Here is a 54,859-nt window from a genome sequence, read left to right as displayed (position 1 = left end):
GAGCTGGCCGGGGCCGGCCGGATCCCGAACCTCGCCGCCTTCCTGCCCGGCGGCCGGTGGGAGCGCCGGCATGCGCCCGGCAGCTTCACCTACGCCTCCCACCAGGCGATCATGGCCGGTTTCCTGCCCACCCCGGCCGCTCCCGGCGGCCCGCACCCGCGCCTGTTCGCGGCCCGCTTCGCCGGTTCGGAGAGCACCGCCACCCGTACCTGGGTGTTCGACGCGGCGGACCTTCCGACCGCCCTGGGGGCGGCCGGGTACCGGACGGTCTGCATCGGCGGCGTCGGCTTCTTCAACAAGCAGGGCCCGCTCGGCTCGGTCCTGCCCGGCCTGTTCCAGGAGAGCCACTGGGAGCCGGCGATGGGCGTGGCCTCCCCCACCTCCTTCGAGGAGCAGGTCGCCCGGGCCGAGCGGGTCGCCGCCGAACAGCCCGCCGACCAGCCGCTGTTCCTGTTCCTGAACGTCTCGGCGCTGCACCAGCCCAACTGGTTCCACCTGCCGGGTGCCACCCGCGAGCACGGCGACTCGCGGGCCAGCCACGCCGCCGCCCTGGAGTACGTGGACGCCCACATCGGCCGCCTCTTCACCGCGATGAGCGCCCGCCGCCCCTGCTTCGCCGTCGTCTGCTCCGACCACGGCACGGCGTACGGCGAGGACGGCTACACCGGGCACCGGATCGGCCACGAGGTGGTCTGGACGGTCCCGTACGCGCACTTCACCGTCCCGGCCGGCCACGGCACTGCCACCGACCCCTCCCCCGCCCCCACTCCGTCCATCCCCTCCATCCCCGAGGAGCGCGCATGACCACCGCACCCCCGCTCCCCGACTCGCCGTACCAGTCCTACGTCTACGCCTACCCGCACAAGACGGCCTACCGCCCGCTGCCCGAGCGCCCGCTGCTCGGCGAGCTCTGGGCCGGGGAGCCGCAGCACGCGCTCTCGCTCTACCTGCACGTCCCGTTCTGCGAGGTCCGCTGCGGCTTCTGCAACCTGTTCACCCGGATCGGCAGCCCCGAGGGCCTGACCACCGCCTACCTGGACGCCCTGGAGCGCCAGGCCGACGCCGTGCGCTCGGCCCTGGACGGCGACGCCCGGTTCGCGCTGGCCGCGTTCGGCGGCGGCACCCCGACGTATCTGACGGCCGCCGAGCTGGAGCGGCTGTGCGACATCGCCGAGCAGCGGATGGGCGCCGACCTGCGGGCCGTGCCGCTCTCCGTGGAGGCCTCACCCGCCACCGCGACCGCCGACCGGCTGGAGGTGCTGGCCGCCCGCGGCACCACCCGGCTGAGCCTGGGGGTGCAGTCCTTCGACGACACCGAGGCCCGCTCGGCCGTCCGCCCGCAGAAGCGCGCCGAGGTGGAGGCCGCCCTGGCCCGGATCCGGGCCGCCGGGATACCGGTGCTGAACATCGACCTCATCTACGGCATCGACGGCCAGACCGAGGCGAGCTGGCTGCGTTCACTGGACGCGGCCCTGCACTGGCAGCCCGAGGAGCTCTACCTCTACCCGCTGTACGTCCGCCCGCTGACCGGCCTGGCCCGGCGCGGCGAGCAGGAGAGCGCCGCCGCCTGGGACGCCCGCCGGCTCGCGCTCTACCGGTCCGGCCGGGACCACCTGCTGGCCAACGGCTACCAGCAGGTGTCGATGCGGATGTTCCGCCGCGCGGCCTCCCCGCAGGCCGGCCAGGGCGAGTACGCCTGCCAGACCGACGGCATGGTCGGCCTGGGCTGCGGCGCCCGCTCCTACACCTCGCGGCTGCACTACTCCTTCGACTACGCGGTGAACGCCACCGAGGTGCGCAGCATCATCGACCGCTTCGTCACCACCGAGGACTTCCACCACGCCGAACACGGTTTCCGGATGGACGGCGGCGAGCCGCGTCGCCGCCACCTCGTCCAGTCGCTGCTCCAGGCCGAGGGCATGCCCCTGGCCGACTACCGCGCCCGCTTCGGCAGTTCGCCGGCCGAGGACTTCGCCGCAGAGCTGGCGGGCTTCGCCGAGCGCGGCTGGCTGGCCGCCGACCCGGAGCGGCTACGGCTCACCCCGGAGGGCCTGGCCCACTCGGACGCGGTCGGGCCGCTGCTGTTCTCGCCCGGGGTCCGGGCCCTGATGACGGGCTACGAGGCGAAATGACCTTCCTCGGCATGCCCTCCGTCACCCCCGCCGACGCCGCCGCCCCGGTCGAGGCCGACGCCGCCGCCGGCACCCCCGACGCGGCGCGGCCGCGCGACCTCACCCTGCTCTACCGCGGCCCGCTCGCCTCCTGCGACTACGACTGCCCCTACTGCCCGTTCGCCAAGCGCCGCGACTCGCCCGAGCAGCTGCGCGCCGACCGGGCCGCGCTGGAACGCTTCACCGCCTGGGCCACCGCCCGCGCGGGCACCGGTGACACCCTGTCGTTGCTGTTCACCCCCTGGGGCGAGGGCCTGGTCCGCTCCTGGTACCGCCGCGCGCTGGTCGAGCTGAGCCGGCTCCCGCACGTGCGCCGGGTCGCGATCCAGACCAACCTGAGCTGCCGTACCGGGTGGCTGGCCGAGGCCGACCCCGCCACCCTCGCCCTGTGGGTCACCTACCACCCCGGCCAGGTGCCCTTCGACCGCTTCCTCGCCAAGTGCCGCGAGCTGGACGCGCTGGGCGTGCGGTACAGCGTCGGCGTGGTCGGGCAGCCGGACCACCTCCCCGAGGCCCGTCGGCTGCGCGCGGCACTCGCCCCCGAGGTGTACCTGTGGATCAACGCGGCCGAGGGCCGCAGCTACACCGATGCCGAGGCCGCGCAGTGGACGGCCCTCGACCCGCACTTCGGCTACAGCCGGCACGCCCATCCGAGCGCCGGGCTGCCCTGCCGCACCGGCGATTCGGTGCTCTCCGTGGACGGCGACGGCACGGTGCGCCGCTGCCACTTCGTCCGGGACGTCCTCGGCAACCTCTACGACGGCAGCTACCGCGCCCGGCTGCGGCCGCGCCCCTGCCCGCTGCCGGTCTGCGACTGCCACATCGGGTACGTCCACCTGGAGACGCTGCCGCTGTACGAGCTGTTCGGCGCGGGCGTACTGGAACGGGTGCCGCAGGAGTGGCCCCGGGGCGGCTGACCGTCCGCACCGGCCCTGACCGTCCGCGCCCCCGCCGCCCCGGGCCGCCCGCGCCTGCACCCCCGTGTGACCGGCCGCGCACGGCCCGCAGCGCTCCCCGGCCCACCGGGCGCCCGGCCGCGTACCTCCCTAGCCTGGTAACCGAGAGGAGGCGAACCACCATGCTTGGAGACGGACCGCTGCAAGCAGTCATCCCCGCCACCGATCTCGCCCGCGCCAAGGCCTTCTACACCGATGCCCTCGGCCTCAAGGTCGTCGAGGAGGGCGAGGAGGAGCTGACCGGCGAATGCGGCGCGACCCAGTTCACCATCTACCGCACCCCCAGCGGCGGCCAGGCCGCCCACACCCTCGCCAGTTTCAAGGTCGCCGACCTCGACGGCGAGATGGCCGCCCTGCGTGAGCGCGGCATCACCTTCGAGGAGTACGACTTCCCCGGCCTCAAGACGGTCAACGGGGTCGCCGAGGGCGAGGGCATGCGCGCCGCCTGGTTCAAGGACAGCGAGGGCAACATCCTCTGCGTGGCCCAGCGCGTCGGAAGCTGACCCATCCCCGACCGATCCCCCCCACCCCTACCCCAACCCCCACCGCACCCGGGACGCCGGTGCCCGGCCCGCTCGTCAGGAGCGGGCCGGGCACCGGCGCACGAACGGGACCGTCAGCCCTGGCTGTTGCCGCCCTGGCCGTCCCCGCCCTGGCTGTTGCCGTCCTGGCCGTCGCCGTCCCGGCCGAGCTCGCGCGGGTTGATCGACCAGATGCCGCGCCCGAAGGTCGCCACGTAGAGCCGGCCGTCGGGGCCCTGCTTGAGCTGCTGCACCGCCGTGGTCGGCAGGTTGCGGCCGAGCACCGAGAACCGGCTCTCGCCCGGGGCCCGGTAGAACGCGGCGAGGTCGGTGCCCAGGGCGAGGCCGCCGTCGGGCAGGAGCTTCACCGAAGTCGCCGGGACGTCGGGCAGGTTGGCCGAGACGTCGGTCCAGGTGGCGCCGCCGTCCCGGGTCTCGAAGAGGTGGCCGGTGCCCGCGCCGGGGCCCTCCGTCCAGGTGCGCGAGAAGCCGTTGACGGCCACGAGGACGTGCCGGGCGTCCTTCTCGTCCACCGCGAAGGAGGAGATGTACCGGTTCGGGATCGTCCCGTCGACGGGCAGGTTCAGCTGGTGCCAGCCGGTGCCGTCGATGTTGCCCACCGCGATGCCGCGGCTGAACCCCTGGTTGTTGCACGGGCCGCACCAGCCCGCGTACACCGTGCCGTTGACGGTGGCGACGGCGGTGGCCACGTGACCGGCGCCCAGGTCGTAGGCGGAGGTCCACTCGCTGCCGCTGCGGATCGCGTAGCCCTTGTGCTGCACCCAGACGTGCTGGCCGCCGGCGATCCAGGTATCGGCGTCCGCGGGGTCGGCGGTCATCGGCGCGATGAACCGGGCGGCGTTGGTGTCCTTGTCCGGCGGGGCGACCTCGTAGGAGGTGGCCTTGCTCGGATCCTTCGTCCAACTGCCGTCGTTCACCGCGCAGTTCTGGGTGACCCACATGTCCAGGTAGACGTACTCCTGGGCGATGTCGCAGCCGTTGGCCGGGTCGACCAGGGTGTCGCCGCCGTCCCCGCCGAAGTTGGAGCCCATCACCTTGTCGTGCGCCCGCAGGATGGACTCGCCGTTGTCCTGGAGCCCGCCGCTGACGATGACGCCCTTGCCGGACCGGTCCGCCGGGTCCTTGCCGACGCCGACCGAGTAGTACTGGAGGGTGTCCATGGTGCCGTCGTTGAGCGGCGTCCAGTCCTTGCCGTGGCCCCAGGCGTCCAACTGCCCCTTGCCCGGGCGCCGGTAGATGCCGCCGTCGTTGCCGACGTAAACGTTCACCTTGCCCTGGTAGCTGCCGAAGGCGACGGCGTGCTGGTCGGAGTGGGTGGTCGGCGAGCAGTCACCGGTCTGCTTGCTCGGGTCGATGCTCCAGCACGGGAAGCCGTTGTTCCAGTACGGCCCGACCGTCGCCCACGCGTTGCCGCCGTCGGTGGTCTCGAAGACCTCCTCCAGGCCCGCGTAGACGTGGTCCGGGTTGGCCGGGTCGACCTGGAGCGACTGGTTGTACCAGGCCTGGATGCCGGGCTGGTAGCCCGGGTCCTGGAGCGCCGAGCCGGACGCCTTGAGCTTGTCCTTGTCCGCGATCAGCGTCCACGGGCCGTACGGCGAGCCGGACTTGGAGACGTAGATGCCCTTGAGTCCGGTGTCCGGGTTGTGTGCGGCGACATCGGGCGACTGGTCGATCGCGTAGTAGCGCGAGCCGTCCGCCGAGCGGGCGAAGGTCACGTTGCCGACGTTCGCGGCGTCCGACGGCAGGTCGCCCAGCGCGCCGACGCGCTGCCAACTCCCCTCCGCGGCCTTGCTGTAGAAGCCGTTGTAGGTGTCGCCGCCGCGCCAGCCGACCGCCAGGACCACCTTGGACGGGTCCTTGGGGTCGATCGCGATGTCGTTGGCGATGTTCTTGTACGGCGCGCTCGGGTCCTTGGCCATCGAACCGCCCGGCAGGTAGTCCGGGTTGGGCGCGAACTCCAGCTTCCACGGCCCCGACAGGTCGGAGGTCGAGTGGCTCCACACACCGCGACTGGTCGCCGCCCACACCTTGCCGCCGCCGAAGCGCAGCGCGTGGATGATGGTCGACTCCAGCTCCGGCCCGCCCACCCGGTTTCCGGGCTGGAACTTGCCGTGCTGCGGGTCGGACAGCACGTACACGCCGGTGCCGACGTACGAGGTGGCCCCGGTGTTGGACTCGCCGGTGGCGCACCAGAGCCGCCCGCCGCCGTCGAGGTTCAGGGTGCCGGTGGAGAGCGTGGGCAGCTTGTCGGCGATCGGCTCCCACCGGCCGCCGCCGGTACGGGAGCGGAACACCCCGCCGTTGGCGCCGCCCGCGTACACGTAGCCGTCGGTGTCGGCGGCGATGCCGGTGATCCGGCCGGTCACCAGTCCGGCGCCGCCGCTGGAGTTGGAGTTGACGTCCCGGTAGCGCGGGTCGTCGGAGTTGTACGGCTTGTCGGTGACGTGGTCCCAGGTGCCGCCCGTGTGCGGCATGGACTGCAACTGCGCCCAGGCCGCACCGTAGGCGCCCGGCGCCACGACACCCGGCGCGGTGCGCGCCTCGGTGTACTGGGCGACGCCCTCGGCGGAGTTCTCCGTCTCGTCGCCGCCGTCCCCGGGCGAGTCGGCCTCGGGAGCGGTGGTCGAACGGGGGGCGAGCGAGGAGGTCCCGGCACCCCGGACCTTCTTCGCGTGCTGCTTCCCGACGTCTGCCTGGTGCTGCACCTGCCAGGGTTGCGATGCGGACGGTGACGGCGCGGCGAGCGCCTGACTGGTGGTCAGTCCGAGGGCGGTGAGCGTGACGGCGCTGAGCAGCAGCCGACGACGATGCCTGATGGGCACGAGTGCGGTCCTCCCCTGTGGCCGGCCGCGCGGTTGCGCGGCCCCGGCGAAACAGGGGGTAAGCCTGTCCGGTGTGCCCGGCCAGGGGAAGGCCCGAACGGTAAAAGGAGGTTAAGACCCTTACCGTTTCGAACAGTTGGCATTCACCGAATGCCCGGACGCCCGAACGCCTGACGTCCGACGGCCCCGCTCACCGACCGGGCTGCCGCCGCCCGCGCACCCGCCACCCACGCACCCGCCGCCACGACTCCCGCACCACGGCGGCCGGGTCGAAGGCTCCCGGCCGGTCCCGGGTGATCGGGTAGCAGGCGAGCCCGATCAGTGCCGCGCTGAGGTGGCCGATGCTGGTGTAGTCCCGGCTCTGGTGAACGCCGTAGACGTACACGGCGAGCACTCCCCCCACGTAGAGGTACCGCCAGGGCCGCACGATCAGGTAGCTGAGCACCCCGACCACCCCGGCGAGCGCGTAGCTCACGCCGTAGTCGAGCGTGTAGACGGCCTTCGGCGCCGCCAGGCCGCGGTGGATCGCCCAGCCGAGCACCCCCTCGCTGAGGTAGGTCGCCCCGACGTGTGCCAGCACCGCCACCGACAGCCAGCGCAGCGTGCCCAGCCAGCGCTCGGCGGGCACGTGGAAGAGGTTGTACAGCGCGAAGTAGCTCAGCCAGCCGCCGCCCGCGATCCACAGCGCGCTGGTCAGCAGCACCCGAACGGGTGAGACCTGGAGGTGGTGCAGGTTGGTCGAACGCCGCTGCAGGATCCGGTCGGCGGTCACCGGGTCGACGTGCCGGATCACCTGGGTGGTGACCAGCAGGATCGCCAGCCAGACGTAGGTGCCGGGGGCGCGCCGGACGTAGCGCCACGCCGCCCGGGCCGCGCGCGCCCACCAGGGCCCCGGGTGCGCCTGCGGCACGCCGGTGGTGCTGCCGGTCATCGGCGCCTCCTCGACGGTCCGATCCTCCTCGACGGCCCCCACCTCACCCTGGCCCGCCCGGGCCGCCGCCCGCCGCCGCGACGGCCCGTTCGGGTGACCCGCCCGGCGGCGTCCGTACCCGGCCTCCCGCCCGCGAAACCGTCGACGGGCGGGCGCGGCCGACTGCCGTAGGCTGGCTCTCCGGCCGCCCACGGGCCGCCGGGCACCGGAGACCGGACACCGCACGCAAAGGGCGCCAGGCACGATGAGGGACCGCCTCGGAACGACGCAGCCGACCGACACCGCCGCCTCCCGGACGCCTGATTCCAGAACGGCCGCCGACGGAACGGCGGCCGGCGACGGAACGGCGGCCGGCCGGAGGGCCACCGGCGGCCGGGCCGCGCTCGCGGCGAGCGCCCGCACCGCCGCGCTCCGGCTGCGTCTCACCTCCGTCTACGTCGTCCTGCTGACGATCACCGCCACCTGGCTCGCCACCCAGGGCCACGCCGGCCGGGCCCGGTTCGTCCGGCACAACAGCAGCAACGTCCACCACATGGAAGTGGGCAAGTGGTGGACGATGTTCACCAGCGGCCTGGTGGTCGACGGCGTCCCGGCCTGGGCCGGCATCGCCGCCGTCGCGATCGCCCTGGGCCTGGCCGAGTGGCGCTGGGGCCCGGCCCGCGCGGGCGCGGTGTTCGTCTTCGGGCACCTGGGCGCCACCCTGCTCACCGAGGGTGCCATGTGGGTGATGCTGACCGCCCGGATCCCGGGGGCGCTCTCCCGCGCGCGGGACGTCGGGATCAGCTACGGGCTGGTCGCCACCATCGGCTGCCTGCTCGCCCTGGGCCCGCGCGCGCTGCGCCGGTACGGCCTGCCGCTCCTCGCCCTGGTACTGGCCGGCTCCTGGGCGGCGGACCAGCAGCTGGCCGACGCCGGCCACCTGGTGGCCCTCACCCTCGGCGTCGTCGCCGCCCGCACCGCCTGGCTGCGCAGCCGCGCCTCCTCCCGGAGCCCGGCCCCCGGCGGCGGGCCCCGCGGTGAACCGCAGTGAACCGCAGTGCAGTGAACCTCGGTGAACCGCGCCAGGGCCAGTGATCGTCCTTCCCAGTGGGCCGGGTACGATGCAGAACCGATCAACCGGCTGGCTACCAGCTTCTGGTGACCGTTGATCAGGCCAAACGGAGGGGACCCGATGCCCGAGTTCGACAACGCCACGAACCCTGCGGACGTGACCGACCCGGCGGGCTTCGCGGATCCGGCCGACTCCGCGGATCCGGCGGGCTTCGGGCATCCGGCGGACTTCGTGGACCCGGTGATGCTCCAGACCCACCGGCCCCACCCGGCCCGGATCTACGACTACTGGCTGGGCGGCAAGGACAACTTCCCGCCGGACCGGGCCGCCGCCGAGCACGCGATAGCCGCCGCGCCCGACATCCCGCAGGCCGCCCGGGAGAACCGCGCCTTCCTGCGCCGCGCCGTCCGGCTCTGCGTCGAGGCCGGGGTCCGCCAGTTCATCGACATCGGCTCCGGCCTGCCCGCCCAGGGCAATGTGCACGAGGTCGCGCAGGAGCTGGCCCCGGAGTCCCGGGTGGTCTACATCGACAACGACCCGATCGTGCTCGCCCACGGCCGGGCGCTGCTCGCCAGCAACCACTCCACCACCGTGCTCACCGGCGATCTGCGCGACCTCGACGAGCTGCTCGACCGGCCCGAGCTGCGCGAGCTGATCGACCTCTCCCGTCCGGTCGCCGTCCTGCTGATGGCCGTCCTGCACTTCATCGACGACGACCAGGCCGCCGCGGCCGTCAAGGCCGTCCACGACCGCCTCGCCCCGGGGAGCTTCCTGCTGCTCTCGCACAGCACCGCCGAGGGCAACCCGCAGCGCGCCGCCGAGGTCGTGAAGACCTGGGACGACACCGATTCGCGCATCCGGCTCCGGGGCCGGGCCGAGGTAGAGGGCTTCCTCACCGGCTGGGAGCCGCTGGAACCGGGTGTGGACTTCGTCCCGCTCTGGCGCCCGGACGGACCGACCGCGGGCTCCACCCGCTGGATGTACGCGGGCGTGGGCCGCAAGCCCTGACCCCCTCCTCCCCGGACCAGCGCAGGGCCGGACTCCCCCGGGAGTCCGGCCCTGCGCCTTCCCCGCCCTCTCCCCCGCCGCCGCGCGGGGGCCCGATCCCGCAAACACCCCTCTGGCCAACGGAGTTGAGGTCGGCCCCGGCCCCCGGGAGCGGCTCGCCGGAGCTGCCACCCCGACCGACGCGGCCGTATGCTCTTGCGGTACTCTGCAAATCTATGCCAGAGTGCGGGCATCGGATCAATCAGGCCGAATCCCCTCACACGTCGCTAAATCAGGAGCCCGCACCGCGGGTGGGTCAAGGGTGCATGCATGTCGAAGGTCTTGAGCAAGCTGCCGGTCGGTGAACGGATCGGCATCGCATTCTCGGGTGGGTTGGACACCTCCGTCGCGGTCGCGTGGATGCGCGAGCACGGTGCCGTCCCCTACGCCTACACGGCCGACATCGGCCAGTACGACGAGCCGAACCTCGCCGACGTCCCGGCCCGTGGCCGTGCCTACGGCGCCGAGCAGGCCCGCCTGATCGACTGCCGGGCCCCGCTGGTCGAGGAGGGCCTGGCCGCCCTGGCCTGCGGCGCCTTCCACATCCGCTCCGCCGGGCAGACCTACTTCAACACCACCCCGCTCGGCCGCGCCGTGACCGGCACCCTGCTGGTCCGGGCCATGCAGGAGGACGACGTCTCGATCTGGGGCGACGGTTCGACCTACAAGGGCAACGACATCGAGCGGTTCTACCGCTACGGCCTGCTCGCCAACCCCAACCTGCGGATCTACAAGCCGTGGCTGGACCAGGACTTCGTCACCCAGCTCGGCGGCCGCAAGGAGATGTCCGAGTGGCTCGCCGAGCGCGACCTGCCGTACCGGGACTCCGCCGAGAAGGCCTACTCCACGGACGCCAACATCTGGGGCGCCACCCACGAGGCCAAGCGGCTGGAGTTCCTGGACGCCTCGCTGGAGATCGTCGCCCCGATCATGGGCGTCGCCTTCTGGGACCCGGCCGTCGAAATCGAGACCGAGGACGTCACGGTCGACTTCGAGTTCGGCCGGCCGGTCCGGATCAACGGCCGTGAGTTCGGCTCCGCCGTCGACCTGGTGCACGAGGCCAACCGGATCGGCGGACGGCACGGTCTGGGCATGTCGGACCAGATCGAGAACCGGATCATCGAGGCCAAGAGCCGCGGCATCTACGAGGCCCCGGGCATGGCACTGCTGCACATCGCCTACGAGCGGCTGCTGAACGCGATCCACAACGAGGACACCCTCGCCACCTACCACACCCAGGGCCGGCGCCTCGGCCGCCTGATGTACGAGGGCCGCTGGTTCGACCCGCAGGCGCTGATGCTGCGCGACAGCCTGCAGAAGTGGGTCGGCCAGGCCGTCACCGGCAGCGTCACGCTGCGGCTGCGGCGCGGCCAGGACTACTCGGTGATCGACACCCAGGGCCCGAACTTCAGCTACCACCCGGAGAAGCTGTCGATGGAGCGCAGCGTCGACGCCGCCTTCGTCCCGGACGACCGGATCGGCCAGCTGACCATGCGCAACCTGGACATCGCCGACTCCCGCAGCAAGCTGGAGCAGTACGCGGGCCACGGCCAGCTGGCGCCGTGGACCGGCCTGATCGGCGAGCTCACCCCGGGCGGCGCGGCGCCGATCGCGGCGGGCACCGGCGACGAGGCGGAGTCCACCGCGCTGGACCACGCGGCGATCGAGTCCGGCACCGACTGACATCTACGGGGCCCGACCGACGGGGACCCGACCGACGGGGACCCGACCGGCTACGGGCCGGAACGGCCGGGGGCCGTCGCACCACACCGGTGCGGCGGCCCCCGGCCGTTCCCGCACGCCCGACCGTTCCCGCGTCTTGTGCCGCAGCGCACCCCCGGCCGTTCCCGCGCGCTCGGCCGCACCGCACCCCTCAGCGGATCCGCGTCGCCCCCCGCCCGCGCACCGGGTGGGCGCCCAGCGGCCCGGCCGCCGCCCCGACTCCCGCCCCCGCTCCCGCCCCGGGCCCAGTCGGCGGCGCCGCCACGGTGTCCCGCAGCGTCAGCAGGATCTCCCCGTCGTACCGCTCCGCCAGCAGCCGGGTGAGCTCGGCGGCGCAGCCCGGCCGCACCGCCGGGGCGAGTTCGGGCAGCCGCCCCGGGTCGCTGAGGTCCTCGGCCTCGGCGGCCCAGCGCGCCGCGTCGCCCCGTTCGCCCTCGGCGGCGTAGTGGACGGCCAGGCAGTGGACGGCCAGCTGGTCGCCGTACTGGGCGGCGATCCGCCACCAGAAGACCCCGTCCGCCGTGCGGCCCATGCCGTAGAGCAGGCAGCCGAGGGTGCGGAAGGCGGCCTTCTCGGCGAGTTCGAGGTCCAGGGCCAGTTCGCCGGGCTCGACCGCGCCCGCCACCCCCGCGCACAGGTGGCGCAGGTCCCGCCGCAGTTCGGCCCGCCCGCCGGACCGGAGGTGGTCCCCGGCGGCCCCGGCGTGCGGCGGCCGGGCGACGGCGGGGGGCCGGGCGGGGCGCTCGCGGCCGGTCGGGGCGGCCCGGCGGGCGGCGGCCAGCCGTTCGGCCAGCCGACGGGTGAAGGCCACCGGGTCGTGGTCGCGGAACTCCTCGTCCAGCTCGGCGGCGTGCGCGCGCAGCAGCTCGGTGACCCTCATGTCGCCTGCCCGTCGTCCGGGTGTTCCAGCAGGTACTCCAGGTGGCGCCGCCCGAGGCTGTAGTAGGTGCGGGCGGTGGTGTGGGCGATGCCGAGCGCCCGGCCGATGTCGGGGTAGGAGGTGCCCGCCTGGCGCAGCCGGACCACGTCGGCCTGGACGGGCGCGGCGCGCGCGAGGGCGTCCATCGCCCAGTCCAGGGCGTCCAGTTCGGCGAGCTCCTCCAGCTCGTCCTGGCTGGTGTCGGGGCGGCGCTGGGCGATCACCCGGAGCCGCTTGCGCTCGGCCCGGCCGCGTTCGCGCAGGACGTCGACCACCGCGTCCTTGACGATCTTGAAGGCGAAGGCCTGCGGGTCCGCGCTGGCCAGGGCCCGGCGCCAGTTCCGGTAGAGCGTGGTGCCGGCGTTCTGCACGGCGTCCTGGGCGTCCTCGCGGTGGCGCAGGCGCTGCCGGGCGTAGCGGAGGTAGCCGGTGTTCTCGCGGGTGAAGAACGCCTCGAAGTCGTTCGGCAGGTCGTCGAGCGGGTCCGCCCGAAGGCCCCGCTCCTCCCCCGGCCCGGGAGTGTTCACACGCGCCCCCTTCTCCTGGGTCAGCTGGCCGGCCCACCGGTTGGCACGCCGACGGCCCGTTTCGGGGCTCGTGGTGTAACCGTCCGGGAGGGGCGGGTTGTCGACCGGATCGGGCGGACATTTGGGAACAATTCTGTTCACTTTCGAACCAGGCCGCTGACCTGCCCGTTCGTGGGTGCGAACGGGCGCCCGACCACCCCGGAGTGACCCAGATCACACTCGTTCGGATGGCGGCTTGACAAGCCCCGACGACTACCCCCGACGACCGCCCACCCGGCGACCGCCCTACGGCGCCGGCTGCACGTCCGCCGAGTCCAGCGCGACGGTCACCCGCTCCAGCAGCACCCGCAGCGCGGCCAGGTCCTCGACCGGCAGCCCGGTGGCCGTGAGCAGCCGGCGCGGCACCTGCCCGGCCCGCTCGCGCAGCGCCGCCCCCTCGGCGGTGAGGCTGACGGTCACCGACCGCTCGTCCTCCGGGCTGCGCTCGCGGCGCACCAGTCCGGCTGCCTCCAGGCGCTTGAGCAGCGGGGAGAGGGTGCCGGAGTCGAGCCGCAGGCGCTCGCCGATCCGCTTGACGGGCAGCTCGCCGTCCTCCCAGAGCACCAGCATGACCAGGTACTGCGGGTAGGTGAGCCCGAGGTCCCGGAGCAGGACCCGGTAGACGCCGCCGAAGGCGCGGGAGGCGGCGTTGAGCGAGAAGCAGATCTGCTGGTCGAGGCGGAGCAGTTCCTCGTCCGCCATGCCGGGGAGCGTGGTCATGACCCCATGGTACCGATCGCCGTCGCGCCATCTAGTTGTGCACAACTGAATTGCGTGCTCTACTTATGGAGCAGTCGGCAGCCGGACCTCCACGGAGGACCGGACGGCCGCCGGAACAGGACGACTCCGCCCGCCCCCGCGCACCGCGACGCACCGCGGACCGCGCACCACGAAGGGACCCACCATGGACGCGCTCTACACCGCCGCCGCCACCGCCAACGGCCGCGAGGGCCGCGCCGTCAGCTCGGACGGCCAGCTGGACCTCGCCCTGGCGATGCCGCCCGCACTCGGCGGCAGCGGCCAGGGCACCAACCCCGAGCAGCTGTTCGCCGCCGGTTACGCCGCCTGCTTCGCCAGCGCCCTCGGCCTGGTCGGCCGGCAGGCCCGGGTGGACACCAGCGAGGTCTCGGTGACCGCCGAGGTGTCCATCGGCAAGGACGGCGCGGGCTTCGGCCTGGCCGTCGTGCTGCGCGTCGAGCTGCCCGAGGCGCTCGCGGGCGAGGGCGGCGAGCTGCTGGTCAAGCAGGCGCACGAGGTCTGCCCGTACTCCCGCGCCACCCGGGGCACCATCCCGGTCGAGCTGGTCGTCGAGTAACACCGCCGGGCAACACCCGCCCCGGGGCGGACCCCGGACAGGCAACGGGCAGGCTCCGGGCGGGGCCCAACGATCCGCCCGGAGCCTGCCCACCCCCGCTCGGCGACGAGGCCCGCCGCACCTCACGTGCGGCGGGCCTCAGCCGCTCCCCCCGCCCCCTGCCCCCGGAAACCCCCGGTCCAGTGCCCCGACCTCGCACCCGGTCAGCTGCTGGGAGGCCCGACCGGGCCGTTCGTGCCACCCGGCCCACCGGGGCCACCCGGCGAACGCAGCGTCTCCCATCGGTGCCGGTACTCCTCCGCGTCGATCTCGCCCCGCGCGAAGCGCTCCGCGAGCACCTGCTCCGGGGTCGGGCCGTGCCCCCAGCCGTGCGGTCCACCGGGACCGGCACCCGTGACCCCCGCGCCGCCCGGTCCGTGCGGGACGGGCTGCCGCGAGCGCGAGACGTAGCGGAACAGGGCGACGGCCAGGAGCACCAGCACCGCCAGGACGAGCAGCGAGACGATCGCCATCAGGGCGATGCCCCAGCCGCCCGGACCGTGGCCGGGCCCGTAGCCGTGCCAATGCCAGTGCCTCATCAGGTCCTCCTCCTCCGACCCTGCGGGCCCGCCGAGGTGATCGACGCCGTGACCACCGGGGCGTCGTACGGCCTGAACTGCCGCGCTGCCCGGGGTGACCAGCGCCTTACCACCATCGTGCGCCCGCGACGGGTCAAAGCGTCGTGAAGAAAGCCTGAGAAAACGTTCCTGCGGAACCGGCCCCGCGCACCGGGGTAGCGTTTCCGTCCATGAACCACCATCCGCCCGACGACCGCCGCTCCCCCGAGCAACTGGTCGCGGCCGGGCTGCTCCGCCGCACCACCGACGGGCATCCCCACCCGGCGCTCAACCACTCGCCGATCTCCTACGTCGCCACCGCGCTCTGGACCGAGCTCGCCGCCCTGGCGATCGCCCCCACCGCGGCCGAGGCCACCGCCGCCGCCCTGCTCCGCGCGCTCGCCGACCGGGCCGTGGACGCCGCCCTGGCCCCCGGCAACGAACGCGCCCCGCGTGACGACCTCTACGTCACCGACCCGGCACACATCGGCACCCACCGCCGGGCGGTCTGGTTCCACCGCTTCGGACCGGGCGGCCCGATCACCGCCACCTTCGCGCCGTAACGGCGGCGCGGCGGACGCCCCAGGCACACGGGACGGCGCGAGCGCCCCCGACAGCGCGAGCACTCCCGACGGCCCGGGCCCGCCGGGCCGCTCAGCGTTCCACCGTCAGGCTCTCGCAGACCCAGCTCAGCCGGTTCGGCCCGTCGAACGGCGGCCGGGCGTGGTACGTCCCGTCCGACACCGACATGTTGACGATCAGGTAGGCGTGCCAGCCGGCCCCGACCCCGTGCAGGTCCGCGTAGACCAGCTCCTCCTCGACGTACCAGTCCACCGAGTTCGCGCCGAGCACCACCCGCAGGCCGATGCTCGCCCCCGGGCCGACCCCGACGCCGCCACCGTGCCAGTAACGGAAGCCGCCGCGCACGTGGTTGGAGATCTCCAGCAGGTCCGGGTTGTCCGGGTGGTACTCGAAGAGGTCGACCTCGTTGCCACCGTCCCGCCAGGTCCAGATCGCCGGCCAGGCGCCCAACTGGACGGGCAGCGTCACCTGCGCCGACAGGACGTCCCCGGTGCGGACCTGGAAGCCCTCCGGACTGCCCTCGGTGGTCAGCAGGTTGCACGTCCACAGCCCGCCGGTGCGCCGCCGCACGGCGGTGAACTGCCCACCCGGGCAGTAGTCGTGACTCAGGTAGTCGAGCTTGTGGTCGCTCCGGTTGGTCGGCCCCATCCGGGGGTATGCGCTGCTGCGCCCGGCGACCCACTGCCCGGTCGAAGTGAAGTCCGCGTCGAACACGACCGCCACGGCCGCCTCCCGAGTGCTCCGTCGCCCCGGCAGTCCGAACCGCCGGGCACACAGAGTGAGTTACCCGATACCCTCCGCAGTATGCGAAGCAAATCGTCCGGCTTCTGACCGGGCCGCCGCGGCCGAGCGGGCCCCGCCGATCAGCCGACCGACGCAGTGGCGCCCCCGGCCCGGAGCCGGTCGGTCACCGAGACCACCCCGTCCACCGAGCGGCAGAGGTTCAGCACGATCGGCACCAGGTGCGCCTCGGGCACGCTGCCGCTGAGCACCACCCGCCCCTGGTCGACCTCCACCCCGATCTCCGCCGGGCTCACCCCGTCGATCCGCCCGAGCACCTCCTCGACGATCTCCCGCCGGATCACCCGGTCCTCGCGCAGGAACACCCGCAGCAGGTCGCCGCGGCTCACCATGCCGACGACCCGCCCCTCCTCGTCCAGCACCGGCAGCCGCTTGAGCCCGTGCCGGCTCATCTGCCGGGCCGCCGCGACCACGCTGGTGCCGGGCGTGGTGCAGACGGGCTGCGCCGTCATCAGCTCCGCCGCCGTGACCTCGCCGCCCGGCCCGGCCTTCGCCCACTCGGGCGCGGGCAGCAGGCTGCCCGGGTCCTCCTGCGCCGCCAGCGTGCGCAGCAGATCCGCCTCCGACACCACACCCAGCGGCCGACCGTCCGGGTCCACCACCGGCACCCCGGTGATGTCGTACTCGGTCAGCAGCGCGACGATCTCCCGGAAGCCGGTCTCGGGCGCGATCCGGACCACGGGGCTGGTCATCACAGATTCGACGGTGGCATGCCGCACGCCGGTTCACCTCGTCCAACGATGCTGGTCCGATCGGGCGCGGATCGTCCCGGCCGGTACCGGCAGCATGGCCCCCGGCCGGGCGGAGCGCCAGGGGCCAAGGGGCCGAACGGGTGGGACCAAGGGCCCTGACCTGCGAACACACCTCCGACACGGGAGACTGCCCGGCCACCGCACCCGGGGCCGGCACACCCGGGGCTCCCCGCCCAGAGCCTCTGTGCCCCCGGAGGCCGCCGCGCCCGCCCGGGCCGACGACCCGACGCGTCCGACGGCGCGCGGCAGCCCGCCGCACACCCCGAACGGCGCAACCATCACATGATCGACTCGTTGGACCGTCCACCACGACAGCGATCGGCACCGGGAGGGCCCGTTGGCAGCACGGACGGTGGGCGCGGAACCGGCGCCCCGGGGCGTCCCGGCGCGACCGGTGGCGGAGGCCGAGGCCGCGCTGGTGCACCACTACCGCAGGCTGGTCCGGCTCGCCTACCTGGCCCTGCCCGCCGACCGGGACCGGCACAGCCGGGTGCTCGCCGCGCACGCGGCCGTCCAGCGCGCCCTGCCGTTCCGCTGGACCCGCCGCACCGCCCCTGCCCCTGCCTCCACCCCTCCCCCGACTCCCGCCTCCACCGATCCGGCCGGCAGCGCGCCGACGACCACCGGCACCGACCCCGGCACCGACCCCGACCCGGTCTACGCAGCGCTGCGCCTACGGGTGCTGCGCACCGCCCTGCGCCCGCGCCCGGCCGCGCGGCTGCTGGCACCCCGGGTCTGGGGCCTGCGGCTGTTCACCCCGCACGGCGGCGAGCGGGACGCGGCACTGGACCACGCGCTCGCCGCCCTGGACGCCCCGGCCCGGGCCGCCTTCGCCCTGCACGTGGTCGAGGGGCTGGACGGCCCGGAGGCGCTGGAGGTGCTGCGCGCCGCCGGAGTGGAGCGGCCCACCGAGGCACTCGCGGCGGCCGCCGAGGTCCCGGCCGGACCCGAGGACGAGCCGCTCGCCTTCGACCCGTGCGCCGTCCGGGTCCAGCCCACCGACCTGCTGCGCCGCCGCCGTACGCTCACCGCCGCGCTGGCGGTCGGGGTGCTCGGGCTGACCACGACGGCCGCGGTGCTGGGCGGCGGCTCCGCCCCGGCGAGCAGTGCCCCGCGGTCGGCCCTGCGGCCCCCGGGCGCCGTCACCGACCCGGCCCGGCTGGTCCGGGTCGGCCCGGACGCCTGGCAGCACACCGCGCGGATCGACTTCACCGCCTGGCCCGCCCGCGGCGACCGGCGCGCGGACACGGCCCTGCTCGGCCGGGCCCTGGCCGCCTGGGCCCAGCCGGGCCCGCAGACCCGGGCCGAGCCGGGTACGGACACCGCACCGCCCGACACCCCGCCGCAGCTGCTGTACGCCGGGACGGTCGACGGCACCGGCGTGGCCGTGCTGTACGACGGCCGCCGGATCGCCCGCTGGACCGACGGGCACGACGGCGGGCTCGACCTGGCACGGGCCGACGACTCCGACGTGACCACGGCGGGCGCGGTGGTGCTGAGCCGCCGGGGCACCGCCCTGCGCTACCTGCTGGCGCCCTGGGTGGACACCGCCGAGACCCGCCGGATCGACCAGCCCGACACCGCCGCCCGCCCGCTGGACCACCCCGACGGGGTCACCCCGGCCGCACCGGGCGGCGGGCTCGCGGACTGCCGGGGTGCCACCGTGCTCCAGCTGCGCTCCTCCTCGGTGATCGCCGAGAAGCACGCCTTCCTGCTGGCCGACCTCGGCGGCCTCGTCCCGGCCCACCTCACCTACACCCCGCCGCCGGACCGCACCCAGCCCGCCCGCTCGCCGCGCGAGTCCACCGGCCAGGACGCCCTGGTGGCCTGGGCACGGGCCGGCTGCGCCGTGCCGGACGGCACCCCGGGCGTCAAGCAGCTCAACCTGTGGGCCTTCGCGGTGCAGCCGCTGCCGCAGAACGCCGGCGCGGCCGCCTGGTACTGCCTGCGCGCCGACCGCTGGACGGGCGAGGGCAGCGCCGCCACCGCCGTGCTGCTGCCGACCGCCCGGGGCCCGCAGCGCACCGGCGGCGGGCCGGGCCGCGGGTGCAGCCGGTTCGAGCAGGACACCGTCGCCTGGGCGTGGTGGCACTCCCCGCAGGGCGCGGACTACCTGCTCGCGGCGGGCAGCCGGCGGGTCACCCGGCTGACCGTCAAGGGCCCGGACTGGTCGGCCGACCGGCCGGCCCCGGACCACACCCTCGCGGTCGAACGGCCCGCCCGCGGCACCGTCCAGGTCGAGGCACTGCTCGACAACGGCAACCGGATCACCCCGCCGCACTGAACCGCCCCGCCAACAGCGCCCCGTAGTCAGGCAGTTCGACGCTCGACACCTGCTTGCCCAGCTCCAGCATCCGGTTCAGCACCCACCGCCGGTTGAGCAGCCCGTTGCGCAGCCGCAGTCCGGCCGCGGTGCGCGGCGCCAGGAACGGGCCGGTCCGGTCCCCACCCTTCTGGCAGCCCCGGGCGTAGTCGCGCAGCAGCCCCTCGTACCGGGCGAAGGCGGCCCGGTGGTCGCCGCGGGCCAGCGCCAGCTCGCCCGCCAGGACGTACGCGGCCACCACCGCCGTGCCGGTGCCCATCCCGCCGATGGTGGCCCCGCAGGCGGCGTCGCCGAGCAGGGCGATCCGGCCGGTGGACCAGGCGGGGACGTCGGCGCGGCTGATCGAGTCGAAGTACGGCTCGGGCGCCTCGTCCAGGCTCCGCAGCAGTTCCGGGACCTTCCAGCCGAGGCCGGCGAAGGCGGTGCGGACCAGGTCCTTCTGCTGTCGGGTGTCGTGGCGGTCGTAGCGCAGTTCGGGCGAGGCGAACAGGCAGAAGGCGCCCGCCCGGTCCGGGTCGCGCGGGTCAGCGCCGACGGACATCAGCCGGCCGGGGACGTTCAGGGCCGTCCCACCGGCCGGCAGCGCGCCACCGGCGGGCAGCTGCCAGGTCGCCGCGTAGTAGCCGAGGTGACGGACGAACCGCTGCTCGGGCCCGAAGGCGAGCCGCCGGACGGTGGAGTGCAGCCCGTCGGCACCGATCACCAGGTCGAACTCGCGCGGCGCGGCCCGCCGGAAGGCGACCTGCACCCCGGCCGCCGTCTGCTCCAAGGCCTCGACGGAGTCACCGAAGACGTACTCGGCGCGGGCTCCGCTGTGCCGGTGCAGCACCTGGGCCAGTTCTCCGCGCGGGATCTCCAGCTCGCCGCCCGCGAACTCGGCGGGCAGGTGCAGGAGTCGGCGCCCGTCCTGGTCGACGAAGGTGATCGGGCTGCCGCCGGTGTCCAGGGCGCGCAGTTCCTCCAGCACGCCCATGCGCTCCAGCACGCCGAGGTGGGTGTGCCCGCGGAAGTCGACGTTCTGCCCGCCGCCGCGCAGCGCCGGGGCGAGTTCGACCACGGTGACGTCGAAGCCGTACCGGCCCAGCCAGTGGGCCAGGGCGGGGCCGGCGATGCTCGCGCCCGAGATCAGCACGCTGGTGCGCGCGGAAGCACTCACGGGAACCACTCCGTTCGAGGATCCGACAACTGTGTCCACGAGACACAGTTCATTGCTGTGTACGGTAGACACAGTTGGCGCGGACGGGCAACCCCCGGGACGGGAGCAGGCGATGGGCGAGGCGGCGAACGACACGGTCCGGCTGCTCTGGGAACAGCCCGCACGGCCGACCCGCGGGCCGAAGCCGGCCCTCAGCCTGGAGCGGATCGCCACCGCGGGCGTCGAGGTCGCGGACGCCGAAGGACTGGGCGCCGTCTCCATGCAGAAGGTGGCCGGGCTGCTGGACTTCACCAAGATGTCGCTCTACCGGTACGTCCCCGGCAAGGCCGAACTCGTCGCGCTGATGGTCGAGTCGGCCTTCGGCGAGCCGCCCGGGGTCGTCGGCGCACCGGACTGGCGGGAGCAACTCACCGCCTGGGCGCGTCACTTGTCCGAGGCCATCGCCCGGCACCCGTGGCTGCTGGACGCCACCCTCGGCCCCCGCGTCCCCGGCCCGCGGGAACTCGCCTGGCTGGAAGGGGTGGTGGCCGCCCTCGACGGCCACGGGCTGACCGGCGCCGAGCGGATGGACGCCGCCGTCCTGCTCGCCGGACACGTGCGCACCATCGCCGAACAGGCCCGCGCGGTGGGACCGGACGGCTCCCCCGAGGCCGAACTCCTCGCCGCCCTCGGCACGGTGGTCCACCGGCACGCCGACCGCTACCCCGCCGTGGCCGCCGCGATGGCCGACCCGGACGGCCGCGACCAGGCCCTGGACTTCGGCCTGGCCCGCATCCTGGACGGCCTGGCCGCCCTGATCGACCGGCGCACCCGCCCGTAACCCGCCGGCCCCCGACGAACCGCGCCGTCGGCCGAAAACCCGTCGAGCCCGGGCCGCGCAGGCGGCTAGCATCCGCTCCCATGGCGATGTTCGTGCACCTGACGGCCGCGGCGAACACGCCGCGCATCCGCCGCGCCGGGATCCGGGCCGACAGCCGGGGCCAGGGCGGGGTGCGCGGGGTGTACTGCTTCCCCGTGCTGCCCTCCTACACCCTGACCCACCAGTGGCTGCGCGAACTCGCCCGGTTCGGGCCGAAGGGCGCGCTGTCCGCGGTGCACGTCCGGCTGGACGACGCGCAGGAGGTGCTGGTCGGGCACTACCGCGACCGCGCCAAGGACGCCCAGCAGTGGCTGACCGCCGCCGAGGCGGTCGCCCGGGTCGCCGCCCAGCCCGACCCGCGCGGCTGGGAGGTGGTCGTACCGAGGGCGATCGGCACGCGCGAGGTGCACCGGATCCGCGCCGTGCCGCAGGTGGCCGGCTGGCGCTACCTCCCCGGCGCCCACGGCACCCGCCCCTGCACCTGCTTCGGCTGCCGGATCCGCGGCGAGTACGGCGGCCGACGGCTGCGCGAACGCCACCCGCACCCGCTGGACGGACCGCCACCACCCGTCCCCGTCCTGCTCGCCCGGATCGAGGCCGCGGGCGACCCCGGCGATCCGGCCGCCCTGCGGGACGCCCTGCACTGGTTCGGCCTGCGCCGCCGAGGCCCGGTGGACCGCCTCGCCCGACTCGCCGCCCACCCCGACCCGACCGTCCGCCGCGAACTGGTCTGGGCGGTCCAGGGCTGGTCGACACCCGGCGTCGCCGAACTGCTGGACCCCCTCGCCGAGGACCCGCACCCGGACGTCCGCGAGGCCGTCGCGGACGTCCGGACGCTCTGAGGCCTCCGGCCGCCCACCTGTCGGCCCGGGGCACCCGCCCGTGGGTCCGGGCCGGTCCGCGCCAGGACCTGCGAGGTTCCCCTCCGACGTGCCCGTTCGGCGGAACCGGGTGATCATGGGACGAACCGCGTCTTCGACGACACGGCGCGCCGGTCCATTCCGGCGGCGCCCGGAAGGTGGACCGCGATGTTCCAGCTCCTGTGGATTCTGCTCATCGGCTTCGTGCTCGGCGTACTCGCCAAGCTGATCCTGCGCGGGCCGCAGTCGATCCCCTGGTGGCTGACCATGCTCCTCGGCGCCGCCGGGGCCTGGCTCGGCAACGCCGTCTCCGGCTGGATCGGCGTGCGCCACACCTCCGGCATCGACTGGATCCGTCACATCCTCCAACTCGGCTTCGCCGTGGCCCTGGTGGCCCTCGTCGCCCCGGCCTGGTCCAAGAACCGCACCTCCCGCTGACCGGGCACCGCGCCGGGATTGTCAGTGGCAGCTGCAAGACTCCTGTCCGGGCCCACCGAACGGGCCCGGACGGGAGGGGCGCGCGATGCCCATCGGAGACCGCTGGCAACTGCTGCGCGAGGGAGCGCCGCTCGGCGACATCGTCGTGGACGGCGCCGACTTCCCCTGGCTGGACGGGCGATTCGTCCCCCGGGCCGGCTTCGCCGAGGTGAAGCCGTGGTTCGACGAATCCGCCGCCTTCGTCGACGCCGAGGACCACGAGGCCTTCGAGCGGGCGTACGACCGGATCGACGGTGCGCTCGCCCTGGCGTCCCCGAGCGGCCCGGTCGCCGAGTTCCTGCTGCACATACGTGGCGACCGGGCGTCGTGGCGGTGGTCGGACGAACCGTTCGACGAGGTCTGAACCCCGCTCAGCCCACGTGCACGGCGGGGCGGCGGGTGCGGTCGGGTTCGGCCTCGCGGAGGACTTCGCGGGTGACCGGGGCGATCTCGCCCTGGCCGAACAGGAAGAACCGCAGGAACTGGGCGAAGGGGTTGCCCTCGGTCCACTCGAAGTAGATGTGCGGCTGCTGCCCGGTCAGGTCGCGCACCTGGAGCAGCAGGGCGGCCAGCGCGTTGGGGACGCTGGAGCTCTGCAGCGAGAGCACCCGGTAGCGGTCGTGCAGCACTTCGCCGCGGACGGTCAGTTCGGCCTCGAAGTCGGACGGGTCGAGCACGGTGACCTCGACGAAGACCAGGTCGTCCTCCGGCGGGATGTCGTTGTCCCGGCGGATCTGGTGGACCTTGTCGCGGTACTCGGCGAGGTCCCGGCTGTTCGGCTCGTTGGCGATCAGGCGCAGCGGGCGGTACGTGTAGTCCCGGACGAACCGCTCGGCGACGTCGTCCAGGACCACGTCGGTGACGCGCAGTTCGAAGGCGCGCTTGAGCCGGGAGAGGAAGGACACCAGCATGATGCCGGCGATGAAGCAGGCGCCGATCTTGACGCCGTCCGGGCGCTCGGCGATGTTCACGGCCGTGGTGTAGAGGAACACGGCGGCGATCACCGCGAAGGTGACGGTCCAGTGCCGCTCCCCGGCCTTGCGGGCGGCGATGGTGACGGCGACCGCGGCGGAGCTGATCAGCACCAGGACGCCGGTCGCGTAGGCGCCGCCCTGGGAGTCGACGTTGGCGTCGAAGATCCAGGTGACCAGGAAGGCGATCAGGGTCAGCACGATGACGGTCGGCCGCACCGCCCGGGCCCAGTGCGGGGCCATGCCGTAGCGGGGCAGGTAGCGGGGCATCAGGTTGAGCAGTCCGGCCATGGCGGAGGCCCCGGCGAACCAGAGGATGGCGATGGTGGACAGGTCGTAGACGCTGCCGAAGGTGCTGCCCAGGTTCTCGTGGGCGAGGTAGGCGAGGGCCCGCCCGTTGGCCGGGCCGCCGGTCTTGAAGGCGTCCTTGGGGATGAGCAGCGTGGTGATGATGCTGGTGGAGATCAGGAAGGCGCTCATGATCACGGCGGCGGTGGTGAGCAGGTGCCGGGCGCCGCGGATGCGGCCGGTGGGCTTCTCCTCGGTGTCGTCCGGGTCGCCCTCGATGAGCGGCATCACGGCGACGCCGGTCTCGAAGCCGGACAGGCCGAGGGCGAGCTTGGGGAAGACGATGAGGGCGACGCCGATCATCGCGAAGGCGTTGCCGTGCTCGGCGGTGAGGGCGTCGGTCCAGTCGCCGAACAGGTGCGGTTCCTTGAACACGTGCCAGAGGCCGTTGGCCACCACCACGACGTTGAGCGCGAGGTAGACGACGACCAGGACGACGGCCAGGCCGATGGCCTCGCTGAACCCCTTGAGGAAGACCGCACCGAGCAGGGCCACCAGGATCAGGGTGAGCATCACCTGCTTGCCGGACAGGGCGCTGTGCAGGTGCGGGTTCTCGATCAGGTGGGCGGTCGCGTCGGCGGCCGACAGGGTGATGGTGATCATGAAGTCGGTGGCGGCGAAGCCGAGCAGGGTGAGCACGAAGAGCTTGCCCTGCCAGAACGACAGCAGCCGTTCCAGCATCGCGATCGAGCCCTGGCCGTGCGGGCTCTCGGCGGCGACCCGCCGGTAGACCGGCAGGGCGCCGAACAGGGTGACCAGCACCAGGACGACGGTGGCGATCGGTGACAGCAGGCCGGCCGCGAGGGCGGCGATGCCGGGTTGGTAGCCGAGGGTGGAGAAGTAGTCCAGGCCGGTCAGGCACATCACCCGCCACCAGCGCGTGCCCTTCTCGGCGGGCGCCTCCACGTGCGGGCCGGGGTGCTGCTTGGCCATGTCCGAGAGGCCTTCGAGCATCCACGCCCGGAACCTCGTGCCCCGCGTAGAAGGCGCCGTTCCCGGTTCGACCGAACCCGAGGAGACCACGTACACCCCTGTCCACGACTTCGGCCGGCCGCCGCACGGTTCCGGACCCCCAAGGCCGCCGGACGGCGGGCCCGGGCCAGGCTAGGGGACCGGGTCGGAGCGGCCGGGCAGCCGCGCGGCCCAACACGCCGGGGTGCGCCCGGATGGCCCTGCCGGCCTACGGCCGACCCCCGGCCGTGCCCGGCGCCAGCGGCGCGGCGGTGTCCGGTGCCTCCTCGAAAGGGGTAGACATGTCCGCGCGCGTTGACTCAATGGATTGACCCATCCGGTTGACCCACGGAGCCCGCGCGCCCAGGGGTACGGCGACGGACGGCAGGGAGACAGCGGTGACGGAACCGACTCGGCGGAGGATCCTCGGCCTGGGCCTGATGGCGGCCGCCGTCACCTCCTGCGGCACCCAGCGCTCCGACGCCGCCGCGCACCCCACGCCCGACGCCCCGGGCACCCCCGGCCCGGCGGACCCCTCCGGCGCCCGGCACCCCGGGCCCGAGGACGCCGCCCCGGACGAGCAGTCCCTGCCCGGCAACGCCGACTGGCAGATCACCGACCCCGGCGCGCCCGGCGCCGTCGAGGGCTTCGCCGACCGGGTCAGCGTGCTGCCCGGCGAGAGCTTCGGCCTGCACGTCTCCACCGCGGCCGCCGCCTTCACCGTCTCCGCGTACCGGATGGGCTGGTACGGCGGTGCCCGGGGCCGGCTGGTCTGGCGCCGGGCGCACGTCCCCGGCGCCAAGCAGGCCGCCCCGCACGTCGACCCGGCCACCCGCACCGTGCTGACCGGTTGGCAGCGCACCCTCGCCGTGGACACCGCCGGCTGGCCCGAGGGCGCCTACCTGCTGCGGCTGGACGCCGAGGACGGCTCCGGCCGCAGCTACGTCCCGCTCACCGTCCGCTCCGCGACCACCGCCGGAAGAACCGTGGTGATGGGCGCCCCGGCGACCTGGCAGGCCTACAACGAGTGGGGCGGCTACAGCCTCTACAACGGCCCGACCGGCACCCTGGCCACCCGCTCGCTGCGGGTCGTCCTCGACCGGCCGCACGACTACGACCACGGCGCCGGGCGCTTCCTGGTCTACGAGGCACCGCTGATCGCCCTGGCCGAGCGGCTCGGGCTGCCGCTGGCGTACACCACCGGGATCGACGTGGCCCGCGAGCCGGGCCTGCTGCACGGTGCCAGCGCCCTGCTCTCGCTGGGCCACGACGAGTACTGGTCCCCCGAGCAGCGCGCCCACGTGACGGCGGCCCGCGACGCCGGGACGAACCTGGTGATCCTGGGCGCCAACTGCTGCTTCCGCCGGGTCCGCTTCGAGCCCGGCGAGCTCGGGCCGGACCGCACCGTGGTCTGCTACAAGGACGCCTGGGCGCAGGACCCGGGCCACCAGGCGGGCGCCCCGGCGACCACCGACTTCCGCACCGGCCCGGGCGCCGACCCGGAGAGCTCGCTGCTCGGCGTGATCTACGACGGCTACCCGGTGGACGCCCCGTACGTGGTCACCTCGCCGGAGCACTGGGCCTTCGAGGGGACGGGCGTGACGGCCGGGGCGTCCTTCCCGCACCTGGTCGGCGTCGAGTACGACCGGGTCGACACCGCCTTCCCCACCCCGCGCCCGATCGAGGTGATCGCCCACTCCCCCGTGGTCTGCGAGGGCCGGCGCTCCCACTCCGACACCGCCTACTACACCGTGCCCAGCGGCGCGGGCGTCTTCGCCACCGGCACGATGCGCTGGGTGGAGGCCCTGGACGCCCACGGCAGCGGCGTGCACGGCATCGACGCCCACGCCGGGGACGTGGTCCGCAAGGTCACCGAGAACGTCCTGCGCCTCTTCGCCGCCGGTCCGGCCGGCCGCACCCACCCCGCCCGCGACAACCTCGCCACCGTCTACGGCACGGCGTAGGACCTGCCCCGCGGTCCATCGTGATCGAACCGGCCCACGGCCCCGGGCCCGGGACGCCGCCCCGCCGCCCCCGGGCGGGAAGGGGCCGTCGCCCCGGCTACACTCGCACGATCTGACAGCAGCGAAGGTCGTCCAGGACAACCGACCGGTGCGGCACGGGGTGCCGGCCGGCGAGGGCACGAGGGAAACAGAACATGGTCGAGGCCTCCCCGAAGGTCGTTGTCGTCGTCCCCACGTACAACGAGCGGGAGAACCTTCCGGTCCTCGCCGGGCTCCTCACGGACCTCGCGGTGCCGAACCTGCACCTGCTGGTGGTCGACGACAACTCCCCCGACGGCACCGGCGAGATCGCCGACAAGCTCGCCGCCGACTCCGCGGGCACCGTCGGCGTGCTGCACCGCACCGAGAAGGACGGCCTCGGCCGCGCCTACCTGGCCGGGATGGCCCGGGCGCTGGACGAGGGCGCCGACGTCGTGGTCCAGATGGACGCCGACCTCTCGCACCCGGCGTCCGCGATACCCGCGATGGTGGGCACCCTGCTCGCCGACCAGGGCACCGCCGTGGTGCTCGGCTCCCGCTACGTGCCCGGCGGCTCGACCGCCGCGGAGTGGCCCTGGCACCGCAAGGCGCTCTCCGCCTGGGCCAACTTCTACGTCAACGCGATCCTCGGCCTGGGCGTCCGGGACGCCACCGCAGGCTTCAAGGCCTGGCGGGCCAGCGCCCTGCGGGCCATCGACCTGCCGACCGTGCAGAGCAACGGGTACTCGTTCCAGGTCGAGATGAACTACCGGGCGGTCCAGCACGGACTGGCCATCCGCGAGGTGCCGATCCGCTTCGAGGAGCGGATCGAGGGCGCCTCCAAGATGAGCATCGGGGTGCAGGTGGAGTCCGCGCTCGCGCCCTGGAAGCTGCGCTTCAACCGCGAGGGCCAGGGGGCCTGAACGAGTAGTCCCGGCCGCGGCGGGCGGTGCGGGTGGCTGGTGCGGGGAACAAGGCCGTCATGGCCCTTCTCCCGGAGTCCCTGACGACCCTGGTCCGCCGCGCCGCCCGGGACCCGTTCGCCGTCCAGACGCTGCGGGCCACCGTGGCCGCCACCCTGTCGTACGCGGTGGCCACCCGGCTCAGCAGCGAGCCCGCGCCGCTGACGGCACCGCTCACCGCGCTGCTGGTGGTCCAGGTCACCGTCTACTCGACGCTCAAGACCAGCGTCCGCCGGGTGGTCTCGGTGGTGGTCGGGGTGCTGATCGCGATCGGGTTCAGTGCCGTGGTCGGGCTCTCCTGGTGGAGCCTCGGGCTGATCATCCTGGCCTCCCTGGTGATCGGGCGCTACGTCCGGGTCGAGGAGTTCGTCCAGGAGGTCGCGATCAGCGCGATGCTGATCCTCGGCGTCACCAAACTGACCTCCCAGGCCTGGGACCGGGTGCTGGAGACGCTGATCGGCGCGGCCGTCGGCCTGCTGTTCAACCTGCTGTTCGCCCCGCCGGTCTGGGTGGACACCGCCGGCGAGTCGATCGAGGACCTGGCCCGGCGGGCCCGTCAGCTGCTGGTCGACATCTCCGAGCAGCTGGGCCGCCCCACCCCGGTGGCCCGGGCCGCCGAGCGGCTGCACGAGGCCCGGCGGCTCGACCAGGCGATCGCGGACGTGGACGCGGCGCTGCGCCAGGCCGAGGACAGCCTGCGCCTCAACCCCCGGATCAGCGAGGGCCTGCTCTCCCGGCTGGTGCTGCGCACCGGGCTGGACACCCTGGAGATCTGCGTGGTGGTGATCCGGGTGCTGGCCCGCTCGGTCACCGACCTGGCCAAGCGGCGCGGACCGTCGGAGCGGCTGTTCCCGCCGGAGGTCGCGGTCGGGCTGGAGGAACTGCTGGCGCACGTCGGCGGGGCGATGGTCAGCTTCGCGGTGCTGGTCACCACCCAGGTGAGCCGCAACGCCGAGGAGGCGGAGGAACGGCTGACCGCCGAGCTGGCGGCGGCCTGGACGTGCCGGGAGAACGTCGCCCAGGTCCTGCTGCGCAAGGTCCAACAGCACCCGGAGGCCTGGCAGTTGCACGGCGCGATGCTGGCCGAGGTCGACCGGATCCTGGACGAACTGGACCTGGAGCACCGCAGTCGGCGGCTGATGGAGGAGCTGGACCGGGCGTCGCTGGCCGGCCGGGAGCGGTTCTCCCGCCTCACCGGGCTGCGCCGCGCCCGCCGCGGCCGGCGGCAAGAGGAACGGGAGCGCCCGGCGGCGGGGGCCGGGCGCTGATCCGGGTGACGGGAGGCCGGGGGACGGTGGAGGTCAGGGCATCAGCCAGGGCTGCTGCGGCAGCGGGTGGCCGGTCTCCAGGTAGGTCTTGAGGTTGGACAGCACCGCCGACCAGCCCCGTTCGGCGTCCGCTCGCTCGGGCTCGTCGGCGAGGTCCTCGTGGGTGACGGTGAGCCGGGTGAGGTCCTGCCAGTGCCGCAGCTCGAAGGTGACCCGGGAGGGCCCGCCGGGGCGTTCGCCCTCCGGTCCGCCCCAGGTGGTGACCAGCCGGTGCGGGCGGTCCGCCACCTCGACGGTGCCGATCACGTCGGCGATCCCGGAGTCGTCGGTGCGCCGGTGCTCCCAGGGCTCGCCGGGCAGCCAGGTGGAGACGTTGCGGTGGCCCCAGTAGAGGCCGGACTCGTCGGCGTTGGTGAGCGCGTGCCAGACCCGTTCCGGGGTGGCGCGCAGGTAGACGGTGCTGCGGTGGCGGAAGGCGGTCACGGCCTCAGCCCCCGGCCGCGTCGAGCAGCTGCTGGATCTCGATCTTCCCCATCCGCATCATGGCCGCCGTCACCCGGTCGGCCTTGGCCCGGTCCTCGCCGCCGACCAGGTCGAGCAGGATGCGCGGGGTGATCTGCCAGGAGAGGCCGTAGCGGTCCTTGAGCCAGCCGCACGGGCCCGGCTCGCCACCGTCGGCGGTGAGCTTGGTCCAGAGGTCGTCGACCTCCCGCTGGTCCTCGCACTCGACCTGGAGCGAGATCGCCTCGGTGAAACGGAACATCGGGCCGCCGTTCAGCGCCGTGTAGGGCCGGCCGGCGAGTTCGAACTCGACGGTCATCACCGTGCCGGCCGGCACGGGGGCGCCCTCGCCGTAGCGGGTGACCTTGGTGATCGCGGAGCCGGGGAACAGCGAGGTGTAGAGGGCGGCGGCGGCTTCGGCCTGGTCGTCGAACCAGAGGAAGGTGGTGATTCTCTGCATGGGCCCGACGGTAGCGGCGGGCTCCGACAGCGCGGCCGAGCCACGGCCGGGGGTCACCGGTTCGGCGCCCCCGGCCGGTCTCGGCACGCCCCTGGGTCAGTGCACCCAGCCCGCGTAGCGCTGGACGAAGCGCTGGCCGGTGTGGGCGGTGACCACGACGTCGTAACGGCCCTGCTTGTCCAGCGGCCAGGACAGGTCGACCTGCCTGCCGGGCTTGACCCAGACGGTCTGCGGGCTGCCCGCGAAGTCGTTGGGCGCGGCGGTGAACGCCACGTCCGTCAGACCGTCGTTGGCCACCTGGAGGGTGAGCCTGAGGCTGCCGTGCAGGTCGGCGGTGACGATCGGCACGCCGATGTCGTTCTGGCCGTCCTGCCCGTCCCGGACGACCGTCCCGGCGAAGCGGCGCACGAAGCCGTCCGGGCCGTGCACGGTGAAGTCGTAACGGCCGTCGGTGGCGGCCGCGTCCCAGACGTAGGTGGCGTTGGCGCCGGGGGCGACGGTGTACGGGGTGCCCGCGAACGGGAGCAGGATGTTCGGGTAGACGGTGTACGGGAAGGCCACCGAACCGTCGTTGCTCATGGTGCAGGTGACCTTGCCGCTCCTGCGGTCCACCGCGACGTCGGCCCAGGGCTGGTAGGGCAGCGGGCGGTGCGGGCGCTCGCCGCGCTCCTGGACGGGCATCGCCTGGGCGCCGGTGGCGGGGAGGGCGACACCGGGCAGCTTGGTGCCCGCGTCGGCCTTGGCCATCAGGGCGTTGGTGTCCGGCAGCTTCGGGATCGAGGTGTCCGGGGCGGCGAAGTCGAAGCAGCTGGTGAGGTCGCCGCAGACGGCCCGGCGCCAGGCGGAGATGTTGGGCTCGGCCACGCCGGTCACCACCTCCATGAAGCGCAGCACCGACGTGTGGTCGAACACCTGGGAGTTGACCCAGCCGCCGCGCGACCAGGGGGACGCCACCCAGAGCGGGACGCGGTTGCCGAGGCCGATGGCGCGGCCCTGGGTGAACTCCTCGGGGGTGCCGGGCTCGGGGGTGGGTGGGACGACGTGGTCGAAGTAGCCGTCGTTCTCGTCGTACATGACCAGGAAGACGGTGTGCTGCCAGACCTCGGGGTTGGACATCAGCGACTGCAGCGCCTGGTTGACCCAGTGCGCGCCGTAGGCCGGGCCGGCCTCCGGGTGCTCGGAGAACAGGTACGGCGCGACCAGCCAGGAGATGGTCGGCAGGGTGCCGTCCTTGCAGTGGCGGTCGAAGTCGGTGGGGTCGAACTTGGTCATCGCGTTGACGTAACGCGGGTCGTCCTGCGGGAAGTTGTGGAACTGCTTGAAGTAGGAGAGCGCGTTGTCGTCGTAGTCGCCGGTGCGGTCGTCCTTGCTGGGGTTGTGGTAGACCCGCCAGCTGACGCCGGCCGTCTGGAGGCGCTCCGCGTAGGTGGTCCAGTCGGCGACGGGGTTGTCCGTGACCGGGGTGTTGTCGATCCAGGGGCCGGTGGTGCCGTCGCGGCCGGGGCCGGAGGTGCCGGTCCACAGGTAGAGCCGGTTGGGGTCGGTGGGGCCGGCCAGCGAGGTGAAGTAGGCGTCGCAGAGGGTGAAAGCGTCGGCCAGGGCGTACTGGAAGGGGATGTCCTCCCGGGTGAAGTAGCCCATGGTGCGCTCGCCCTTGGCGGCGATCCACTTGTTCATCGCGCCGTTGTTGATGGCCTGGTGGCCGGTCGCCCAGTCGTGGGCGAGGCCGCCGGCGTTCTGCGCGTTGTACTTCGAGGTGTCCATCCGGTACGGCAGCATCGCCCCGCCGTCGCTGCGGCGGGCATCGGGCTGGCGGAACACGTCGGTGCCGTCCGGGAACTGGAGCGCCTGCTTGTCGCCGAAGCCGCGGACACCGCTCAGGGTGCCGAAGTAGTGGTCGAAGCTGCGGTTCTCCTGCATCAGGACGACGACGTGCTTGACGTCCTTCACGGTGCCGGTCAGGGCGGTGGCAGGCGCGGCGGCCGGGGCGGGGGCCGCCGGAGCGGCGTCGGCCCGGGTGGCGGCCAGGCCGGTCAGAGCGGTGGCGCCGACGGCCGCGGAGGCGCCGACGAAGGTGCGGCGGGAGAGCTCGGACATCACGAACTGGCCTCTCAGAGCTGGAAGGTGGCGACGGCGGCGGCGGTGTCGGAGGGCCACTCGTTGGCGGCGGTGTTCGGCTCCGGCTGGGGCCAGTCGGCGACCAGGGTGTGCGCCTCGACCAGTTTCAGCGCTCCGGTGTACTGGACGACGTCGATCCGGTCCTGCGGCTCGGGGCGGTCGCCGCGGCGCTTGCGGGTGGGCGACCAGGTCGCGCCCGGGGCCTTGGCCGGGTCGCGGTTCTCCTCGCGGAAGGTGTCGGTCAGCCCGGCGGCCTCGAGTTCCTTGGTGACCGGCCAGGCGAGCGCGCCGACGCCCTGGTGGGCGGCGGCGGTGGCGGCCGTCCAGTCCAGGTGGGAGGGCGAGGACAGCGCGCCGGCCAGCACCACCGGGAGGCGCCGGGCGGCGTCCGCGCGCACGGCGGCGGCCAGCGCCTTGGCCTGCTTGAGCCGCAGCGAGGCGTTCTCGGCGGCCAGCACCTGGGCGGCGGTGGCACCGTCCTGCACGGCGTACGGGCCGTAGCCCGCCTCGTCGAGGTGTGCGGCCCAGAACCGGACGGCGCGGCCGCCGGGCAGCTGGACGGTGGCCGCGACGGCGGGCAACTCGGCGGTGGCCGCGGTCGGTTCGGTGAGCGGGTAGCGGCTGAGGATGCCGACGCTGCCCGGGCTCTGGAGGGAGTACCAGCCGAGGGCGTCGGCCAGGGTCTTCGCCCGCTCGCCGGCCGTCTCCTGGAGGGCGAGCACGTCCAGCCCCTGGGCGAGGACGACCCGCAGCTGCTTCTCCAGCGCGTCGGTGCAGCCGTTGCCGGCGTCGTGCAGGTTCCAGCTGGCGGCCTTGAGCCGCGGCGGGGCGGCCTGGTCCACGACGGGGACGAGCACGGTGACGGTGTCGGTGGCGCCGGTGCTGTCCTTGACGCCGACCACGACCAGCTCGGGGTTGCGGGCGGCGGCGGGCGCCGTGCCGGTGATCGTGCCGTCGGCGGCGACCGAGGCCCAGGCCGCGCCGCCGAGCTTGCGGTAGGCGGCCGAGCCGGGGGCGTTGCCCGCCGGGCGGGACCAGAGGCCGCCGAGCCGGATCCGCACGGCCGCGCCGGGGGCGACCGGGGTGGCGGTGAAGGAGTCGACGACGGCGTGCGGGCGGACCACCGGGGGCTTGGGGCGGAAGCTGAACGGGGCGGTCCGGGCCAGGATGCCGTAACCGTCCTTGGCCAGCAGGTAGGCGGTGTACGGGCCGCCGGTCAGCGCGGAGGTGTCGAGCTGGACGTCGCCGGAGGTGCCGGGGGTGTACTTCCAGAGCAGCGAGGAGCCGGTGCCGGGCTGGCGGCTGCCGTCGTAGATGCCGACCCAGTTCTTGGCGTCGGGGGCATCGGTGGTCCAGTGGAAGGTGAGCCGGTCGCCTTCGGCGGGGCTGCCGGATGAGGTCGGGGTCAGGGCGCTGCCTGCGGCCACGGTTGTCCTGTCCGCCGCCGACGGGCCCGGTCCGCCGGGGGACGGCGCCGGGGCCGCACGCGGCTGGTCACGGAGGCTGGGAGGGAGGATGCCCGCAGTTGGCTGTACAACTAGGGGCGGGCTCATTCATCCGAAGGTCAGCGACCGGGACGTGAACGGCGCGTGACGGGGCATCGGGCGGTTCGGGAACTCCGTGGCGCGACCGGCTCCGGACATGCGCGGAGGGCCGCGACGGGTGATCCGTCGCGGCCCTCGGGGGCGGGCTCGCGGTGCGGCCTTGCGGGCGGGGCCGCGGGCCAGGGCCGGGGCTCGGGCTCGGGCTCGGGCTCGGGCTCGGGCTCGGGCTCGGGCTCGGGCGATCAGGCCAGGGCGAGGAAGAGCTTCTCCAGTTCGGCCTCGCTCATCGGCGCGCCGTCCTCGTCGGCGGCGGCCATGCACTGGCGCATCCCGCTCGCCACGATCTTGAACCCGGCCCGGTCCAGGGCGCGCGAGACGGCGGCGAGCTGGGTGACCACGTCCTTGCAGTCCCGCCCCGCCTCGATCATCGCGATCACCCCGGCCAACTGGCCCTGGGCCCGACGCAGTCGGTTCAGGACCGCGCCGACCGCCTCCTCGTCCACCTGCATGTCCGGGCCACCTTTCACCTCGACTGTCGATGGACAAGTGTACCCGGTGGGGTATTCATTCCCGACCGGACGAAGATCGTCCCGCAGCGGGCGGCGGGATCAGCGCCGGGCCAGCCGCCGCTCGCCCGCGGCGCCCGTCGCGTACGGCAGCTCGTAGTACGCGAACACCTCGGGCTCGTCGGTGGCGGGCAGGATGTCGTCGGTGCCGATCGCCGGGGCGTCCTTGACCTTGCTCCGCGGGTGCGCCACCCGCAGGTAGGCCGGACCGGCCACCGCCCCCTCCAGCGGGACGAAGGCCAGGCGGCGCTTGGCCATCACGCCGATCGTGACGGTGGCGAAGAACGGCTCGTCGGTGGACGTCTCGACGTAGACCGACTCCAGCGTGCCGATCCGCTTGCCGTTCTCGTCGACCACGTCCTGGCCCCGCCACTCGCGGATGTCTGCCATAGCGATTCCCATGGACCCGGACCTCCCGTGTCACGCGCTGCCACTGCCGTCGGCCCCTGCCGCCGGCCCCCGGAGTTCCCATCCTCCGCCGGGACCGCCGCCGGGGCACCACGAAAGGGACATACGGGGGCGAGCCGGCCAACCGCCACCAGGGCACTGACCTGGGCTTTAGGCTGTCCGCCGACGTTCGGGAACAGCCCGCCCGGGGAGCACCCCGGCCGGGACGGCCAGAGGGGCGGCAGGCATGGGGTACACGAGCATGTGGGAGTCCGGCGACCCCCGGATACCGGCCGACCTGCGGCCCGACACGCCCCACCCGGCCCGGATGTACGACTACTACCTGGGCGGCAAGGACAACTTCCCCGCCGACCGCGCCGCCGCCGAGAAGGCGCTCGCCGCCAACCCGGAGTTCCGCTCCACCGCCCGGGCCAACCGGGGCTTCCTGACCCGGGCGGTGCGCTGCGTCGCCGGGCTGGGCGTCGACCAGTTCCTCGACGTCGGCACCGGCATCCCCACCGCCGGCAACACCCACGAGATCGCCCGGGCCGTGGACCCGGCCGCCCGGGTCGTCTACGTCGACAACGACCCGATCGTGCTCAGCCACGCCCGCGCGCTGATGGCGGGCTCCGGGCCCGGACGCACCACCGTGCTGCGGGCCGACCTGCGGGAGCCGGCGGCGGTGCTGGAGGCCGTCCGGGCCGAGGGGCTGCTCGACTTCTCCCGGCCGGTCGGGCTGGTGCTCGCCGCCGTGCTGCACTTCCTGCGCGACGAGGACGAGCCGTACCGGGCGGTGGCCACGCTGCTCGCCGCCCTGCCGTCCGGCAGCCACCTGGTGCTCTCGCACGGCACGGCCGACTTCATCCCCGCCGCGGTGCGGGACCGGGTCACCGGCGTGTACGACAAGGCGACCGCGCCGCTGGTCGGGCGGAGCCGGGAGCAGGTGCGGGAGTTCTTCGACGGGCTGGAGCTGCTGGAGCCCGGGGTGGTCACCGTTCCGCTCTGGCGGCCGGAGGGGGAACCGGCCCCGGGCGCGGAGCGGGTGGGCATGTACGGCGCGGTGGCGCGCAAGACCTGACTCGGCGTCACATGCGGTGCGGTGGAACGGGGTGGTGCTGGCCGGAGTGCCGATTGGGGGGTTTTTACCACCGCCCCGGCCCAGGGGCCCCGGCTACTGTCGTCGGGACGGCTCCGGAGCGGGGCGGTCGCACGGGGTCAGCACGCCACGCACGCGCATGACTTGGGGGGAACCACCATGGTCCACGACCGCCGCCACGTCCACCGACTCACCTACCGCTACGCCGGGGTCGCCCTGGCCGCCGGGCTCGCCACCGCGGTGCTCACCGCCTGCGATCCGGTCGGCACCTCGTTCAGCGACGACGCGACCGTGTCCGACAAGGTCACCGCGGTCAAGCTCGACAACTCCTCCGGGGACGTCACCGTCCACGGCAGGACCGGCACCGGGGGCGTCTCCGTCCACCGGAAGATCACGTACCACAGCGGCAAGCCCGGCACGAGCACCCGGGTCGACGGCGGGGTGCTGGTCCTCGGCGGCTGCGGGCACAACTGCTCGGTGGACTACACCGTCGAGCTGCCCGCCGGACTGCCGGTCAGCGGCGGCACCTCCGCCGGCGGGATCCACCTCTCCCAGATCGGCGAGGTCTCCGTCCACACCGACGCCGGGGACATCTCCGTCGACCAGGCCGCCGGCTCGGTCGACGTGCGCACCAACAACGGTGAGATCAAGGGAACTTCGCTCAAGGGCGACCGGATCCAGGCCAAGACCGACAACGGCGGGATCAACCTCACCCCCGGCAAGGCCCAGGACATCAAGGCCAGCACCTCCAACGGCGAGATCCACGTCACCGTCCCCGCCGGCTCCTACCACGTGAGCGCCGGGACGGACATCGGCGAGAAGCACATCGGCGTCCAGAACGACCCCAACGGCAAGTACAAGCTGGACCTGGGCACGGACATCGGCGACATCACCGTCAAGACCGGCTGACCGGCCCCGGGCCGGGGGCGCCGGCGCTCCGGGGGCGCGTGTCGGTCCGCGCGCACCCGGAGCGGGCGGGGCAGAGGGCCGGAGGGTCAGAGGGCGGTCTGGACCTCGGCGCGGTGGCGGATGTACTCGTCGGGGTGGGAGCGGGCGATGGTGACCGCCGCCTCCACCAGGGTGTGCAGGTCGGCCGGGTAGGCGCGCGGCACCAGGGGCAGGCCGGGCAGGATGCAGCGGCGGACGTCCAGGTCCTCGTTGCCGACGAACTCCCGCAGTGCGGCCCGGTTCCAGCTGTCGCGGACCGTGGCGCCCTCGTCGGCGGTCGCGTGCCGGCCACCGCGGACCGTCAGCGCCGTCCAGTACCAGGCCCGGGCGGCGCCCGCCCGCTCCGGGTTGGTGCCGGTCCGCAGGTAGTCGAGCAGGGCCAGCCGGACCCGGCGCTGGCCGAAGGCGATCAGGGCGGGCTCGACGAAGCGGCGGTTGAAGCTCGGGTTGGGGTCGTGGACCGCCGCCTCCAACAGCGGCTCGAAGTACTCCTCGGGCAGCTCGGACCGGCCGGTGAGCGCCTTGTGGACCTCCCATCGGGCCGCACCGGCGTAGTCCGCCCCCGTCGCGACCTCGGCCCCGAGCACGCGGAGCAGACGTGCGAGCCGCAGCTCGAACGCCTGCGACCCGCCCCCCGTGCGCTCGGGCAACGGCTGGAGAATCCGCACCTCGCCGGCCGTGTCCTTGGTTTCCACGAACATCCTCCTCATTCTGAGTCATCGGAAGACTACTCGCTGATACACCAGTTCGGAGTCGGTTTTCGGCCAGGACCGGATCTTGAACGGCTTCCGCGACGGAGGATTGACGTCGCGTCAGACCGGGCGGCCGGGCGGGACCAGCCCGGACTGGTAGGCGATCGCGACGAGCTGGGCGCGGTCCCGGGCGTCCAGCTTGGACATCGCCCGGTGCACATGGGTCCGGACGGTGAACGGGCTGACGAACATCCGCTCGGCGATCTCCTCGTTGGTGAGCCCGGTGGCGGCCATCGACATCACCTCGCGCTCACGGGCGGTGAGCACGGCCAGCCGCTCGGCGGACGCGGCGGCGGCCGGGTCGGGCTGGGCGAGGAACTGCTCGATCACGGCGCGGGTGGCGGCGGGCGAGAGCAGGGCCTCGCCGGCCGCGACGGTGCGCACGGCGGCGAGCAGTTCCTTCGGGTCGGCGCCCTTGCCGAGGAAGCCCCCGGCGCCCGCGCGCAGCGCCTGGGCCACGTACTCGTCTATCTCGAAGGTGGTGAGGATGAGCACCCGGGTGCCGGAGAGCTCCTCGTCGGCGCAGATCTCGGCGGTGGCGCCGAGGCCGTCGGCGCCGGGCATCCGGATGTCCATCAGCACGAGGTCGGGCTTGGTGGCCCGGGCGAGTTCCACCGCCTCCCGACCGTCGGCGGCCTCGCCGACCACCTCCATGTCCTCCTCGGCGTCGATCAGCATCCGGAAGGCGCCACGCAGCAGGGCCTGGTCGTCGGCGAGCAGCACGCGGATGGTCATGCGCGGTCCTTGTCCTTCCGGATGGCGTGATCGGGTCGGGTCGGGTCGGCGGGGGCGGCCCGGTCGGGGGAGCCGACGGGGCCGGTGGGGCGGTCGGAGTCCGTGGGGTGGCCGGAGCCGGTGGGGCGGACGGGCCGGACGGTGCAGTCGCGCCAGAAGGCGTGGGCGGGCCGGTCCCTGGCGGCGGGCCCGGCCGGGTGGCCCGGTCCGGGCGTGCTCACGGCCCGGGCGGTGTCCACCGCCGGGGGCGCGACGTCCTCCCGGGCACCGGTGCGCAGCGGGAGTTCGGCGGTGACCAGGTAGCCGCCGTCCGACTGCCGGTCGGCGGTGAGGCGGCCGCCCACGGCACCGGCCCGTTCGCGCATGCCGATCAGGCCGAAGCCGCTCTCGCCCGGGGCGGGCGGCGGCAGCAGGGCGGTGCGGGGGCGCCCGGGTCTGGTCGGGCGGCTGTTGGCGACGCTGACGGCGACCCGGCTGCCGCTGTAGGAGAGGGTGACCTCGGCGTCGGCGCCGTGGGCGTGCTTGGCGACGTTGGTCAGCGACTCCTGGACGATCCGGAAGGCGGTGAGGTCGACGCCGGGCGACAGCGGCCGGGCCTCCCCCTCGACGGCGAGCCGCACCGGCAGGCCGGCCCGTTCGAAGGCGTTGATCAGCTCGGGCAGCCGGTCGAGGCCGGGGGCGGGTTCGAGCGGGGCGGGTTCCTCCGCGCGGCGCAGCAGGCCGACGGTGGCGCGCAGCTCCTGGAGGGCGGAGCCGGTGGCGTCGGTGATGTGGCTGAGCACCTCGCGGACCTGCACCGGGTGGCTGTCCATGAGGTGGACGGCGATGCCGGCCTGGGCGTTGGCGAGGGCGATGTGGTGGGCGACGACGTCGTGGAGGTCGCGGGCGATCCGGATCCGCTCGTCGGCGACCCGGCGGCGGGCCTCCTCCTCGCGGGTGCGTTCGGCGCGCTCGGCGCGTTCCTCGATGGCGGCGAGGTGGGCGCGGCGGTTGCGGATGGAATCGCCGAGGGCGCCGGGCAGCAGGGCCCAGGCGAGGACGCCGAGCCGCTCGCCGAGCGGGCCGCCGGGGCCGAGGAACAGCGATATCCCGCTGAGCAGGACGGCGGTGACGATGGAGGCGCGCAGCGCGGTGGCGCGGTCGGTGCGGGTGGCGAGGGAGTAGAGCGCGAGCAGCAGCGGGGTCGCCAGCGTCGGGGTGAGCCGGGGGCTGACCACGGCGAGCAGCATCGTGCAGAGCAGCGTGACGGCGACCACGGCGCGCGGGTGGCGGCGGTGGAAGAACACGACCACCGCGGCGATCAGGGCGAGCAGGCCGGTGGGCAGGTCGACCGGGGCGAAGCGCCCGCTGTTCTGGTCGATCGTGGCGCCGAGGGCGGTGATCCCGATCAGGGCCGTGCCGCCGGCGATGTCGAACGCCCGGGGGTGCTCACGGCGCAGGCGCTGCCAGGTGTCGCTCATCGTCCTGTTCTCCGGGTCGGGGTGCCCTGGCGGCACCCTCGCCGGGTTCTGCCAGTCGGTGTCGCGCCGCGCCCCGGTGCGGGGTGCGGAACGCCGAGCCGGGGCCTGCGCGCGGACGGCGGCCCCGACAGCAACGGTAACGGGTGGGGCTCGAACCGTTGTCCGAGCCGGGTGGCGCCGGGCCCGGCCCGAGGGGTGCTCGGGCCGGGCCCGGTGTCACCGGGTGCGCCGGGCCCAGGCCCGGACAGGACCTAGACGGTGACCGGCTCCTTGGCCGGTGCCGGTTCGGGGGCGGCGGTGTGCAGCTTGCTGCCCTCGACGTCGACGTCGGGTATCAGGCGGTCGAGCCAGCTCGGCAGCCACCAGGCGCGGCGGCCGAGCAGGGCGAGGACGGCCGGGACGATCGTCATCCGGACCACGAAGGCGTCGAAGGCGACGGCCGCGGCGAGGCCCAGGCCCATCATCTTGATCATCGGTTCGCTCATCCCGATGAAGCCCGCGAAGACGGCGATCATGATGAAGGCGGCCGCGGTGACCACCCGGGCGTTGTGCCGGAATCCGGTGACGATGGCCTCGCCCGGCTCCTCGCCGTGGACGAAGGCCTCACGGATCCGGGTGACCAGGAACACCTCGTAGTCCATGGCGAGGCCGAAGACCACGCCGATCATGAAGATCGGCATCATGCTCATCACCGGACCGGTCTGCTCCACGCCGATCAGGTCGGCCAGCCAGCCCCACTGGAAGACCGCGACGACCGCGCCGAGCGCGGCGGCCACCGAGAGCAGGAAGCCGAGCGCCGCCTTGAGCGGGACGAGGACGGAGCGGAAGACCACCAGCAGCAGCAGGACGGCCAGGCCGACGACCACGGCGAGGTAGGGCAGCATCGCGTCGCTGAGCTTCTGCGAGACGTCGATGTTCATCGCCGTCGTACCGCTGACCAGCACCGTCGCCCCGGTGGAGGCCTTGAGGCCGGCCGCCTGGCCGCGGATGGTGTGGACCAGGTCCTTGGTCGCGCTCTCGGCCGGGCCGGTGGCCGGAATGGCGTTGAGCAGGGCGGTGTCCCCCGCCTTGTTGAACATCGGCGGCGTGACCGTGACCACGCCCGGCACGGCCGAGACGCTCTTGGCGACCTCGCCGGCGGCGGCCTTCGGGTCCGCGGTGCCCTTGACGTCCACCAGGACGGTCAGCGGCCCGTTGAAGCCGGGGCCGAAGCCCTCGGACAGCAGGTCGTAGGCACGGCGCTGGGTGGTGGAGGTGGGCTTGGCCTCGTCCCCGGGCAGGCCGAGGCGCAGGTCGAGCGCGGGAGCGGCGAGCACGCCGAGGCCGACCACGCCGAGCAGCAGCACCGCGAGCGGGCGGCGCACGATGAACCGGGCCCAGCGGGAGCCGCCGTTCTCCTTGGCGCCGACCGGCCGCGCCGCGCCGTCGCCGTCGGCCTGGGCCTTGCGGGTCTTGCGGGGCAGCGCCCGGCGGCCGATGAAGCCCAGCAGCGCGGGCACCAGGGTGAGCGCGACCAGCACGGCGATGACGACCGTCCCGGCGGCGGCCATGCCCATCTTGGCGAGCATCGGGATGCCGACCACGGAGAGCCCGGCGAGGGCGATCACCACGGTCAGGCCGGCGAAGACCACCGCGGAGCCGGCGGTGCCGATGGCCCGGCCGGCCGCCTCCTGCTGGGTGCGGCCCTCGGCGAGCTCGGCCCGGTAGCGGGACACGATGAACAGGGCGTAGTCGATGCCGACCGCGAGGCCGAGCATCATGGCGAGCGTGCCGGTGGTCGAGGAGAGGCCGAGCACGCTGCCGAACGCGGTGATCAGCGACATGCCGAGGCCGACGCCGATCACGGCGGTGAGCAGCGGCAGGCCGGCGGCGACCAGCGAACCGAAGGTGATCACCAGGACGACGGCGGACAGCGCCATGCCGATCGCCTCGCTGCTGCCGCCCGCGTCGGGCTTGGCCATCAGCGCGTTGCCGCCGATCTCGACCTTGAGCCCGGCGTCCCGGCCGTGCTGGGCGGCCTGCTGGAGGGCGTCGGTGGCGCCCTTGGACACCTCGCCCGCCTTGGCGGAGTAGCTGACCGTCGCGTAGGCCGTCGAGCCGTCCTTGGAGACCGCGCCCGGCATCTTGAACGGGTCCACCGCGGCCGTGACCTGCTCGCCGTGGGCGAGCTCGGCGACCGTCTTCTCGACGGCCTGCTGGTTCGGCCCGGCGGTGATCTTCTGCCCGGAGGGCGCGACGAACACCAGGCGGGCCGAGGCGCCGTCGGCGTGGCCGCCGGGGAAGCGCTCGTTCATCAGGTCGAAGGCCTTCTGCGCCTCCGTGCCGGGCATCGAGAATCCGTCGTCGGGTGCGGCGGGCGCCTTCGCCGCCAGGACTCCGGCGAGCGCCAGCACGGCGACCCAGAGCAGGGTCACCAGCCGGCGCCGGGCGAAGGCCCATCGGCCAAGGCGGTACAGGATCGTTGCCACGGGGGAACGGGCTCCTTCGGATTCGGAAGCAGGTGCGCGGAGGGGACGGGTGCGGGAACGGGCCCCCGGAGGCGGTCCGCTCGCAGCATGACCAATCCTTGATCGCCGACCCCTGCTCCGTCGTCGTCCCTGCGCAGGCCGTTTGCGTACTGCGGACGCAGTAGGGCCCTCCCCCGTACGGAGGAGCGCACGCCCCGCACCGGGAGCAGCCGGGAGCAGCCCGTTGGCCTGCGGCGGGAGCAGTCCCGGGTCACCCGGCCGGCGGGTGACGACGGGCCGCGACCGCCCCGGCCCAGTAGCGTGATGGGCCACTGGCCCGACCGTTTTGCCCCGGTCCGGGCCGACCCGTCCCGATCGGTGCTGACCCCAGCCCGCCGCCGGAGGTGCCCCATGGGCGTGCCAGCCGCCCGCATCGTGTTCGACGAGAACGACCGCGCTGCCGTCGCCGACGCCGTGACCGAGATGCTCACCACCGGTGCCCTCACCCTCGGCCCGTGGACCGAGCGGTTCGAGCAGGCCTTCGCCGCCGAGCACGGCGCCTCGCACGCCGTCGCGGTGAGCAGCGGCACGGCGGCCCTGGAGATCGTCCTGCGCGGTGTCGACGTGCGCGGCCGCGACGTGGTCGTCCCCGCCGTCACCTTCTACGCCACGGCCGGCGCCGTGGTGCACGCGGGCGGCCGCCCGGTGTTCGCGGACGTCGACCCGGCCACCCTGGCGCTCTCCCCGGAGACCCTGGCCGCCGCCCTCACCCCGGATACCGCAGCCGTCGTACTCGTCCACATCGGCGGGCTCGTCACGCCGGACGTGGACGCCCTGCGCGAGCTCTGCGACCAGCGCGGCATCCCGCTGGTCGAGGACGCCGCGCACGCCCACGGCAGCAGCCTGGGCGGCCGGGCCGCCGGGACCTTCGGCCTGGCCGGGGCCTTCTCCTTCTACCCGACCAAGGTCACCACCAGCGGCGAGGGCGGCATGATCCTCACCGAGTCGCCCGAGCTGCGCGACGAGGCCCGGATCCACCGCGACCAGGGCAAGGGCTCCTTCGGCACCAACCACCACGTCCGGCTCGGGTACTCCTGGCGGATGAGCGAGCTGCACGCCGCCGTCGGCGCCGTGCACCTGCGCCGGCTCAAGGAGTTCATCGAGACCCGCCGGGCCGTCGCCCGCCGCTACGACTCGGCACTGGCCGGCGTCGACGGCCTGCGGCCGGTGCTCGAACCGCCCGGCAGCCGCGGCAACTACTACAAGTACGTGGCGCTGCTGGCGCCCGGCGTCGACCGCGCCGCCTTCAAGAAGGCGGTGGCCGAGGAGTACGGGGTGCGGATGTCCGGCGAGGTCTACGACCTGCCGCTGCACCTCCAGCCCGTCCTCGCCCCCTACCGGGGCGGTCCGCTGCCGGTGGCCGAGGACGTCTGCGCCCGGCAGGTCTGCCTGCCGGTGCACTCCGACATGACCGAGGACGAGACGGAGCTGGTCGTCGAGGCCGTCTCCACCGTGCACCGGCGGATGGCCGGCTAGCCGGCCTGCCGCGTAGCCGGACAGACCGGACAGACCGGACAGCCGGACCGAAAGGAGCAAGACCGTGCGGATAGCCGTCACCGGGGGCTGCGGGTTCATCGGCTCACACGTCGTGGACCACCTGATCGCGGCCGGCCACGAGGTGCTCGCCGTGGACACCACCGACCAGTACCTCAACCCCGACGCCGAACACGCCCGCCTCGACATCCTCGACCTGCCCGCGCTGACCTCGGCGCTGGCCGGCAGCGAGGTGGTCTACCACCTGGCCGCGATGGCCGACGTCGAGCAGGTGTCCGCCGACCCCGTCCGGGCGGTGCGGACCAACATCGACGGCACCGAGGCCGTCCTGGAGGCCGCCCGGCGCAGCGGACTGAGCCGCACCGTCCTGGCGAGCACCGTCTGGGTCTACGGAGCAGCCCTCACCGACGACCAACTCGACGGCGGGGAACAGGAGTTGGACGAGCACGTACCGATCGAGCTGGAACACAGCGGGCACCTGTACGTGGCCACCAAACTCGCCGCCGAGATGCTGGTGCACAGCTACCGCGAGCTCTACGGGCAGCACTTCACCATCCTGCGCTACGGCATCCCGTACGGTCCGCGGATGCGCGACGAACTGGTCGTCGCCCGGTTCGTCCAGGCCGCGCTGGAGGGGCGGCCGATCACCATCGCCGGGGACGGCCGGCAGAGCCGCAACTTCGTCTACGTCGAAGACCTCGCCGACGCCCACGTCCGCGCCCTCTCCCCCGCCGCCGAGGACCAGACCTTCGCCCTGGAGGGCTCCACGGCCGTCTCGGTGCGCGACATCGCCGACACCGTCGACCGGCTGCTCGGGCCGGTCACCATCGAGCACATCGACGGGCGCAAGGCCGACTACACCGGGCGGCGGATCTCCTCCGCCCAGGCGAAACGGCTGCTCGGCTGGTCGCCGAGGACCCACTTCGCGGACGGCGTGCACCGCTACGCCGACTGGTACCGGGCCGGCGCCGCCGCCCCCGCCGGCTGACCCGGAACGCCCGATGCCGCACGCCCTGCTGGTCTCCGGCTCGCTCGGCCAGGGCCACGACGTGATGGCCCAGGCCTGCGCCGACACCCTGCGCGAGCGCGGCTGGAGCACCGCCACCGTGGACGCGATGGCGCTGCTCGGGCAGCGGTCGGGCGCCGCCGGGGAAGCCGTCTTCCGGCGGCTGCTCGACCTGCCCGGGGTCTACGACGCGTTCCACTTCTCGGCGCTGCGCCCGGGCGCCCGGCTCGCCCTGCTCGCCGACGCGGCCGCGCGCAGCCGACTCGTCCCGGCGCTCGGCGCGCTCGTCGAGGCGCAGCGGCCGCAGCTGGTGGTCTCGGTGTTCGCCACCGCCAGCTCGGCGGTCAACCGGCTGCCGGGGCGGGAGTTCCGGCACTTCGTGTTCTGCACCGACGTCACCCCGCACCGGCTCTGGGTGCAGGAGGGCACCGACCTGTTCCTGGTCACCTCCGAGGTCGCCGCCTGCGCCGTGCGCCGCTACCGGCCCGACGCCGACGTCGCCGTGCTGCCCGCGCCGCTGCGGCAGCCGTTCTACCGGCCGCCCGGCCGGGCCGAGGCCCGGGCCGACCTGGGTGTGCCGGCGGACGCCGGGTGCGTGCTGCTGATGTCCGGCTCCTGGGGGCTCGGGCCGATCGCCCGCACCGCCGCCTCGCTGGCCGCCGCCGGGCCGCACGTGCTCGCCGTGGCCGGGCGCAACCGGGAGCTCGAACTGCGGCTGCGGGCGGCCGCCCGCCGGGAGCCGCGGCTGCACGCCTTCGGCTACACCGACCGGATCCCGGCCCTGATGGCCGCCGCCGACCTGGTCGTCACCAGCTCCGGCGACACCTGCAGCGAGGCCAGGGCCCTCGGGCGCCGGCTGCTGCTGCTCGACGTCGTCCAGGGCCACGGGCGGGACAACCTCCAGCACGAACTGGAGCTCGGCCACGCCGACGTGGCCACCGCGCGCCCGGCCGAGGTGGTCCGCAACGCGCTGGCCGCGCTGGGCCGGCCCGAGCCCGACCCCTCGCCCGGCGCCACCCCGGACGCCTGGAGCAAGGGCTTCGGCGCGGCCCTGGAACGGGTGGGGCTGGGGTGAGCGGCCCTCAGCCGCCGTGGGCCTCGGGGTTCACCGTGCAGAAGAAGACCCGGCTGCGCTCCCGGTCGAAGAAGAACGACCCGGTGTACCGGCTGTGGGTGACCGAGCGGTCGTAGTCCTCGCTGTGCAGCCAGGTCGCCTGCCGGCCGTCGCCCAACTCCCTTTCCAGCACGTCCGGGAGGCCCTGGCAGCCGAGCGGCCCCGGCTGCCAGCTGCCGCTCCCGCTCCCGGTGATCGCGGCGAGCGTGGCGGGCTCGATCCCCGCGAAGCCGTCCACGCGCACATCGGTCGGGCCCGGTACCGCCGCCCGGGCGTCACCGGGCCCGCCGCCCAGCACCGCGCCGACCCACGTCGCCCCGGACAGCGGGCCTAGGGCCTGTCCGGCGGATCTTGGCAGATCAGCGCGCGGCGTTGGGCGCCCGGCTGGGCGTGCGCCCGAGTCGGCCTCGTACTGGACGTACTTGGGCGATTCGGGCGTGCGTCCAGGCGGGATGCCCGGCGTCGCGCGCCTGGCAAGATCCGCCGGACAGGCCCTAGCTCCGGGAAGCGGCGCTGCAACGGCTCGGTGTCCGAGCGCAGTCGGGCCGGGGTCGGGGCGGTCGCGGCCGGACCGTCCCCGCCGGCCGACGAGCAGCCCGAGACGAGCGCCCCCGCAACGAGTACCCCCACGACCGCCACCGGCAGCACGGACGCCAGGGCCGCCGGCCCGACACGGATTCCGAACCGCTTCGACAACTCTCCGACCCCCACCTGGAATTGCCGACCGCATCGGGTGCGGTCGGACGGCTTCACGGGAGGGTAAAGCGTCGGCAAGGCCCTGGTCCAGGCGCTTCCGGGGGCCCCGGGGGCTTCCGGGCGCGGACCCTAGGCCGGGATGTAGGTCGGGCCCTGGGTGTCCCGGATGTCCTGGGCGCCCTGGACGGTGGCGGTGGCGGTGCCGTAGCGGTCCGGGCCCGCCTGGGCCTGGGCGTCGGCGTCCGGCGCGACGGCTCCGCTGAGGGCCGCCGTGACGATGCCGGCCGCCGCGATCGCGTGCGCCAGTCCGCCTGACCAGTCGGGCATGGCTGCCTCCCCCGTTGTCGGCGCGCCCGCCCCCGTGGTGGGCGCGACCTCGTCGATGGTCCCAACTACCGTGCGCCGTGGGCAAGGGGTGGGACGGCGTGGTCCCGCAGCGGGCCGAGGGTCAGGGCGCGGGCGCGGCAGTGGGCGGCGATCAGCGGGAGGGCGGCCAGGGTGGCGCGCCAGGAGTCCGGGGCGGAGGTGCAGTCGGAGTCGTGCAGCAGGAGGGTGGCGCCGGCGGTGAGGCCGGGGCGGGCGGTGGCGTAGACGGACTCGCCGGTGGCCTCGGCCGTCCAGTCCCGCCCCCAGGCCGTCCACAGCACGGTGCGCAGGCCCAGCCGGCGGGCGGCCAGCGTCGGACCGGCCGTCAGTACGCCGTACGGCGGGCGGTACCAGTGCGGGCGGACGCCGCACAGGTCGGTCACCGCCTCGGCGGCGCGGCGCAGTTCGCGCAGGTCGCGGGCAGGGGCCGGGTACCACTGCTGCCGGTGGTGCCAGCCGTGCACGGCCACCTCGTGGCCGCGCAGCACCAGGTCCCGGCCGAGGTCCGGGGCCCGTTCCAGCATCCCGCCGAGCAGGAAGAAGGTGGCGCGGGCGCCGAGGGCGTCGAGGGCGTCCAGGACGTACGGGGTGCTGCGCGGGTCGGGGCCGTCGTCGAAGGTGAGGGCGAGGTGGCCCGGGGCGGTGCCGTACCCGGCGGTGCGGCGGGCCAGGGTGCGGCGCAGCGGCGGGAGGCGGACCGCTGCCGGGGCGAGGTGCAGGAACTCCAGGCCGGCCGCGAGGGCGAGGCCGGTGCCCGCCCGACGGGCCAGGGGCGCCAGGGGGGCCGGCGGAGCCGAGGGTCTCACCCGAAGCGGGCGGCCATCCGGCGGAACACGCCGGGCGCGACCCCGTGGATCCGGGCCGGGAAGCCGAGCCAGTGCGGGACGTAGAGGCGGTCCCGCTCGGTGGTGATGGTCGCGACCACGGTGTCCGCGACCCGCTCCGCCGAGACCGGGCGCGGGCGTTCGCGCTGGTACGGGGTGCCGCGGCGGTCGAAGAACGGGGTGTCCACCGCGCCGGGCAGGACGAGGCGGACGCCGACCCCGGTACCGCGCAGTTCGTACCAGAGGCTCTCGGCGAACATCGTCAGTCCGCCCTTGGTGGCCGAGTAGCCGGACTCGTCGCGCACGCCGACCTGGCCCGCCATCGAGCCGAGCAGCACGATCCGGCCGTGCCGGCGCTCCAGCATCCCGGGCAGCAGCAGCCGGATCAGCCGCAGCGGGGCGGCCAGGTTGACCTCGATCATCCGGTCGAGGGTGTCGGACGGGGTGTCGGCGAACGGGCCGCGCCAGCCGAGGCCGGCGCTGGCGACCAGGACGTCCACCCGCCCGGCGGCGGCGAGCGCGGCCTCGGCGAGGCGGGCGGCGCCGTCCGGCTTGTTCAGGTCCTCGGGGAGGGCGACGCCGCCGGTGCGCTCGGCGAGGGCGTCCAGGCGGGTGCGGTCGGTGCCGGAGAGAAGGGTCCGCCAGTTCGCGTCGGCCAGTCGGGTGGCGGTGGCCAGGCCGATGCCCGAGGAGGCGCCGGTGATCAGGGCGACGGGGCGGTCGGTCGACCCCGAGCGCCGGGGCCGGGCCTGGGCGTCCTCCGACGTCACGGCTTCCTCCGTCATCGCGCACCTGCCGGGTCCGTGGGCGTTCTGCCGTCCGTTTTGTCCGGCACGTCACCTTCGCACGGAGGAGCCGTCCGGGCTACCGGGGCGGTACGGCCGGCTGGGCCTCGGCATCCGGGTGCGGGGCCGACAGTTCGGCCGGGCCGCCCTCCAGTTCGCCGAAGCGGGACAGCAGGAAGGTGCCGCCCACCGCGACCGCGAAGCCTGTCAGCGCGCACCAGGCGAAGCCGGGGCGCGCGGAGTCCCCCAGCGACACCACCCCGACCAGGGCCGGGCCGAAGGTCTCGGCCACCGTCCCGGCCGCCGTCGCCGCCGTCACCGTGCCGCGCTGCAGGGCCAGCGCGTACGCCAGGTAGCCGCCCAGTCCGCCGACCGCCAGGGCGTACGCGGCCGGATCGGTGAGCACGGCGGTGAGCGTGGAGGCGTCCAGGACCCGCACGGCGAGGCTGGTGATCCCGAAGCCGACGCCCGCCAGCAGGCCGAGGCCGGCCGCGGCCGGGGTGCCCTCCCGGCGGACCAGGACCAGGGTGGCGAGCAGCATCACGGCGGTGGTCGCCAGCAGCGCCCAGTGGAAGGCCGCCGGGGCGTACTCCCGGCCCTCCCTGCCGGAGCCCAGGGCCAGCAGGCCGAGGCCCACCACGACGGCGGCGATGCCCGCCGCGTCGCCGCGGCGCAGCCGTGCGCCCAGCAGCCAGACGGCGGCCAGGGCGGTGACGGCGAGGCTCGCGTTGGTGACGGCCTGCACCAGGAACAGCGGGAGACTGCGCAGGGCGACGATGCTCAGCACGAAGCCGAGGATGTCCAGGAGCGTCCCGAGGATGAACTGCCAGGACCGCAGCAGCGCGGCCAGCAGGCCCGCCCGCACCCGGTCCGCGCGCGGCGCCGACCGCGCCCCGCGCGCCTGGAACACCGCCCCGAAGCCGAAGCAGACGGTGGCGACCAGCGCGGTGGTGAGTCCCAGCAGCATGCGTCTCCCTCGCGGGGCGGCAGCGGTTCACCACTCAGTCTGGGCCCGGCACGGCGGGGGTGCACGGGTGGGCGGCGTCCCGACCGTCCCGGTTCGTCCCGGTTTCAGGGCCGCAGCGCCACGCCGGCGTAGGCGGTGGCGTCGGAGGCCGAGACGGCCGGTTCGTCGGACTGGGGCCGCCAGTGCGGAGTGGGGACGACGCCGGGTTCGAGGAGGGTCCAGCCGTCGAAGAAGCGGACGAACTCGGCGTGGGTGCGGGCCTGGGCGGCGGTGCCGGCGGCCTGGTAGATGCCGACGATCCGGCGGATCTCCTCGGGCGCGAAATCGGGCGTGACGTGGGTCATCACCAGGGCGCTGCCGGGGGCGAGGACGGACTTGAGGCGGTCGACCAGCTCATGGGCGCCGTGGGCGTCGGGGACGAAGTGAAGCAGCGCGTTGAGGGAGAGCGCGACCGGGCGGGTGAGGTCGATGGTCTCGCGCAGGCCGGGTGCGGCGAGCAGGCTGTCCGGGTCGGTGACGTCGGCCTCGACGTAGGCGGTTCGGCCCTCGGGGGTGCCGGTGAGCAGGGCCTGGGCGTGGGTGAGGACGATGGGGTCGTTGTCGGCGTAGACGACCCTGGCCCCGGGCCGGACGCTCTGGGCGACCTCGTGGAGGTTGGGCGAGGTCGGGATGCCGGTGCCGATGTCCAGGAACTGGTCGATGCCCGCCTGGGCGAGGGCGCGGGTGGAGCGGTGCACGAAGGAGCGGTTGGCGCGGGCGGCGTCGCGCAGCCAGGGGGCGATGGCGAGGACGTGGCCGGCGGCCTCGCGGTCGGCGGCGAAGTTGGTGAAGCCGCCCAGGTAGTAGTCGTACATCCGGGCCGAGTGCGGCACGTTCAGCCGCAGGTCGACCCCGTCGTAGAGGCTCATGGCCCTCCCCCTCGGCTCCGTGGACACCGTCCGATTGCTGCCCACCGCGTCCGGGGGCCAATCGTCCCCCGGCCGGCCCGAATTCGCATGGAATCGGATGAGATGACAATCTGTATTCGCTTTGCAGCCTGGAGTGACGGGCCTGATGGAATGAGGATGGGCGCGGACAGCCCGACCCTCGGGTGGCCCGGTGCGCAGCCGACGGCCACGGAAAGCAGGCTCGATGACGATCGACAGGGGTGCCCCCGCGCGCGGGTACCGGGGCGGGACGGCAGTGGAGCACGCCGGTGCCGCAGGGGTGGAGCGGATGGCGGTGATGGAGCCGGGCCTGCGACTGGACCTCACCTACGCCGCCTTCTGCGAGACCCACGAACCCGCCTGGCACGCCCTCGCGTTGACCAGGATAGGCAGCCAGACCGACGCCGTACTGGTGGTCGAGGCGGTCAAGGCCGACCTGGCCCGCTGCTGGCCCCAGGTGCTGCGGTTCGAGGAACCGGCCGCGTACGCCTGGCGGTTGGCGAACCGGCACGTCGGGGACTGGGTGTCGGCCGAGGAGCCGGTCGAGGTGGAGGCGGTCACCTTCGCGGCGGTGATCGGGGCGTTCAAGCAGGTCGCCGACGGGCTGCTGCACAGCGAGGCGGACGAGGTACGGCTGTACGCGGCGATCCTCGAACTGCCGGACCGGCAGCGGGACGTGGTGATCCTGCGCTACCTGCTGGGCCTGCACGCCAAGGTGATCGCGGCGTACCTGGGACGGCCGGTGGCCACGGTGCACTCCAACCTGCGGCACGCCCGGGAGCGGTTGGCCCGCCGGCTCGGGGTGGGTGAACTGCCGGACCGCGGCGGCGAAGCGTGAACGCCGACGGGGTGGAGCGACGTCGGGACGGGGTGGAGCGACGTGGGGACGGGGCGGGTGCGGCCGACGGGGTGAGCGGGGAGCGTGCGGCAGACGGGGGGCGCGCGGTGTTCCACGTGCCCCGGTCCGAACGTGCCCACGCCGAGCGGATCGCGGCCCTGCGGCAGGCCCGGATCACCGCCGCACCGGCCCACCTGCCCACCGAGCACGAGCAGGCCGCCTTCGAACTCGGCCTGGTGGTCGCCCTGGTGCTGGGTGCGCCCTGTGCCTCCCGCGGGCTGGACCTGCTGGTCAACGCCCGCCGGATCCAGCCCGAGGGGGCCGAGGTGTTCGGCGCCCTGCTGTACGCCACCGGCAAGGAGGAGGGCGCCGAGTTCTGGTGGCGCTTCGCGGCCGGCTCGGGCAGCGGGACGGCCGCGTACTGCCTCCACCTGCACCACCTGATGCTCGGCGAGACCGACGACGCCGACTACTGGCGGGCCTGGTCCGAACAACTGTCGACGACCGAACGCCCGCCCGGGCCAAGGCCGTTGCGGATGAGCCGGCCGCTGCTGCCGGAGGACGCGCGGCGGGACATCCTCGCCCGGGTGCACCGGGGGCTGGCCCCGCAACTGCCGCCCGCGCTGGTCGCGGTGATCGACCGGCTGCCGTTGCAGGACGGGGACGAGGAGGAGGTGCCGAACCCGTGGGGGCTCACCTCCGGCGCGACCTCGGCGTGCTCCTGGGACCTCTCCCGGGCATTCGGCGAGGAGGAACCGCAGGACCGACGGGACCCGTTGGGGTGACGACCCCCGGCGGCCCCGCGGTCCCACGTTCAGGTGAGTGCCGAGAACCGGGCGACGACCTCCGGGTCACGGCCGCTGCCCGAGGCGAGCCGCTCGCCGTCCGGGCCGAGGTGGTGGATCCGGTAGTGCTGCGGCGCCATCGCGGTGTCCCGGCCGGGGAGCGCGGCGACCACCGCGCGGTGCACGTCGGCGGGGGTCAGGTGGGGGTCGGCGGTGGTCAGGTCCACGGTCAACCTGCCGTCCTCGACCGTGACCCGACAGTCGGGGCGGACGTCCGGCGCGGGGCGGGGGTCGTCGCCGGGTCCGGTGTCCAGGCCGGTGTCCAGGGCGGTGTCGAGTGCGGCACCGACCAGGCCGAGGACGGCCGCCAGGTCGATCCGGGCCCCGTCGACGAGTTGCCAGTCACCGCCGCTCGCGTCGGCGCCGGCAGCAGCAGCGGGCGGGCCGGGGGCCGCGTGCAGCTCGGCGAGCGGGACGGGCCCCACGGCGGCCTTCGCGAGCAGGTCGAGCAGGGCCCGGGCGAAGCGCTCGGTCTCCTCGGGGTCGAGCACCTGGGGGCAGGAGATCAGGGCGAAGTCGAGGCTCCCGGCGATCCGCAGGATGGTGAACATCAGCCGGACGGGCAGCGGCGGGGCCGGCAGCGGGGTGAGTTCGGGGTCGGCGGTGGCGGCCGGCTGGGCGTCGGCGACGGCGGCCGGGATGGTGAGGCTCAGGTCGTTGACGACCACCTGGCGGGCGAACCGGGAGCCGCGCACGTGTGCGGCGTCCTCCACCAGCTGCCAGACCTGCTCGGCGTCCAGCACGCTGTGCCAGTAGGCGCTCAGCGAGGCCGACTTGGTGCGCCCGATCAGCTGGTCGAGGTCGGCGGTGCCGGTGTCGAGCAGGATCAGGGCGTCCTGGGCGAGGGTGCCGACGTGGTCGAGCAGCGCGGCGCGCTGGCGGTTGGCGGAGAGCGCCGAGACGGCCAGCTCCGCACGCCCGGCCCGCTGGGCGACCAGGGCGGAGAAGGCGGCGAGCAGGACGACGGAGGGGCTCGCGCCGGTGCGGCGGCAGACCGCGGCGAGGTCGGCGGCCGCAGTGCGGGAGCGCACCATCAGGGCGGCGGGGCCGCTCGGCGGGCCGGTGATCCGGGAGTCGGCGAACACCACCTGCGGGCCGCTGCCCAGCACCCGGGCCCAGTGCCGCAACGCACCGGCCGCCCGGCGGCGGCCCTGCGGGCTCTGTTCGGCGGCGGCGATCTGGATCGGCGTCGGGGCGCTGACGGGCGGGAGCTCCTTCCCGGCCGCGAGGGCGTACCAGTCCTGGATCAGCAGCGCGGTGGCCGCGCCGTCGGCACCGGCGTGGCAGACCACGGCGATCAGCCGGAGCAGCCGCTGCCCGTCGACGAGCAGGGTGAAGCGGATCCTCGGCACGATGTCCAGAGGGACCGGCACCGCGACGTCGGCCTGACCCAACTCAGCTGCCAGTGCGTCGAGTTCACGGACATCCAGACCACCCGCCTCGACCGCGGTGACGGCGAACCGGCCGTCCCCGCGCACCACCTGGCTCACCGGGAAGGCGTCCGGACCGGGGCCGGGCGGGAAGGAGGTGCGCAGCGACTCGTGCCGCTCGACCAGCAGCCGCAGCGCGTCCAGGCCGGCGGCGAGCGAGGCGCCGGGCGGCACGGGCCAGACCGACTCCTTGTTGATCGCCTCGGGGGCGTCGCGCCGGATGCACCGGATCATGTTGTCCTGGCCCCGGGTGAGCGGCCCCGAGCCGCCGGTCGTCGCGGCGAAGCGGACGGTGATCCGCCGGTGCGCCCGGGCCGGGCCGTGCGGTGCCGCCTCGTACGGGTCGGCGTCGTGCGGATCGGCGTCGTGCGGGTCGGTCTGGTGCGGGTCGGTCTCGTGCGGGTCGGCAGCTCGCGGTGCAGCGTGGTGCGCAGTCACGTCGTACGTGCCCTTCGGCTCGCCGGGAAGGTCTCAGCGGGGAGTACGGGCGGACGCTACCAGCGGCCGCCGGTGATCGTCCAGGCGAGCCGACGGTCAATCAACTCGCTGACCAGAAAAGGGAGTTGACCTGATCAGGACAGTCTCCGAGCAGAGCGACGGCAGCCCGGTACGGCTCCGGGACGGACACGTCGCGCAGCCCCACCGGACCGGCCCCGAGCGGGCCGGGATCCGCCACCGACAGCGGGGAGGGGCCCGCCACGGACACCCCGAGCGCCTGGACCAGCCGCCCGCCGTACGCCTTCACGCAAGCCTCCCGGCGACACCAGAGCACGGTGAACCGGGCCGCCCGCTCGGCGGGCTCGGCCGCCTCCGCGACGAAGCGCGCCTCCTCGAAGGGGAACCAGCGGGCCGCCATCCGCTCGGCGAGCCGGGCCTCCCGCAGCCGCTCCACGTCGACGCCGACCGCCCGGCCCTCGGCCAGGGCCAGCACCGCCAGCGACTCCGCGGCCGACCAGTTCACCCGTAACCCGCCCGCGCCCACCGGCTCCGGCTTGCCGTGCCGGCCCCGCCGCCAGACCACCTCGGCCGGGCGGATGCCGAGCCGCTCGGCGACCAGCTCCCGGACGGCGCCGCGCACCACGGTGAACCGGCTCCGCCGCACGGCGTCCGCCCGCACCGCGCGGGCCCGTTCCTCCGCGTCCAGCGTCCGCCACAGCCGGGCGACCACCTCGGCCGGCTGATCGGCGTCGATCAGCCGCAGGTCGACGGCGGTCACGGCTGGGCCAGGGTGCTCAGCACCCCGAGCCGGCGGTCCAGCCCGGCGACCAGCAGCGGGCGCCGCTGCGCCCGCCACTCGGGCAGCCGCTCGGCGAGCTCCGCCCACGGGCCGGTGAACGGCTGCGCGGCGGGCCCGTCGGCGGTGCCGGTCGCGTCCAGCACCGCCGCCCCGGGGCCCAGCTCCGCCGTCCGGGCCCGGACGGCGGACGCCGGGCGGTCGGCGGGGTGGTGCTGCTGCCGCACGGTCAGTCCCTCGCCCGGTTCCTCCTCGCAGACCAGCACCACCACGGCGTGCCGCCGGGGCAGCGCCACCGGCTCGGCCGGCTCGTAGTGCAGCGCGGTCTGT

53 protein-coding genes (2 of these 53 running past the window's edge) are annotated in these 54,859 nt (G+C 74.4%); 24 read left to right on the top strand and 29 right to left on the bottom strand.

What is annotated here, in order from left to right; genetic code table 11:
- The 4 genes from ACFY2K_RS15475 to ACFY2K_RS15460 all read left to right on the top strand — a co-directional run.
- Nucleotides 1–804: the 3' portion of an STM4013/SEN3800 family hydrolase gene (locus tag ACFY2K_RS15475; RefSeq protein WP_387711780.1), read on the top strand. 72 nt of this gene lie to the left of the window's left edge; only the last 804 of its 876 coding nucleotides appear in the window; its start codon lies off the left edge, out of view; its stop codon occupies nucleotides 802–804.
- Nucleotides 801–2,132: an STM4012 family radical SAM protein gene (locus tag ACFY2K_RS15470; protein WP_387711743.1), complete on the top strand. Its 1,332-nt coding sequence runs from the start codon at nucleotides 801–803 to the stop codon at nucleotides 2,130–2,132. The genes ACFY2K_RS15475 and ACFY2K_RS15470 overlap by 4 nt, the downstream gene beginning before the upstream one ends.
- A gap of 11 nt (nucleotides 2,133–2,143) precedes the next feature.
- Nucleotides 2,144–3,088 carry an STM4011 family radical SAM protein gene (locus ACFY2K_RS15465; RefSeq protein ID WP_387711741.1) on the top strand — a complete coding sequence of 315 codons (945 nt, stop codon included), beginning with the start codon at nucleotides 2,144–2,146 and terminating at the stop codon, nucleotides 3,086–3,088.
- Between the two features lie 161 nt (nucleotides 3,089–3,249).
- A complete protein-coding gene (locus tag ACFY2K_RS15460; protein ID WP_375896821.1) occupies nucleotides 3,250–3,630 on the top strand; it encodes a VOC family protein in 381 nt (126 codons plus the stop codon).
- A 113-nt stretch (nucleotides 3,631–3,743) separates the two neighbouring features.
- On the opposite strand, the gene ACFY2K_RS15455 is transcribed toward ACFY2K_RS15460, so the two are convergent.
- Both ACFY2K_RS15455 and ACFY2K_RS15450 read right to left on the bottom strand, forming a co-directional pair.
- Nucleotides 3,744–6,491, bottom strand: a complete 2,748-nt coding sequence (locus ACFY2K_RS15455; protein WP_387711739.1) for a glycosyl hydrolase — start codon at nucleotides 6,489–6,491, stop codon at nucleotides 3,744–3,746.
- A 190-nt stretch (nucleotides 6,492–6,681) separates the two neighbouring features.
- A complete protein-coding gene (locus ACFY2K_RS15450; protein WP_387711737.1) occupies nucleotides 6,682–7,422 on the bottom strand; it encodes a rhomboid-like protein in 741 nt (246 codons plus the stop codon).
- Nucleotides 7,423–7,666: 244 nt separating this feature from the next.
- Between ACFY2K_RS15450 and ACFY2K_RS15445 the strand changes: the two genes are divergently transcribed.
- The 3 genes from ACFY2K_RS15445 to argG all read left to right on the top strand — a co-directional run bounded on the left by ACFY2K_RS15445 (nucleotide 7,667) and on the right by argG (nucleotide 11,203).
- The gene (locus tag ACFY2K_RS15445; RefSeq protein WP_387711735.1) at nucleotides 7,667–8,452 is read left to right on the top strand and encodes a rhomboid-like protein; all 786 of its coding nucleotides are present in this window, start codon (nucleotides 7,667–7,669) and stop codon (nucleotides 8,450–8,452) included.
- 141 nt (nucleotides 8,453–8,593) lie between these two features.
- On the top strand, nucleotides 8,594–9,481 hold the full coding sequence (locus ACFY2K_RS15440; RefSeq protein ID WP_380532687.1) for an SAM-dependent methyltransferase: 888 nt from the start codon (nucleotides 8,594–8,596) through the stop codon (nucleotides 9,479–9,481).
- A gap of 309 nt (nucleotides 9,482–9,790) precedes the next feature.
- Nucleotides 9,791–11,203, top strand: coding sequence for an argininosuccinate synthase (gene argG, locus ACFY2K_RS15435; RefSeq protein ID WP_380532690.1), 1,413 nt, complete (start codon nucleotides 9,791–9,793; stop codon nucleotides 11,201–11,203).
- Nucleotides 11,204–11,393: 190 nt separating this feature from the next.
- On the opposite strand, the gene ACFY2K_RS15430 is transcribed toward argG, so the two are convergent.
- The 3 genes from ACFY2K_RS15430 to ACFY2K_RS15420 all read right to left on the bottom strand — a co-directional run bounded on the left by ACFY2K_RS15430 (nucleotide 11,394) and on the right by ACFY2K_RS15420 (nucleotide 13,447).
- The gene (locus tag ACFY2K_RS15430; RefSeq protein ID WP_387711732.1) at nucleotides 11,394–12,122 is read right to left on the bottom strand and encodes a hypothetical protein; all 729 of its coding nucleotides are present in this window, start codon (nucleotides 12,120–12,122) and stop codon (nucleotides 11,394–11,396) included.
- On the bottom strand, nucleotides 12,119–12,688 hold the full coding sequence (locus ACFY2K_RS15425; protein ID WP_375887037.1) for an RNA polymerase sigma factor: 570 nt from the start codon (nucleotides 12,686–12,688) through the stop codon (nucleotides 12,119–12,121). Before ACFY2K_RS15425 ends, ACFY2K_RS15430 begins: the two co-directional genes overlap by 4 nt.
- Before the next feature lie 285 nt (nucleotides 12,689–12,973).
- The gene (locus ACFY2K_RS15420) at nucleotides 12,974–13,447 is read right to left on the bottom strand and encodes a MarR family winged helix-turn-helix transcriptional regulator (protein ID WP_375887035.1); all 474 of its coding nucleotides are present in this window, start codon (nucleotides 13,445–13,447) and stop codon (nucleotides 12,974–12,976) included.
- Between the two features lie 184 nt (nucleotides 13,448–13,631).
- Here ACFY2K_RS15420 and ACFY2K_RS15415 point away from each other — a divergent pair, with 184 nt between their 5' ends.
- On the top strand, nucleotides 13,632–14,042 hold the full coding sequence (locus tag ACFY2K_RS15415) for an organic hydroperoxide resistance protein (protein WP_387711730.1): 411 nt from the start codon (nucleotides 13,632–13,634) through the stop codon (nucleotides 14,040–14,042).
- Nucleotides 14,043–14,245: 203 nt separating this feature from the next.
- On the opposite strand, the gene ACFY2K_RS15410 is transcribed toward ACFY2K_RS15415, so the two are convergent.
- A complete protein-coding gene (locus ACFY2K_RS15410) occupies nucleotides 14,246–14,620 on the bottom strand; it encodes a hypothetical protein (protein ID WP_375887031.1) in 375 nt (124 codons plus the stop codon).
- 209 nt (nucleotides 14,621–14,829) lie between these two features.
- Here ACFY2K_RS15410 and ACFY2K_RS15405 point away from each other — a divergent pair, with 209 nt between their 5' ends.
- On the top strand, nucleotides 14,830–15,201 hold the full coding sequence (locus ACFY2K_RS15405; RefSeq protein WP_380528552.1) for a hypothetical protein: 372 nt from the start codon (nucleotides 14,830–14,832) through the stop codon (nucleotides 15,199–15,201).
- A gap of 91 nt (nucleotides 15,202–15,292) precedes the next feature.
- Here the strand turns inward: ACFY2K_RS15405 and ACFY2K_RS15400 are convergent, their stop codons facing one another.
- Nucleotides 15,293–15,943 carry a beta-glucanase gene (locus tag ACFY2K_RS15400; protein WP_375887027.1) on the bottom strand — a complete coding sequence of 217 codons (651 nt, stop codon included), beginning with the start codon at nucleotides 15,941–15,943 and terminating at the stop codon, nucleotides 15,293–15,295.
- Between the two features lie 140 nt (nucleotides 15,944–16,083).
- Complete coding sequence (locus ACFY2K_RS15395) at nucleotides 16,084–16,713, bottom strand: CBS domain-containing protein (protein ID WP_380592091.1); 630 nt, start codon at nucleotides 16,711–16,713, stop codon at nucleotides 16,084–16,086.
- 397 nt (nucleotides 16,714–17,110) lie between these two features.
- Here ACFY2K_RS15395 and ACFY2K_RS15390 point away from each other — a divergent pair, with 397 nt between their 5' ends.
- Complete coding sequence (locus ACFY2K_RS15390; protein WP_387711728.1) at nucleotides 17,111–19,057, top strand: hypothetical protein; 1,947 nt, start codon at nucleotides 17,111–17,113, stop codon at nucleotides 19,055–19,057.
- Here ACFY2K_RS15390 and ACFY2K_RS15385 read toward each other — a convergent pair.
- On the bottom strand, nucleotides 19,041–20,252 hold the full coding sequence (locus ACFY2K_RS15385; RefSeq protein WP_387711727.1) for an FAD-dependent monooxygenase: 1,212 nt from the start codon (nucleotides 20,250–20,252) through the stop codon (nucleotides 19,041–19,043). The genes ACFY2K_RS15390 and ACFY2K_RS15385 overlap by 17 nt on opposite strands.
- Before the next feature lie 112 nt (nucleotides 20,253–20,364).
- On the opposite strand from ACFY2K_RS15385, the gene ACFY2K_RS15380 reads away from it, so the two are divergent.
- The 4 genes from ACFY2K_RS15380 to ACFY2K_RS15365 all read left to right on the top strand — a co-directional run bounded on the left by ACFY2K_RS15380 (nucleotide 20,365) and on the right by ACFY2K_RS15365 (nucleotide 22,812).
- Complete coding sequence (locus ACFY2K_RS15380; RefSeq protein WP_375887018.1) at nucleotides 20,365–21,072, top strand: TetR/AcrR family transcriptional regulator; 708 nt, start codon at nucleotides 20,365–20,367, stop codon at nucleotides 21,070–21,072.
- A gap of 80 nt (nucleotides 21,073–21,152) precedes the next feature.
- Nucleotides 21,153–21,953, top strand: a complete 801-nt coding sequence (locus ACFY2K_RS15375; RefSeq protein WP_380528560.1) for a HEAT repeat domain-containing protein — start codon at nucleotides 21,153–21,155, stop codon at nucleotides 21,951–21,953.
- A 186-nt stretch (nucleotides 21,954–22,139) separates the two neighbouring features.
- A complete protein-coding gene (locus ACFY2K_RS15370; protein WP_375887014.1) occupies nucleotides 22,140–22,409 on the top strand; it encodes a GlsB/YeaQ/YmgE family stress response membrane protein in 270 nt (89 codons plus the stop codon).
- A gap of 85 nt (nucleotides 22,410–22,494) precedes the next feature.
- The gene (locus ACFY2K_RS15365) at nucleotides 22,495–22,812 is read left to right on the top strand and encodes a hypothetical protein (protein WP_387711724.1); all 318 of its coding nucleotides are present in this window, start codon (nucleotides 22,495–22,497) and stop codon (nucleotides 22,810–22,812) included.
- A gap of 7 nt (nucleotides 22,813–22,819) precedes the next feature.
- Here ACFY2K_RS15365 and ACFY2K_RS15360 read toward each other — a convergent pair whose 3' ends face one another.
- A complete protein-coding gene (locus tag ACFY2K_RS15360; RefSeq protein ID WP_375887010.1) occupies nucleotides 22,820–24,721 on the bottom strand; it encodes an amino acid transporter in 1,902 nt (633 codons plus the stop codon).
- Nucleotides 24,722–25,116: 395 nt separating this feature from the next.
- Here ACFY2K_RS15360 and ACFY2K_RS15355 point away from each other — a divergent pair, with 395 nt between their 5' ends.
- From ACFY2K_RS15355 to ACFY2K_RS15345, 3 genes are all read left to right on the top strand, one after another.
- Complete coding sequence (locus ACFY2K_RS15355; protein WP_387711722.1) at nucleotides 25,117–26,682, top strand: N,N-dimethylformamidase beta subunit family domain-containing protein; 1,566 nt, start codon at nucleotides 25,117–25,119, stop codon at nucleotides 26,680–26,682.
- A 194-nt stretch (nucleotides 26,683–26,876) separates the two neighbouring features.
- Entirely contained in the window at nucleotides 26,877–27,623 is a 747-nt protein-coding gene (locus ACFY2K_RS15350; RefSeq protein ID WP_375887006.1) for a polyprenol monophosphomannose synthase, read from the top strand.
- Between the two features lie 59 nt (nucleotides 27,624–27,682).
- A complete protein-coding gene (locus tag ACFY2K_RS15345; RefSeq protein WP_387711720.1) occupies nucleotides 27,683–28,930 on the top strand; it encodes an aromatic acid exporter family protein in 1,248 nt (415 codons plus the stop codon).
- Nucleotides 28,931–28,963: 33 nt separating this feature from the next.
- Here the strand turns inward: ACFY2K_RS15345 and ACFY2K_RS15340 are convergent, their stop codons facing one another.
- From ACFY2K_RS15340 to ACFY2K_RS15315, 6 genes are all read right to left on the bottom strand, one after another.
- The gene (locus tag ACFY2K_RS15340) at nucleotides 28,964–29,413 is read right to left on the bottom strand and encodes an SRPBCC domain-containing protein (RefSeq protein WP_375887002.1); all 450 of its coding nucleotides are present in this window, start codon (nucleotides 29,411–29,413) and stop codon (nucleotides 28,964–28,966) included.
- Nucleotides 29,414–29,417: 4 nt separating this feature from the next.
- Nucleotides 29,418–29,891: a VOC family protein gene (locus ACFY2K_RS15335; protein ID WP_387711718.1), complete on the bottom strand. Its 474-nt coding sequence runs from the start codon at nucleotides 29,889–29,891 to the stop codon at nucleotides 29,418–29,420.
- A 96-nt stretch (nucleotides 29,892–29,987) separates the two neighbouring features.
- Nucleotides 29,988–31,988, bottom strand: coding sequence for a phosphocholine-specific phospholipase C (locus tag ACFY2K_RS15330; protein WP_387711716.1), 2,001 nt, complete (start codon nucleotides 31,986–31,988; stop codon nucleotides 29,988–29,990).
- 14 nt (nucleotides 31,989–32,002) lie between these two features.
- Nucleotides 32,003–33,436: an endonuclease/exonuclease/phosphatase family protein gene (locus tag ACFY2K_RS15325; protein ID WP_387711714.1), complete on the bottom strand. Its 1,434-nt coding sequence runs from the start codon at nucleotides 33,434–33,436 to the stop codon at nucleotides 32,003–32,005.
- 359 nt (nucleotides 33,437–33,795) lie between these two features.
- Nucleotides 33,796–34,062, bottom strand: a complete 267-nt coding sequence (locus ACFY2K_RS15320; RefSeq protein ID WP_030553044.1) for a metal-sensitive transcriptional regulator — start codon at nucleotides 34,060–34,062, stop codon at nucleotides 33,796–33,798.
- A gap of 99 nt (nucleotides 34,063–34,161) precedes the next feature.
- Nucleotides 34,162–34,509 carry a PRC-barrel domain-containing protein gene (locus ACFY2K_RS15315; protein WP_375886992.1) on the bottom strand — a complete coding sequence of 116 codons (348 nt, stop codon included), beginning with the start codon at nucleotides 34,507–34,509 and terminating at the stop codon, nucleotides 34,162–34,164.
- A 244-nt stretch (nucleotides 34,510–34,753) separates the two neighbouring features.
- On the opposite strand from ACFY2K_RS15315, the gene ACFY2K_RS15310 reads away from it, so the two are divergent.
- Both ACFY2K_RS15310 and ACFY2K_RS15305 read left to right on the top strand, forming a co-directional pair.
- Nucleotides 34,754–35,584: an SAM-dependent methyltransferase gene (locus tag ACFY2K_RS15310; RefSeq protein WP_380528576.1), complete on the top strand. Its 831-nt coding sequence runs from the start codon at nucleotides 34,754–34,756 to the stop codon at nucleotides 35,582–35,584.
- Nucleotides 35,585–35,761: 177 nt separating this feature from the next.
- A complete protein-coding gene (locus tag ACFY2K_RS15305) occupies nucleotides 35,762–36,511 on the top strand; it encodes a DUF4097 family beta strand repeat-containing protein (RefSeq protein ID WP_380639670.1) in 750 nt (249 codons plus the stop codon).
- A gap of 86 nt (nucleotides 36,512–36,597) precedes the next feature.
- Here ACFY2K_RS15305 and ACFY2K_RS15300 read toward each other — a convergent pair whose 3' ends face one another.
- From ACFY2K_RS15300 to ACFY2K_RS15285, 4 genes are all read right to left on the bottom strand, one after another.
- Entirely contained in the window at nucleotides 36,598–37,245 is a 648-nt protein-coding gene (locus ACFY2K_RS15300) for a hypothetical protein (protein WP_375886986.1), read from the bottom strand.
- Between the two features lie 117 nt (nucleotides 37,246–37,362).
- Nucleotides 37,363–38,037, bottom strand: coding sequence for a response regulator (locus tag ACFY2K_RS15295; protein WP_380592073.1), 675 nt, complete (start codon nucleotides 38,035–38,037; stop codon nucleotides 37,363–37,365).
- Nucleotides 38,034–39,497 (bottom strand): sensor histidine kinase, encoded by a 1,464-nt coding sequence (locus ACFY2K_RS15290; protein ID WP_387711710.1) that lies wholly within the window; start codon nucleotides 39,495–39,497, stop codon nucleotides 38,034–38,036. Before ACFY2K_RS15290 ends, ACFY2K_RS15295 begins: the two co-directional genes overlap by 4 nt.
- 251 nt (nucleotides 39,498–39,748) lie before the next feature.
- Nucleotides 39,749–41,965, bottom strand: a complete 2,217-nt coding sequence (locus ACFY2K_RS15285) for an MMPL family transporter (RefSeq protein WP_375886981.1) — start codon at nucleotides 41,963–41,965, stop codon at nucleotides 39,749–39,751.
- 390 nt (nucleotides 41,966–42,355) lie between these two features.
- Between ACFY2K_RS15285 and ACFY2K_RS15280 the strand changes: the two genes are divergently transcribed.
- The 3 genes from ACFY2K_RS15280 (at nucleotide 42,356) to ACFY2K_RS15270 (ending at nucleotide 45,579) form a co-directional block, all read left to right on the top strand.
- Nucleotides 42,356–43,480, top strand: a complete 1,125-nt coding sequence (locus tag ACFY2K_RS15280) for a DegT/DnrJ/EryC1/StrS family aminotransferase (RefSeq protein WP_375886979.1) — start codon at nucleotides 42,356–42,358, stop codon at nucleotides 43,478–43,480.
- Nucleotides 43,481–43,544: 64 nt separating this feature from the next.
- Nucleotides 43,545–44,486, top strand: coding sequence for an NAD-dependent epimerase/dehydratase family protein (locus ACFY2K_RS15275; protein ID WP_387711708.1), 942 nt, complete (start codon nucleotides 43,545–43,547; stop codon nucleotides 44,484–44,486).
- A 13-nt stretch (nucleotides 44,487–44,499) separates the two neighbouring features.
- Nucleotides 44,500–45,579: a hypothetical protein gene (locus ACFY2K_RS15270; RefSeq protein WP_380592069.1), complete on the top strand. Its 1,080-nt coding sequence runs from the start codon at nucleotides 44,500–44,502 to the stop codon at nucleotides 45,577–45,579.
- Between the two features lie 7 nt (nucleotides 45,580–45,586).
- Here the strand turns inward: ACFY2K_RS15270 and ACFY2K_RS15265 are convergent, their stop codons facing one another.
- The 6 genes from ACFY2K_RS15265 to ACFY2K_RS15240 all read right to left on the bottom strand — a co-directional run bounded on the left by ACFY2K_RS15265 (nucleotide 45,587) and on the right by ACFY2K_RS15240 (nucleotide 50,164).
- Nucleotides 45,587–45,856 carry a hypothetical protein gene (locus ACFY2K_RS15265; RefSeq protein ID WP_387711706.1) on the bottom strand — a complete coding sequence of 90 codons (270 nt, stop codon included), beginning with the start codon at nucleotides 45,854–45,856 and terminating at the stop codon, nucleotides 45,587–45,589.
- 587 nt (nucleotides 45,857–46,443) lie between these two features.
- On the bottom strand, nucleotides 46,444–46,641 hold the full coding sequence (locus ACFY2K_RS15260; RefSeq protein ID WP_375886969.1) for a hypothetical protein: 198 nt from the start codon (nucleotides 46,639–46,641) through the stop codon (nucleotides 46,444–46,446).
- 65 nt (nucleotides 46,642–46,706) lie between these two features.
- Entirely contained in the window at nucleotides 46,707–47,486 is a 780-nt protein-coding gene (locus ACFY2K_RS15255; protein WP_387711704.1) for a polysaccharide deacetylase family protein, read from the bottom strand.
- The gene (locus ACFY2K_RS15250; protein WP_380406617.1) at nucleotides 47,483–48,274 is read right to left on the bottom strand and encodes an SDR family NAD(P)-dependent oxidoreductase; all 792 of its coding nucleotides are present in this window, start codon (nucleotides 48,272–48,274) and stop codon (nucleotides 47,483–47,485) included. The genes ACFY2K_RS15255 and ACFY2K_RS15250 overlap by 4 nt, the downstream gene beginning before the upstream one ends.
- Nucleotides 48,275–48,368: 94 nt before the next feature.
- Nucleotides 48,369–49,256 (bottom strand): hypothetical protein, encoded by an 888-nt coding sequence (locus ACFY2K_RS15245; RefSeq protein ID WP_380526468.1) that lies wholly within the window; start codon nucleotides 49,254–49,256, stop codon nucleotides 48,369–48,371.
- A 104-nt stretch (nucleotides 49,257–49,360) separates the two neighbouring features.
- Entirely contained in the window at nucleotides 49,361–50,164 is an 804-nt protein-coding gene (locus ACFY2K_RS15240) for an SAM-dependent methyltransferase (protein WP_380592062.1), read from the bottom strand.
- Nucleotides 50,165–50,387: 223 nt separating this feature from the next.
- Here ACFY2K_RS15240 and ACFY2K_RS15235 point away from each other — a divergent pair, with 223 nt between their 5' ends.
- The gene (locus ACFY2K_RS15235) at nucleotides 50,388–51,020 is read left to right on the top strand and encodes an RNA polymerase sigma factor (RefSeq protein WP_375886958.1); all 633 of its coding nucleotides are present in this window, start codon (nucleotides 50,388–50,390) and stop codon (nucleotides 51,018–51,020) included.
- A gap of 116 nt (nucleotides 51,021–51,136) precedes the next feature.
- Nucleotides 51,137–51,805 carry a hypothetical protein gene (locus tag ACFY2K_RS15230; RefSeq protein ID WP_380526463.1) on the top strand — a complete coding sequence of 223 codons (669 nt, stop codon included), beginning with the start codon at nucleotides 51,137–51,139 and terminating at the stop codon, nucleotides 51,803–51,805.
- Nucleotides 51,806–51,834: 29 nt separating this feature from the next.
- Here ACFY2K_RS15230 and ACFY2K_RS15225 read toward each other — a convergent pair whose 3' ends face one another.
- The 3 genes from ACFY2K_RS15225 to ACFY2K_RS15215 form a co-directional block, all read right to left on the bottom strand.
- Nucleotides 51,835–53,733: a condensation domain-containing protein gene (locus ACFY2K_RS15225; protein ID WP_387711701.1), complete on the bottom strand. Its 1,899-nt coding sequence runs from the start codon at nucleotides 53,731–53,733 to the stop codon at nucleotides 51,835–51,837.
- Between the two features lie 100 nt (nucleotides 53,734–53,833).
- Nucleotides 53,834–54,511, bottom strand: a complete 678-nt coding sequence (locus tag ACFY2K_RS15220; protein WP_380526459.1) for a 4'-phosphopantetheinyl transferase family protein — start codon at nucleotides 54,509–54,511, stop codon at nucleotides 53,834–53,836.
- Nucleotides 54,508–54,859, bottom strand: the 3' portion of a protein-coding gene (locus ACFY2K_RS15215; protein ID WP_380639652.1) for a hypothetical protein. Its footprint extends 479 nt past the window's final position; 352 of the gene's 831 nt are visible here — the last part of the coding sequence; its start codon lies off the right edge, out of view — the gene reads right to left on this strand; its stop codon occupies nucleotides 54,508–54,510. The genes ACFY2K_RS15220 and ACFY2K_RS15215 overlap by 4 nt, the downstream gene beginning before the upstream one ends.

The organism is Kitasatospora sp. NPDC001309, from assembly GCF_042896295.1.
In the GTDB taxonomy this organism is placed as follows: domain Bacteria; phylum Actinomycetota; class Actinomycetes; order Streptomycetales; family Streptomycetaceae; genus Kitasatospora.
The sequence above is the reverse complement of the archived record's forward strand: the minus strand, read 5'-3'. Positions and strand labels throughout refer to the sequence as shown.

Excerpts from the sequence above, each read along its gene's own strand:
- argG (WP_380532690.1), top strand. The coding sequence starts at position 9,791 with ATGTCGAAGGTCTTGAGCAAGCTGCCGGTCGGTGAACGGATCGGCATC.
- ACFY2K_RS15375 (WP_380528560.1), top strand. The coding sequence starts at position 21,153 with ATGGCGATGTTCGTGCACCTGACGGCCGCGGCGAACACGCCGCGCATC.
- ACFY2K_RS15320 (WP_030553044.1), bottom strand. The coding sequence starts at position 34,062 with ATGCAGGTGGACGAGGAGGCGGTCGGCGCGGTCCTGAACCGACTGCGT.
- ACFY2K_RS15365 (WP_387711724.1), top strand. The coding sequence starts at position 22,495 with ATGCCCATCGGAGACCGCTGGCAACTGCTGCGCGAGGGAGCGCCGCTC.
- ACFY2K_RS15465 (WP_387711741.1), top strand. The coding sequence starts at position 2,144 with ATGCCCTCCGTCACCCCCGCCGACGCCGCCGCCCCGGTCGAGGCCGAC.
- ACFY2K_RS15395 (WP_380592091.1), bottom strand. The coding sequence starts at position 16,713 with ATGACCAGCCCCGTGGTCCGGATCGCGCCCGAGACCGGCTTCCGGGAG.
- ACFY2K_RS15410 (WP_375887031.1), bottom strand. The coding sequence starts at position 14,620 with ATGAGGCACTGGCATTGGCACGGCTACGGGCCCGGCCACGGTCCGGGC.
- ACFY2K_RS15240 (WP_380592062.1), bottom strand. The coding sequence starts at position 50,164 with ATGAGCCTCTACGACGGGGTCGACCTGCGGCTGAACGTGCCGCACTCG.
- ACFY2K_RS15305 (WP_380639670.1), top strand. The coding sequence starts at position 35,762 with ATGGTCCACGACCGCCGCCACGTCCACCGACTCACCTACCGCTACGCC.
- ACFY2K_RS15405 (WP_380528552.1), top strand. The coding sequence starts at position 14,830 with ATGAACCACCATCCGCCCGACGACCGCCGCTCCCCCGAGCAACTGGTC.
- ACFY2K_RS15415 (WP_387711730.1), top strand. The coding sequence starts at position 13,632 with ATGGACGCGCTCTACACCGCCGCCGCCACCGCCAACGGCCGCGAGGGC.
- ACFY2K_RS15260 (WP_375886969.1), bottom strand. The coding sequence starts at position 46,641 with ATGCCCGACTGGTCAGGCGGACTGGCGCACGCGATCGCGGCGGCCGGC.
- ACFY2K_RS15235 (WP_375886958.1), top strand. The coding sequence starts at position 50,388 with ATGACGATCGACAGGGGTGCCCCCGCGCGCGGGTACCGGGGCGGGACG.
- ACFY2K_RS15445 (WP_387711735.1), top strand. The coding sequence starts at position 7,667 with ATGAGGGACCGCCTCGGAACGACGCAGCCGACCGACACCGCCGCCTCC.
- ACFY2K_RS15335 (WP_387711718.1), bottom strand. The coding sequence starts at position 29,891 with ATGCAGAGAATCACCACCTTCCTCTGGTTCGACGACCAGGCCGAAGCC.
- ACFY2K_RS15295 (WP_380592073.1), bottom strand. The coding sequence starts at position 38,037 with ATGACCATCCGCGTGCTGCTCGCCGACGACCAGGCCCTGCTGCGTGGC.
- ACFY2K_RS15470 (WP_387711743.1), top strand. The coding sequence starts at position 801 with ATGACCACCGCACCCCCGCTCCCCGACTCGCCGTACCAGTCCTACGTC.
- ACFY2K_RS15315 (WP_375886992.1), bottom strand. The coding sequence starts at position 34,509 with ATGGCAGACATCCGCGAGTGGCGGGGCCAGGACGTGGTCGACGAGAAC.
- ACFY2K_RS15270 (WP_380592069.1), top strand. The coding sequence starts at position 44,500 with ATGCCGCACGCCCTGCTGGTCTCCGGCTCGCTCGGCCAGGGCCACGAC.
- ACFY2K_RS15440 (WP_380532687.1), top strand. The coding sequence starts at position 8,594 with ATGCCCGAGTTCGACAACGCCACGAACCCTGCGGACGTGACCGACCCG.
- ACFY2K_RS15345 (WP_387711720.1), top strand. The coding sequence starts at position 27,683 with ATGGCCCTTCTCCCGGAGTCCCTGACGACCCTGGTCCGCCGCGCCGCC.
- ACFY2K_RS15380 (WP_375887018.1), top strand. The coding sequence starts at position 20,365 with ATGGGCGAGGCGGCGAACGACACGGTCCGGCTGCTCTGGGAACAGCCC.
- ACFY2K_RS15350 (WP_375887006.1), top strand. The coding sequence starts at position 26,877 with ATGGTCGAGGCCTCCCCGAAGGTCGTTGTCGTCGTCCCCACGTACAAC.
- ACFY2K_RS15245 (WP_380526468.1), bottom strand. The coding sequence starts at position 49,256 with ATGCTGCTGGGACTCACCACCGCGCTGGTCGCCACCGTCTGCTTCGGC.
- ACFY2K_RS15460 (WP_375896821.1), top strand. The coding sequence starts at position 3,250 with ATGCTTGGAGACGGACCGCTGCAAGCAGTCATCCCCGCCACCGATCTC.
- ACFY2K_RS15330 (WP_387711716.1), bottom strand. The coding sequence starts at position 31,988 with ATGTCCGAGCTCTCCCGCCGCACCTTCGTCGGCGCCTCCGCGGCCGTC.
- ACFY2K_RS15370 (WP_375887014.1), top strand. The coding sequence starts at position 22,140 with ATGTTCCAGCTCCTGTGGATTCTGCTCATCGGCTTCGTGCTCGGCGTA.
- ACFY2K_RS15280 (WP_375886979.1), top strand. The coding sequence starts at position 42,356 with ATGGGCGTGCCAGCCGCCCGCATCGTGTTCGACGAGAACGACCGCGCT.
- ACFY2K_RS15420 (WP_375887035.1), bottom strand. The coding sequence starts at position 13,447 with ATGACCACGCTCCCCGGCATGGCGGACGAGGAACTGCTCCGCCTCGAC.
- ACFY2K_RS15360 (WP_375887010.1), bottom strand. The coding sequence starts at position 24,721 with ATGCTCGAAGGCCTCTCGGACATGGCCAAGCAGCACCCCGGCCCGCAC.
- ACFY2K_RS15450 (WP_387711737.1), bottom strand. The coding sequence starts at position 7,422 with ATGACCGGCAGCACCACCGGCGTGCCGCAGGCGCACCCGGGGCCCTGG.
- ACFY2K_RS15290 (WP_387711710.1), bottom strand. The coding sequence starts at position 39,497 with ATGAGCGACACCTGGCAGCGCCTGCGCCGTGAGCACCCCCGGGCGTTC.
- ACFY2K_RS15430 (WP_387711732.1), bottom strand. The coding sequence starts at position 12,122 with ATGAGGGTCACCGAGCTGCTGCGCGCGCACGCCGCCGAGCTGGACGAG.
- ACFY2K_RS15310 (WP_380528576.1), top strand. The coding sequence starts at position 34,754 with ATGGGGTACACGAGCATGTGGGAGTCCGGCGACCCCCGGATACCGGCC.